The following is a 57,671-nucleotide window of genomic DNA, read 5'->3' as shown; positions in this document are numbered from 1 at the left end:
GCGATAAACCGCCTGGTGAATTTGCGGCGGGCGCGGCGGCAAATACTGATAAATTTTACCCCTCGATGAGCCGTGACCGTTCAACCTTTCCGGCGCAGCCTCAAACCCCACAATTGCCACTCGAAACTCGGTTTTTAGCATCGCAAAAATCTGCGGTTGTTCCTCCCGCAACTCTTCCAGCGACAAACCCAAAGCGCGAGCTCTGTGCACCGAGTCGATCGGGCTAGTCGTAGCGTAATAAACCACGCCGTAGATTTGATTTTTCGACTCTTCATCCTCGGCCTTCACCCAACTGCCAAAAGGCGGCATCACCGGAAAACTTAAGTCTTCCGGTTCCAAACATTGAGCCAAAAACTCCGAAGTTGCCGTCTCGATCACCTCAGCAATGCGATCGGGATGGCGCTCTTTTGTAGCAAATTGGGGTAAAGGTAAACGCATATTAGTCAGTTGGCAGTTGGTTGTTGGCAGTTGGTTGTTGGTTATTGGCAGTTGGCAGTTGATTGTTGGCAGTTGGTTGTTATTTATTCTTATTATTTGTAAGTGGGTACTAATAAACAATAACTAATAACTAATTACAACTGACAACTGTCAACTGTCAACTGTCAACAACCAACTGACTATTTCGCGCGACCAGCCGTAGCATCGACAAGTTCCAACTGCGACAGGCGGAACGTAATCAGCTTGTCCCAATTCCCGCCTTCAAACAGTACCGCAACTTTCCCGTCGCTAACTCGCTGGACTTGTCCTTGAAAGGTGTAGTAAATCTCACCCTTATCTTTAACTCGAACTGCCGAACCTGGAAAAATCATAATTCTTGGAATGTTAAGTTGGCTGTTTATAGCTTACCGTTTCTCGTTTCTAGTTCCCAAGCAGAGCCTGAGAACTAGGCAAATCTTCGTCAACAGGAAGACGCGAGGCAAAGCCCCGAAACGAGAGTTTGTTAGGCTAAGGCTGCTACGGAAACTTTACCGGCAATGCGGCCCGCGATCGCCCGCAACTCCCTAGCTGAAGCAGAACCCGGTTGCCCCACCACGATCGGCACCCCAGAATCGCCACCTTCCCGCAACGGAATTTCCAGCGGAATGCGGCCTAACAGCGGCACTCCCAACTCAGCAGCAGTCTTTTCCCCGCCACCGGAACCGAAAATATCGTATTGCTTGTCGGGCATATCCGGCGGCACAAAATAGCTCATGTTTTCCACAATTCCCAACACCGACACTCCCAACTGCTGGAACATCTTTAAACCCTTGCGAGAGTCCAACAAAGCCACAGTCTGCGGCGTCGTCACGATCACGACACCAGCCATCGGCACCGCTTGCGCCATTGTCAACTGGGCGTCTCCAGTACCCGGAGGCATATCGACAATCAAATAGTCTAAATCGCCCCAATTCACCTGATAGAGGAATTGCCGAATGATCCCGTTCAACATTGGCCCGCGCCAAATCACGGGCTGGTCTTTGTCAATTAAAAACGCCATCGACACTAATTTGACGCCGTAGTTGAAAGCGGGTTCGAGGCTTTCCCCGCTTTTTCCGTCTCTAACCATGACTTTCGCGTCCCCCAGACCCAACATTGTCGGGTCGTTGGGCCCATAGATATCCGCATCCAGCAAACCCACCTTAGCGCCGGTTTGCGCCAGCGCTACTGCCACGTTTACCGCCACCGTGCTTTTGCCGACGCCGCCTTTGCCGCTGGATATTGCGATAATATTTTTCACTCCTTCAATGCCTTGGCGATCGACCACTCCCTTCTGCTGTGGCGTCTCGGCTGTCACCTCCACCGCCACTTTTTCGACTCCTGGCAACTGTTTGACCGCTTTTTGGCAATCTTCGACAATAAATTCTCGCAGCGGGCAAGCAGGCGTTGTCAGCACTAAAGTAAAGCTGACGACACCGCCGTCAATTTTGATGTTACGAATCATGTTCAATTCCACCAAACTCTTTTGCAGTTCGGGGTCTTGCACGGGTCGCAGGATTTCTAAGACTGAACTAACATCGAGTGTATTGGGCATTGTGTTTTCCACCATAGCTCTGCAATTGGGTTAGCGAATTTTCGATCGCAGGTTTAAGTATATTTTTATTGCTATTTTTTAATGTAACTTCATAGCGATCATTTGCAGACCTGCGGTGGCATAATTACATGACGACAGGATTTGGGACTCACGGTCAATCTCAAACTCAAATGCGATCGGCAAGAATTTCTACGACCGAAAGCAATTTGGTCACAATAGGCGAATTGAGCCGTGGTCGCAATTCTTCAATCTAAAATCTAAAATCTAAAATCTAAAATCGGATGACAGTTTCTACCACACTTAAAACCGCCACTTCCCCGTTTTTGCCGCCCGCTGACTCTAGAGCTAGAGTCAGCCAATTTATGAAAAGCCTACAAGACGAAATTTGTCAATCCCTCGAACAGGTCGATGGCGTTGGCAAATTTAAGGAGGACTCTTGGGAACGCTCTGAAGGCGGCGGCGGACGTTCTCGCGTCATGCGGGAAGGCAATGTTTTTGAACAGGGGGGAGTCAATTTTTCCCAAGTCTGGGGCGAAAGTTTGCCGGCTTTGATTTTGGCCAAGCACCCAGAAGCTGCCGGTCACGATTTCTATGCAACTGGCACTTCGATGGTGCTGCACCCCCGCAATCCCTATTTGCCTACGGTTCACCTGAATTACCGCTATTTTGAGGCTGGACCGATTTGGTGGTTTGGCGGCGGTGTCGATTTGACTCCTTATTACCCGTTGGCTGAGGATGCAGCTCATTTTCACAAAACTCTGAAAGCAGCTTGCGATCGCCACCATCCCGGATATTATCCGACCTTTAAACTCTGGTGCGACGAATATTTCTACCTCCCCCACCGCCAAGAAACTCGCGGCGTGGGCGGCCTGTTTTTTGACTACCAAAGCGCTCAAGGCGCGCTTTACCGCGACCATAATGTCAAAGGGAAGGCTGCTGAGTGCAGCAACAACATCGGGGTGCCGGAACCTAGGAGTTGGGAGTCGCTGTTCGCTTTTGTACAGGACTGCGGCCGGGCATTTTTGCCGGCTTACACCCCCATAATTGAAAAGCACCGATCGAAAGAATACGGCGATCGCGAGCGTAATTTCCAACTTTACCGCCGCGGCCGTTACGTTGAATTTAACTTAGTGTACGATCGAGGCACGACCTTTGGCTTGCAAACCAACGGACGCACCGAATCGATTCTGATGTCCCTGCCGCCTTTGGTACGCTGGGAATACTGCTATGAGCCAGAACCCAACTCTCCAGAAGCCGAACTCTACTCCAAGTTCTTAAAACCGCAAGATTGGGCGAATTGGATGCCTCAGCAGTCACCGACCTGAGTTAAACTACTGGGACAGTAACCACCGCGATAGATAATAAATTTGAGGGAAGGGTCAGTGATTCATATTGATCAAAAAACCCACACGCTTCAAGACGGTACAACAGTTATCGTCTTAGCACCGACAGGACGGTTGGACATCACTACAGCTTGGCAATTCCGCCTCAAGTTGCAAGAGTGTATTTCCAAACTCAGCCGCCATGTCGTAGTGAATCTTGGTCAGGTTAACTTTATCGATAGTTCTGGCCTGACCTCACTTGTAGCAGGTATGCGGGATGCGGATAAAGTTAAGGGAAGTTTCCGCATTTGCAATGTTCATCCGGAAGCCAAACTGGTGTTTGAAGTCACCATGATGGATTCTGTGTTTGAAATCTTTGAAACGGAAGAAGAAGCTCTAGAGGGGGTGCCGCGCGCAAGTTGAGCACTCCTGCTGGCATCGGTTGCAGTGTCGCGGGTAATTTAAGCTTGAGACTCAGAAGCGCGCAGAAACCCAGCAGAAGAACAGGAAGCAGGTAAATTTTTGCCTGCTTCCTTCTGCCTTATTCCTTTGTTGAAAGGTTGAAACCTTCACCAAAACACTAAAGTAGAAGAATACGTCAAGGTAAAGTCTTGCCTTCTCTCCTAGATAGCTAAATCTTTCTTCCTTCTTTCTTGTTGCTTTGTGGTTCAACCCAATATCTCAGCAGCAAAATCCTGACGCTTGACAAATCTAAAAGGGCCCATTAAGGCTCCCCAGATAGCCTTGCCTGTCGTGGGGCTGATTCCTTTGTCGTAGCTGAGAAATTCCTCGCCTGCAGCTTCAAACCCCAAGTCTACTTGGTAATTTTGCCCCCCGTAGGCAAAGCCGCAGCGAGTGCCATCCGGCAAAGATGCCCGAAACCGATAGCCGTTTGAGGCTACATTTTGCACCGCAACCGAGAGGGTGCAGCCGGGGAGGAGTTGGATTTGCTCCTTCGTTAGCTTTCCAAGCAAGTCGGGGTTGCAACCGGCTCCTTTGACGGCTTCAATGTCGTGGAACATATAATACTGAGCTTCTATAAGTCCCGGCGCTACCTGTGAGTGCCTCAGTTGCACGATGCGGGGGCGGTATGGCTTGTCTAATTCCAGAATGTTGGCTTGTTCGGCAAACAGAGTAATGCTGGGTTCGGAGAAAAGAGGAACGGGTACGGGTCTTTGCCACAAACGAAGGTGGACGTACCAAGCCGGGTCTGCTAGCGCTTGTTCCCGATTGTCAAATTCGCCCGCCATGTACTGGGCTAAAGCTCTTAATTCAGGAGAAATTGTCATGTTTGTTTGATTTTTCAGGTTCATGGCTTGACAGAAAAAACTTATTGTGATATGGGTTGCGAGACCTGGGCTGCGCAAGTCAGAAGATTAGATTTATGAGCGATCCCAGAAGAGCTATGATTGTAAAGATACTGGGGTTTGACTCTCGTAGTGCGACAGATTAATTGTTGCTGCCGATCGGGCGTAAAATCTTTTTGATAAAATTTTGTCTCGCAAGGAGGCGGCAACGCTTAAAAAACTGGCAATTTTTGTCAGCCAGATCGCAGAAAGACTCCCCCGACTTTACTCACGCCGCGCTGGCACGCCCGCTACGGCAAAATTATTTATCTATAAGACTCAGGTGAACAATAACCGTACTGTTTCAGATACTAAGCGAAGTTTCTATACGATTCACACTCGACCGATCAACTCAATTTACCGTCGAGTGGTGGAAGAGTTGATGGTAGAAATGCACTTGCTTTCGGCAAATGCCGATTTTCAATACGACCCGATTTATGCTTTGGGTGTGGTGACAGCTTTCGATCGATTCATGCTCGGGTACGCCCCAGAAGCAGACAGAGTTTCGATTTTTAACGCTTTGTGCAAGTCCCTAGAAGACGATCCCGATCGCTACAAACAAGACGCTCAAAGATTGGAAAGCTTGGCGGGGCGACTTTCCGGGCAAGAGTTGCTCTCGTGGCTCGATCGCTCGACCAGCTTTGAAGATACAGGGGATTTGCAAGCATCTTTAGGGGCGATCGCCAGCAACCCTCAATTTAAGTACAGCCGCTTGTTCGCGATCGGTTTGTTCTCCCTGTTAGAAAAAGCTGACCCTAACTTAGTAAAAGATCAAGAAACGCGAAACGGCGCGATCGCCAAAGTCTGTGCGGCATTGCACCTCCCAGAAGACAAAGTTAGCAAAGATTTAGATTTGTACCGCAGCAATTTGGAAAAAATGGCCCAAGCGCGAATAGTGCTTCAAGATGTCATCCAAGCGGAACGAAAAAAACGCGAAAAACGAGATACAAAAGTTACTGTCGGCCCCTTGGGTGACTCTTCTGACAGCAACAATTAATTGTTTGAAAGAAGAAAGAAGTTCGGCAACGGATTTTATAACGGATGTAACGGATGTCAGGAACAAGGAAGAAGGAAGAGGGAGTTCTTTATTTTTTACATCGAATAAAAACTCTTAAATTTTAATTTTTTTTCTTGAATTCTGGCTTCTGTCTTGTGCGTTTAGATGTTGGTTGCTCAGAAACCAACTAAAAATCCCGCTTTCTGAATTGAGCGGGATCGACTTAACTAAAATAGAGCTTTTGGGGTGGTACTAAGGCTGCGGCTCAAAATTAGTGGCGTTAGCTTGCAGCCAAGTGCTTAGCTGTGAAAGAACTTCGTTTCCCGAAGACTTGCCCAAAGCTGTGGGGTTTGGGGTGTCGGGCCTGTCCAAGTTGCGGGCGATCGCTGCGTTGACTTCTTTGGAAATCAAATCGTGAAGTTGTTCTTTAGCCCTAGCCCTTTGAAAGTGAGCTCCCTCTTCCGTCGTAGCGTACAGAGGTGGCAGCCTATTTAAAGCATAAGCTGCAATATCTCCCACATCCAGACTCAGGTCGCTCGTCGCCTCAATTTCGGCCACCCTAGCGATCGCATCGCTGAGCACCAACTCTTCCATCACGTTGATGAACTGTTTGCGTGGCAGAACCACAACTTCGCCAGTCAACAAAGAGCCCATCAGACGATCGAGAGCCATGTACTCTTCGATCGACAATTCCGAAGCCGTATTGCAGATCCGTCCGACCTCAGCTTCCATAGAGGGCGTTAAATAGCCATCCTGCAAAGCCTGTTCAACAATTTTTTCAATACTCATATATGCGTCCCCGCTCAACGGCATCATCAATAAAGTTTTGTGAAGACGCGATTGTTAGCGTCTTGAGATTCGAGTTTTGAGAGTTGAGTTGAGAATTTTTATACAAATCCTAACTCAATACTGATAACCCATAACAGTTATCTGCACACCCTAGCCACAAACTTACCCCATAATTGACGGCTTTATTCGTCCAAACCCGTAAAAATTCCTACTCAATTCCCTGAAGCCGCCAAGGTACGGGATCGACTGACTGCCCGTGCACGTAAAGTCCCCAATGCAGGTGAGGGCCTGTGGAAGCCCCCGTTGACCCCAGAGCACCAATTACTTGACCGGCTTTCACGACATCACCTTCCTTGACATCAATCCGGCTGAGGTGCATCAAAATACTTGCTACCCCCTGACCGTGGTCGAGACCAACGACATTCCCGTGGATTTTGAACCCTTGAGATTCGCGTCCCACTAGAGACACCCGACCTGCTGCTGGTGCGACTACAGGCGAACCGTAAGCACCCGCGTAATCGACGCCGCGGTGGTAGTAGTCCTGAGCAAATACCCCATTATAGTATCGGCGAACTCCGTAAATAGTAGTAATTTCGCCGGAGTTGGGGCGCAACAATTTGCCGTCCCAAAATTTTTCGGGTGTCACCAGTGCTTTAAATGCGTCTACGCGATCGAACTCCGCATCTGTACCTTCCTCGTCTTTCCCAGGCGGTAGCCAGATGGATTGAGTGGGAAAATCTCGATCGCGCACTTGCACGCTTAACTTCTGCACTTGTCCGTCACCTGCGACTTGAACAAGGCGGGCACCGGGTTTCTCAGCAGGCGTCGTCGGCAGCAGGGCCCGAAAGCGTCCGTTGCCGATCGGAAATGCGGGGTAGTTTTTTTGCTGTAGAGACACTTTGGGAGTTTCCCCGCCGTTACCGTCAACCTGAATCATGACTGACAGCGTATCTCCCAGTTGGGGATTTGCCGGTGTTACAACTACCTGCAAAGCTTGCACCGGCAGGGCAAAACTCAGTAAGCCAGCAACAATTCCCCCGATCGAACTGGCAGTTAGCTTGTTTGCTTTCAACTGCCGCCACCGCAAAATCCTACCCGTAACTATTTCCCAACTTAGCCCGCCGTTGCCTCGACTCACACTCATTATCATCACTAGGTGTCCTTAACCTTTCTCTCGCTGAGATATTTTTAACAATCTAGACTCACTATAGCAACCCTCAATCAGTCGAAAGAAACAGCCGTAGCTAAAAAGCTTGGGAAACTCAAAGATTTGGAGATGAGAGACTAACTTAAATCAATACTTAACTTGAGGTGATAAGAATAATAAAAATTCCCGTAATGCGGGGAGGAAAAGCTGCTTAAGCCAGACGGTCACACTACGGTTTCCACCACAAATCCAGGACAGCCGAAGTTTGAGCAGAAACACTCTTTATCTATAACCGGATGGGATTATATTTTATCGACCTAGCTACTGTTGCATAAATTATAACAATTGGTATTAGTTATATCACGGCGATGCCACAGAATTATTGTTAACTCATCTGCTGTTAAATCAATGATTTCTTTGCAGTTTATTTTCCGAGAATTTTTCTCAAAGTCTTGAGTTATTGTAGCCTGTTTTTTGCAAAATACTATTGATTCTCAATTGTAAAATCTCTTCTCAAATGATATGAGATAAAACTTGAGAATTGCTATAATCTTATCACCTAGAATTATAGGGATTCAAAGGTAGCGGTGAAACCATCTAAGCTCAAGCATTCTTCCATAAATTCCTCTACATCGTTGACATTCTCAATCTGATACTCCATGATGCGTTGAGCATCGCCTTTCATCTTTTTGGAAGAAAGAGGCGTGGCCGGATATTTGGCAGCGATCGCTTTGAAAGCTTTGGAATGGATATCCCAGCTTGCAGCAGAACATTTTATGATTAAAAGCCACATGATTAAATTCCTCTTTGGGTTTGGTTTACTAACAGTCTGGCACCAGTAAAACTTAGCTCAATAGTGCCGACAAATCAAGGGATTCTGTTGTTTGGAAAAAAGCTAAAAGCCGAGCCACTATGCGAGCGACACCACCCTTAACATTAGACTCAACATTCAAAGGCATCACCGGATCGTGGAGTGATAAGCGTAACAGAAACCAGCCGGATTCACTAGCTGAGGTACAGGAAATTCGCAGACCTTCGTAGTTATTGGGAACAATTTTCCAGTCTGCTTGCGTTGAGACAAATTCTTGCAGTTGCTCAATAACGCGATATCCTTGGGCTTGGAAATCATCCACACCAAGTTTAATCCGAAATTCTGTACTTTCTTCTGGCTCTTTTAAATTCGCAATTAAATCTGGCAAAGATTGATTTGCTAGCTTTGATTTAGCCAATTCACTCAATAATTTACTGACTAAATAAGCGCCATCATCCAAAAAGTAATTTTCTTTCAAAGCCCCATGTCCAGAGGTTTCAATCGCCAGCCATGATTCCTGTCCGGCTTTATTGAGGCGTATCGACTCGTCAATCACATTTTTGTAGCCGCGTTTAAAGCGATGGTGAATCCCTTTTAAATCTTGTTCGATGAATTGTGTCAAGCCATCGGAGGTGATAGAATCGGTGACAATGGTAGAGCCTGGGTGTTCTTGTAATACGATCGCAGAAATCAAGGCAATTAAGCGATTGCGATTGAGTTCCTTGCCAACTCCATCGACGGCCGCACTGCGATCGACATCGGTATCAAAAATAATCCCAAAATCAGCTTGATGTTCAATTACCGCTTGACAAATTGACTGCATTGCCTGTTTATCTTCGGGATTTGGCACATGATTGGGGAAAGTACCATCAGGTTCTAAAAACTGACTGCCCGTGGTGTCTGCACCTAAAGGTTTTAAGACTTTATCAACATAAAAGCCGCCAGCACCATTGCCCGCATCCACAACAATTTTTAATCCTGTTAGTGGTTCCTCAAAATTATCAGGGTGATTGACTGCTTCCCTAATCTTTGTGACAAATTGGTTAGCATAAACAGAGATGAAATCATGCTTTGTAATTGTACCGGGCGATGAGGCTGGCTGAAAGTAATTGCTTTGGGCTAGTGTTAAGATATCTGTAATATCCTGCTTTTGTAACCCACCTTTGGCAGTGAAAAACTTTAAGCCATTTCGATTAAATGGCAAATGGCTAGCAGTGAGCATAATCGCGCCGTCGCAATCAAAACCAGGGGTAATGGTACTCATAAACATGGCGGGAGTTGAGGCCATTTCAAAGTCGTACACGGTTGCACCTACTGAGGCGATTCCCTCCATGACTGCTTGCATTAAGGTTGGCCCAGATAGGCGACTGTCACGCCCGATCGCGATCGTTAATTCTGCCGCTGGTTTATTGACTTTTTGCACCAGCCAACTGACAAAGGATTTACCTAAGATTGTCGCAACTTCGGGCGTTAGGTTGACTTTTTCATTGGGAACGCCTTCGAGGGCGATACCGCGAATGTCTGATCCATTTTGAAGTTTTGTCCAGTTGAAGATTTGCATAATAATAATAATTGATGGTAATTAGAAAAATAGGAGTCGGCTGTTGAAACCGATCATACAAACTTTCCTCTGCGGCCAATTCGACTGAGCGCTAGCCGAACGTCTTTCGCGGACTAAGAAATAAACAGGGGAGAAATCTCGGATTGGGTATTATTAGTCATTAGGGTGACCGAGTTTTTCAATTCAATCAGCTAATCGGCATTTAAGTTGTATTTAAAGAAACAATCCCAGTCTTGTGGGTGGGATTTGAGCAACGCCCAAAATATCCAATTGAAATGTTTAACAGCTTACTGAGAATTTTTGCCCCATCACCGCTAAGATTAAGTTCTAATTCCTTAGTCGCGTTCAACGCTGTAAATTGCCTGCAAGCGGAACTCACCATGAGGGGGAACTTCCACAATATCTGTAGCTGCATTGGTCGTTTCTACGCACAGTAAACGCTGATAATCTGCATCATCAAGGTCGGCCATATTTGCAGAAATTGTCACCCACGGATTCCACACTACGACGGATTTACTACCCGATGATTTAATGCGAATCCGGCGATTGAGGGCGCTATCGTCAATGACTAATTCATTGGTGACATCAAGATAAATGCGATCGACTTCACCTGCTACTACCACTGCACCCACTTGAGTTTTTTTGACACCACCATCAGCTTTATCAAGATACTGGCTATTTTCTAAACCTAAAACCTGTACGCGGTTGATATCGCCGACTTGGAAATAGGTGTGCAAAGCTTGGGTGAGGGGAAATGCTTTGTCGCCTAGATTGCGGGTGATTAATTCTACAGTGAGGCTGGTGCCGATCGTAATAATAATTGCCAGTTCAAAGGCTTGCGGCCAAATTGCTCTAGTTTCATCGGTATCCTTGAGTCCTAGAGTGACTTTGGTTGCGCCGTCTGCGGTTGTGGCGGTTTCTAGCACATTCCAGAGGCGATTCCGCACAAAGCCATGACTCGGACGCCCCAAAGCTTCGGGATCGGGGCCAAACCAGGGCCAACAGATGGGTATACCGCCTTTGATGGCTTTCCCTTCGGCGTAGTAGGCTTTTTCGCTGACGAACATCAAGTCTGTGGTTTCGGTGGCTGGTTGAAAGGAGAGCACTTGACCGGAATACACAGAAATTAAGGCTTTGGCTTGACCGTTGTCGATGTGAATCATCGGGAAACCACCGTTTCCGGTGGCGAAGGTGAGGTTCCCGGCAATGCCGTAGTCTGTGTTTAATTGGTCAATACTCATGCTGTTGGCTTGGTGAATTGCTTTACAATTATCCGATATTATGGTGGCTAGATTGATTAGATTGTTGAGTTTGACCTAGGAGGGTGCGATCGACACAACGATGCCCTCAGATAAACAAATTGGGAGTGCCAACCGATCGCGAGGGGATGTGCGATCGAACCCACCGGCACACCTTGCTGAGTTCTCCGCAAGCAAGCTAATGCAGCAATTCATCAAAACACGGGGCTGCCGCAAAACTCCGCATCTATTCGAGGGTTATTTCACGCGACAATTGCCAGGGATGCGCCGAAAACAGGGCAAAGAGCGCTGTCCGACTGACTGCATCGGCTAGCGTTCGCATCGAAACTTCACTTGTCAGCGGCGGAGTTTCGCCAAAACCCGGTAAGTCAAATGCGATCGCTTCCGGTTCGGCGTTACTGAATCAAGCTATGGATGACTCAGGAACAGTTCAGCCGTATTCAATTGAGAGTCGATCGACTCTCATGCGTCCCACTTCACAACTCCTGACGAGTTGGACGGATGATCATTTCGTTGACATCCACATCACCGGGTTGCTCGATGGCATAGGCAATCGCCCGGGCGATCGCATCCGCATCAATGGCGACTGAATACAACTGATTTATCCCTGATGCCGTCTCACCATGAGTTATGGTACTGGTCAACTCAGTCGCAACCGCACCGGGGGAAATGTTGGTAGAACGAATTTCACCGTTTGACTCCAGCCGCAGCCCTTCGGAAATCGCTCGCACGGCATACTTGGTAGCACAGTAAACTGCCGCCGCCGGAAATACTTTGTGTCCTGCAACCGACGACAAGTTGATTACGTGCCCTGACTTCTGTTGGCGCATAGTCGGCAGCACTGCTGCGATGCCGTAAAGTACGCCTTTAATGTTGACATCAATCATTTGATCCCACTCATCGACCTTAATCTGGTCAAGGGGAGCCAGTGGCATTAAACCGGCATTGTTGACCAGCACATCAATGCGTCCGTATGTTTCCAGCGTTGCGTCCGCCAATGCTTGCATCTGGGCGCGATCGGCAACATCGGTGACTCGATAGGCAACTGTGCCACCTGTTTTTTCGATTGCAGCCAGCAAGTCCTTGAGTCTATCTTCGCGGCGGGCAGCAAGCATCAATTTGGCTCCGCTGGCGGCTAAACGATGGGCGGTGGCTTCACCTAAACCGCTACTTGCTCCAGTAATGATCACAACCTTGTTTTGAATCTCAGACATATTCACTCCTGTTAGTTGATTAAATCGGCTGATGTCAGGGCGATGAGAACGTGCCTTGTACAGGAGGAGATCGCAGAATCAAACAAGCCTTTATTGAGCGACTGGTTTACAGAAACACTAAAAAAGTTACTCCTAGTGGATCTGTGTAAAACCGATCGCAAATCCGCTTAATTACCAAGCGCGAGCGTATTGAATTGGAGCAGGCACCGACTGACGTAGTTGCTTCGCAGCCCGCATCGGCCAATAAGGATCGCGCAGCATTTCTCTGGCAAGTAATACCATATCTGCTTGACCTGTACGGATGATGTGGTCAGCCTGCGCGGGTGCAGTAATCATGCCAACTGCTCCGGTGGCGATGTTCCCGGAGCGTCGAATGCTCTCGGCAAAGGTAGTTTGATAACCTGCACCCGTCGGAATCTTTACACCCGGTACAATTGCGCCTGAGGAACAATCGATTAAATCAACGCCCAGTGACTTTAATTTATAGCTGAGTACAATACTTTGTTCAATGTCCCAACCATTTGGAACCCAATCGGTTGCAGAAATGCGAACCCAAAGCGGTGTTCGATCCGGCAAAACATTTCGCACCGCTTCTACGACTTCACATAAAAACCGGATGCGATTCTCAAAACTGCCACCATAGTCATCTGTCCGTTGATTGCTCAAGGGAGACATAAATTCATGCAGTAGGTAGCCGTGAGCCGCATGCATCTCTATAAGGTCAAATCCTGCTTCAAGGGCGCGTTGGGCTGCGCTGACAAAGAGTGTCGTCTGCTTCTGAATGTCTTCGATACTCAGAGCGATCGGGGCGGGGGTATTGGGTTCAAAAGGAATGGCGCTAGGGGCGATCGAAGTCCATCCCCCTTGAGATTCCGAAAGCACCTCGCCGCCATCCCACGGAAGTGCTGTACTGGCTTTTCGACCTGCATGAGCAAGTTGAATTCCAGCAACCGCACCGTTGCGGTGAATTAACTCGACGATTCGCGCCAGCATTTCAATGTGAGCATCTTGCCAGATTCCCAAATCTTGCGGCGTAATTCGTCCTTCAGGCTCGACTGCTGCTGCTTCAGTCATCACCAGCCCTGCCCCTCCTACGGCTCGACTGACGAGATGAACCAGATGCCAATCATTCGCGAACCCATCAACACTGGAATATTGACACATTGGAGAAACTGCAATGCGATTTCGGAAGGTAACGCCACGTTGATCGAATGGCTCAAATAAATGCGACATGGTTGTAAACCCGTGGTTTATAAAATGCTAAAGATGTCAAGCACAGACTTTCTTGACGCTGGGAAGTTGACTGACTTCATTCCACCAAGTCCGCAGTTTCGGAGTTTGAGCGATCGTTGCTTCGTACTCTGGGGTCTGCGATAGGTAGGTGAAGGCGGGAATTAGCTAGAAATCGGCAATGCTCAGTTTGTGACCGAGCAAATACGGGTGTCCTAAAGTTAGGGACTCGATCGCCTCTAGTGAAGTCTTTACAGGTGCGACGGCAGCTTTGTCAACCTAGATCCCGAATTGACTTGTCATTTTGAGGTATCAAGAGCAACGACAAAATTACTTGTCTAAAACCTCAATCTTTATTGTTAGCAAAAGCGGGGATTACTAGAAAAAAACACAAAAGTGTCAGAGTAATTATGCAGTAGATTGGGTAAATCCGCAAGTATGGCTTGACTAAAAACGATTTCAACTAATTTTTTTTACCGATCGCCGATCGGTGAACGTACACCACGATAAAACCGCTCCCTACAAAAAAGCAATCAACATCACTCCACCCAGCCTGAAATTGATTAAAAAAAGTAACTTGATTTAATCTTTCCGCCCTCATCGGGTTGAGGTGAAACATTACCCACAATCAAGCCCCAATGGCTAGATCGACTTGCAAGAGGTTAAGCTTTTTGTGAGGAGATAAACTCTTTGGTATCAGAAAATACCTGGTTCTATAGTTGCAGTTGCCCTCGCTCCCCAACTACAGTCAACCCACTAAACATAGTCAACACATTAGACACTATAATATAACTTTATACTTTTTTCATAAAGTTGTGCAAGAAGACTTCCGACTGATCGTTGACTTAGTTCTAGTTCTCGCTGCTGCCGCAGCAGGAGGACTCTTTGCATCGCTGTTGCGACAGCCGGTAATTCTCGGGTATCTCCTGGGAGGGATCGTAATTGGGCCGGCCGGTTTGGGGCTGATTAAAGAATTAATTCAGGTAGACACCCTGGCTGAATTCGGGGTTGCTTTTCTGTTATTTGCCTTGGGAGTGGAATTTTCTTTCGCCGAACTCCAGAAAGTAAAAGCCATTAGTTTGGGCGGGGGGGGTTTGCAAATTGTGCTGACGATCGCCATTACTACTGCAATTTCCTTGGCTGTAGGCTGGGTAGAATCGCCCGCTCAAGGCGTGTTTTTAGGAGCGATTCTGTCGCTTTCTTCGACCGCAGTCGTCCTGAAATGCTTGATGGAGCGCAATGAATCCGGTACTTCCCACGGTCAAGTCATGCTGGGAATATTAGTAGTTCAAGATTTGGCTTTGGGGCTAATGCTAGCAGTTTTGCCGGCACTCAACCAGCCAGCAGAAGCGATCGGCATGACGGTAGCGTGGGCCCTGCTGCGGATCGGGTTATTTGCTGCCGGTGCTGTAGTCGCCGGCATTTGGATGGTACCGCAGTTGCTGCGCTACCTCGCGAAAACAGAAAGTCGGGAACTGTTTTTGCTGGGAGTTGTGGTTTTGGCTTTAGGGATTGCGCTGCTTACAGAATATTTGGGTTTTTCGATCGAGATGGGCGCATTTGTGGCGGGTTTAATGATTTCGGAGGTGGAATATGCCGACCAAACTCTAACTTATGTCGAGCCTTTGCGAGATATTTTTGCATCCTTATTTTTTGTCACCATCGGAATGTTAATTGACCCGGTGTTTCTGTGGAACCATCTAGAAGTAATTCTGGGACTGGTATTTATAGTATTTGTCGGCAAATTTTTGATTATAACGCCGATCGTCCGATTATTTGGCTATCCGCTAAAAACAGCATTGATCGCAGGTTTGGGCTTAGCTCAAATAGGAGAATTCTCCTTTGTACTCGCTAGTTCCGGCCAAGCTATGGGGCTGGTTTCGCGGAACGTTTACCTGTTAATTTTAGGAACTACAGCAGTCACTCTCGTGCTGACTCCGTTTGTGTTGAGAAGCGTGCCGCAGTTATTGAAATGGGCGGAAAAATTCGGGCCTTTGCAGCGCTATTTTGACGAAACATCTCAACCTGTGGCAATAGCTGAAACTTTGCCGGAACAAAATTATGTTGTGGTTTGCGGCTACGGGCGAGTCGGCAGAATTTTAGTCAAAATGCTGCAAAGCCGCAACTGTTCTGTTGTAGTGATCGACGAGTCAGAAAGTAGAATTCAAGACTGCAGAGTCCAAGGAATTCCTTACATTTACGGGAATGCTGCCAGCTTGCACGTATTGGAAGCCGCGCGGGTGGAACGGGCAAAAGCAATGGCGATCGCCCTTCCCGATCCCATGAGCACTCGCTTGTGTCTGAAGCGGGCTTTAGAATTAGTCCCGGATTTGGATATTGTGGTGCGGGCCAACAAAGATAAAGACATCGAACTGCTTTACCAACTGGGGGCCTGGGAAGTCGTGCAGCCGGAGTTTGAGGCGAGTTTAGAACTGTCTGCCCACTTGCTGGCTGGCATCGGGATCTCGGCAACCGCGATCGCGCGGGAAGTGCAGCAAATTCGCAGCAGCCGCTATCTGGAATTGCGGCCGCCGCGCGAACCTTTGGCGGTTTCGCGGGATTTGAAAGTGGCGGTTCGAGATATGAACAGCGAGTGGTACAGCTTGCCGTTAGGTTCTCCCATCGCCAGCATGACTCTGGAAGAAACTAACTTGCGGCAGTTGACAGGGGTCAGCGTGATGGCGATCGTCCGCAAGAATGGCGAGGAAATTGATTATCCTAACGGCAAGACAGCTTTGCAGTTGGGCGATCGACTTTTTGTAGTGGGAGAACCCGAAGAACTCATCAGTTTTGAGTTGCTGGCGAAGGGGGAAGTTGCAGTGCCGCAGGGCGACAGTTCTTGCCAGTGGCTGAGGCTGCCAGCAAGCAGCCCTTGGGCGGGCAAAAAACTGTCAGAGGTAGATTTGCTGACCCAGTACGGGGTGCAGGTGCGGGCGATCCGCCGGGAAGGGAAATTTACTCGCTGGCCGGACGGAACTACCAATTTGCAAGAAGGCGATCGTTTGCTGCTGTGCGGCGGCTTCTACGAACTCGGCTTGATGCAGCGGACGGCCTCGCCGCCAGTTCGGCAATCTGCTTTAAAGCTGCCTTTTATTACCGCCCAAGTCAGCGAAAAGCTGTTTAGCGATTAGGGAAGAAGGAAGAAGGAAGAAGGAAGAGGGAAGAAGGAAGAAGGAAGAAGGAAGAGGGAAGAGGGAAGGAAGAGGGAAGAAGGAAGAGGGAAGAAGGAAGAAGGAAGAGGGAAGAGGGAAGAGGGAAGAGGGAAGAGGGAAGATTTTTCCCCTCTCCCAATCTCCCCCTCCCCCACTCTCCCACTCTCCCACTCTCCCACTCTCCTCAGCCGTTGGGTTTGATATAAGCAATTGCTGGTCGCGAAATCAGAATTTGTTGTTCTGAGGCATCGAGGAGGCAAATGCAGCTATGATCCTGCCAAAAAATTCTGCCCGCTAGTAAGTCGCCAGTAAGGAGTTTGATCTCCACCTGTTCTTTGTCTTTGATGTAGCTTTGTATTAAGCGAACGCTGGGCAATCCGGTTTCAAATTCAGACATAGTTCAGAAAAATATAGTCAAATATTACCTTAAACCATATTCTTCTGTTTATACGGTTTAAACGGTACTGGCCCAACTACAAGCGCCTCTACTCGATGAAGGATAAACCCATTGGCCGCTACTTTTCGACAGATCTTCATTGAGCCATTGACATCAGCATTAATTAGATATCGCTGTGGAGTTATAAATATTATATGTCTTGATATTGCACTAGAAAGGACGATAAATTGCATAAAGTTTTATAATAGTGGGAAATTGGTAATTTGGCGATCGAATTATCTAATCAGTTTTAACCAAAAGAGGTTTGTTTTTATGCCGATCGAGTTTGCGAAGTATCAGGGGCTGGGAAATGATTTTATTCTGATTGACAACCGCCACTCGTCAGAACCGGCGATTACACCAGAACAAGCTGTGGATTTGTGCGATCGACATTTCGGGATTGGCGCAGACGGCGCGATATTTGCTCTTCCGGGTCAAAACGGCACAGACTATACGATGCGGATTTTTAACTCCGACGGTTCGGAACCGGAAATGTGCGGCAACGGGATTCGCTGTTTGGCTAAGTTTATCGCCGATTTGGAAGCGTCGGAAATTCACGCCCCCCAACCCCCCCAAGCTTCGGGAGGGAGTGCATCTAAGACTGAGTACCGGATTCATACCGGTGCGGGCGTTATTATCACCGAATTGCGATCGGACGGTCAGGTTAAGGTGGATATGGGAGTTCCCCGGCTGCTGGCTGCGGAAATTCCGACAACTTTGGCCGCACCGGATGCGAAAGTTATTGATGTGCCGATCGAAGTTGCTGATAAATCTTGGTCTGTTACCTGCGTCAGCATGGGAAATCCCCACTGCATTACGTTTGTAGAGGATGTTTCGGCTGTTGCTTTAGAAACTGTCGGGCCTCAATTCGAGCACAACAAAGCCTTCCCGCAGCGTACCAATACGGAATTTATTCAAGTGGTACGTTCGGACTATGTAAAAATGCGGGTGTGGGAAAGAGGCGCAGGTGTTACTCTAGCTTGTGGGACTGGTGCTTGTGCTGCTGTGGTAGCTGGAGTGTTGGTAGGGAAGTGCGATCGGGCAACTGCGGTTGAACTCCCCGGCGGCGTTTTGGAAATCGAATGGGCAGAAGTGTCTGGGCGGATTTACATGACCGGACCGGCACAGCTAGTATTTACTGGTTGTATTAGTGATTAGTTATTAGTCATCAGTCATCAGTCATCAGTTATCAGTTATTATTAGGCATCAGTCACTCGTCAGAAGGATTTTTTTGTTGAATCAACAAACAATAAAAATTATTGAATTCAAAATTTGTATTGAATTCTAACCAATGCCTTCTGCCTTTACAAGTTATTTGCTGCGGACTGAAGACTGAAGACTAATAACTAAGCCTGAAATCTAAAATCTAAAATCTAAAATCTAAAATCTAAAATTAAGTAGGTGGGCTGGCATGGCTGGAGGTATTTATCTGATTCAGGACGACGACAGGCTGGTAGAAATGATGGAACAGCCCTACGACTCGGAAGACCAATTACAAGACTTGCTAGTAACTTATCCTAATTTGATCCCGGGAGACCAAATCGATCGGGCTACGGCGCGCAGGTGGCTGTTAATTTCGCGGGAAGCTGCACCCAGCGATGAGGAAACAGCGGTGCAGTGGTCGCTGGATCATTTGTTTCTCGACCAAAATGCAGTTCCTACTTTGGTGGATGTCCGGCGAACTCTTAATGCCGAACTGCGACAAAAAGTGTTGGGTCAGTCGATCGACTATGCTGCTAATGCGTTGTTTTACTGGCCTGTCGATTCAATTATTGCTCTGTTTGAAGCTAATTGTCGCGATCGGGGTCGCGATCCCGAACAGATTTTTGAAGAGTTTCTCGGTGCGGATGCTAATGAAGACCGATTTTGGCAGAAGGTTAAAACTAATTTGCAAGCGGGTAAAGTTCGCTTAGTGTTTGTAGCTGACGAGATTTCCGCTGAAATGCGCCGAGTTGTGGAATTTCTCAACGAACAAATGGACCCGGTTGAAGTTTTGGCCCTGGAAATTAAGCAGTATGTAAGTGAAGACGGCCTCAGAACTTTGGTTCCCAGAGTGATCGGTCAGACAGCGGAAGCACAGCAGAAAAAATCCAGCGCAACACGCGAAAGAAGGCGCTGGGATGAATCTTCATTTTTTGCGGAAATCAAAGCTAGACGGGGCGCGGACGAGGCGCAAATGGCAAAAGCAATTTACCTTTGGGCAAAAAGTCAAGAACCCGAAGTTCAAATCCACTGGGGAACGGGGGATGCCTACGGCGGTTTCGCCGCTCAATTGCCTCAAAGGGGAAGAAAACCCTATCAGCTATTCACTGTAGATATTGCTGGCAGAATGGAGATTTCTGCTGACAATTACGGTTCCGGGCCGCCGTTTAATGCGGAAGAAAATTGGCTGGAATTGAGAAGCAAGCTGAGTTCGATCGGTCTGTCGCTACCTATAGAACCGGGCGAGAGAAGGTCGCCGAGTCTGGCTTTGTTTACTTTGCAAGATGAATCTGCCCTCAAGCAAGTTATGCAAACTTTTGACTGGGTGATTGAGCAAATTAAAACGTTATAGTTAGTTGTCATTTGTCAGTTGTCAGTTGTCCGTTGATAATTGGTTATTATCACCAACAAATAACCAATAACAACTAACAACTAACAACCCACACATAACCACTAACTAATGACTAATATCGAATGTTTGCTTGTTTCATGCGCCGCAATGCTTCTCCCAGTCGATCGCAATCTGCAATTAAACTAATTCTCACATATCCTTCGCCGCCCGGCCCAAAAGCATTCCCAGGAGTCACCACAACACCGGTTTGCTGCAAAACATTCAGGGCAAAATCAGTCGAACTCATGCCCGGAGTGCAGGGAACCCAAAGATACATTGCAGCCAGAGGTTTCGGAATATTCCAACCTAATTCTGCCAATCCTTCCACCATGAAATCCCGGCGAGTCCTGTAACGATTCTGCACTTCGTGCAAGTAACTGTCGGGCAATTGCAGTGCTGTTTCTGCTGCTGTTTGCAATGCGGAAAATATACCGTAATCTAGGTTAGTTTTTAAGGTCCGCAAACCTTGAATAATCTTGCTATTTCCTACTACAAAACCGACTCGCCAGCCGGCCATATTGTAGGTTTTGGACATGGTGTGAAATTCGACACCGATTTCTTTACCGCCGGGAATTTCTAATAAACTTGTCGGTTGATAGCCGTCAAAGGCTAATTCCGCATAACACAAGTCGTGAACCAGCAAGATTTGATGTTTGTGTGCGAAAGCAACAATATCTTTGTAAAATTCGCGGGGTGCTGTTGCTCCAGTCGGATTACTGGGATAATTGAAATAGAGTATTTTGGCTTGTTCGGCTACGCTGTCGGGAATGTCGGCTAAGTCAATTACCCAGTCATTTTCTGGTTTGAGAATGATGTTGTGAACTTTTGCACCAGCGATAATCGGGCCGCGAAATAATACGGGATAAGCGGGACTTGGTACTAATATTAAGTCCCCTGGATTGATATAGGCGATCGCAAAATGTGCTAAACCTTCTTTAGAACCCAACAAAGGCAATGCTTCGCTTTCTGGATCGAGTTCAACGTTGTAGCGGCGGCTGTACCATTTAGTAATAGTACGGCGGAAACTGGCAGTTCCTTCAAATGGTGGATAGCCGTGATTTGCAGGATTTTGGATGGCTGCGACGGCGGCTTCTACTACTGGTTGAGGAGTGGCACCGTCGGGGTTTCCCATTCCTAAGTCTATTAAATCGAGTCCTTGTTCGCGGGCGCGGGCTTTGAGTTCGTCGAGACGGGCAAATACGTAGGGCGGTAGTTTTTGCAACCTGTCAGCAGGGGTAATCCAATCCAAGGTCATTTATTTTTTGTCAGTTGTCAGTTTTCCTGGTTTGTAGTAAGGACTTTCGTCCTTGCTAGCACAGCCTTTTCAGGACTAAAGTCCTTACTACAAACTGTTTTAATTCTTAATCTTTAATTCTCCCACAGGTGCGGTGGTAGAAACCATCGCTGCCATTAATTGTTGGGGAACAACTTTAAAAGGCAGTCGGTGGATGTCGGAATTAGGATTGCAGGCTATGTCGGCGGCGCGCTGCAATTCTGTGAGGGTAATGTCTCCGAGTCCGAGGTTGTCTAAAGTTTGGGGCAATCCAATCTCGGCATAGAATTTTAGCAGTTGCTGTCTGGCGCTAGCGGCGAGTTGATTGTTTTGCAGCATTTCTTCTAGCCGCAGTTGTACTAAAATGCCGTAGGCGACTTTTTCGCCGTGCAATGTGCCGTGACTTGCTAATAGATGAGTTAGGCCGTTGTGGACGGCGTGGGCGGCGACGGTGCGGCATTGGGCACCGCCAATTCCGCCGATTACTCCTGCTAGCAATACGGCTGCATCGGTGACTTCTTGCCAGGTTTCGCTACCGGGTTCTTTGAGGGCGGCGGCTGATTTTTGGAATAAAATATCGCGCAGTATTCTAGCTTGTTGGACGGCCGAAATTATCAGGGTTTGTTCGGAGTGTCCGCTGCTGACTGATGCTTCGTACCATTTGGCGATCGCATCTCCAATTCCTGCTACTAATGTCCGCTGCGGTGCGGTTTGAATCAAACCGTAATCGAGTATTAATAAGTCTGGACATCTGGCTAATGTGACATCGTATTGGAATGCACCTTGTTCTGAATAAATGTTAGAAAGGGCTGTCCAAGCGGCACAGGTGGCTGCTGATGTGGGTATTGTGACGATCGGGATTTTGCACTGATGGGCGACGAGTTTTGCTGCGTCTAAGGCTTTGCCGCCGCCTACTCCGATGATGAAATCGGCTTCATGGGTGGCGGCTGCTGCGCGGAGGGTTTCGAGGCTTCTTTCGCTGCAATCCTTGCCGTATGCTGTTTCGGCGGATTGTAACTGCTGCTGTTGGAGGATTGGTTGCAGGTAGGGTTGGGTGGCGGCGAGGGAGTTGCTGCCGCCGACGATTAGCGGCCGCTTTCCGCAACGGGCGATCGCATCTCCGGCTTGTGCGATCGCCGATCGACCCCGCAATACACAGGCGGGAGCAATTGTCAAGGAATAAATTGCTGGTGCGGTGGCGGTTTTGGTACTTTGGGTTTGAGTCATCGAACCACTGGATAAGTGACGAGAAGGTTGACGCTTTGCAGGATTGCTGGATTTTATAGGATAACTCTAACTCATGTTGGGCGATCGGGTAAGTTTTGTAAAGTTTTTATTAAGTATTGTTGGGCTGTTGGGGGATGGGAGGGGGGAGTTGAGGGGAGTTGGGGAGTATTCACCCAATTGTAGACTTCCAATTCGATCGTTTTAATGATTTATGTTGCATAGTGCTGAAAGGACAGATGCTTTGTTTCAGCATAACAATTGTCGATCAAAGGGCTTTACAGTGTTTGATAGGTTCTTTGTTGATCGCTGTTGTCAGAGAAGGAGCTAGTCACGGTATGCTCTGCTTTTATACCAGCCTCAATCAGTAATTGGCTTAAAGCTTCCTCGAAGTTATCCTCTTCAATTACAACTTGACGATCAATTAAACAAGCATGAAACAGAATGGTGTCAATCCAGCGCTGTTTATCCCAGCCTGTCGCGAGAACCAAAAAGTGACCCGACTCGACATCACAGACGGAGTAAAGCTCGATCGCCTGTAAACGGGGTTGCGCGCGAGTTGCTTCTTGCAAGGTTTTTTTAAGAATGTCTGCATAGGCTAGTGAGTTATCCATTGGAGAATCGCATCGCCTCTTGACTTGGTTCGTAAACTAATAAGTTGATTTTATTTCGCTGGACAGCTAACTAAAAAATGGGTTTTTGAAAGTGCTTAATGTAGATCGCTTGCTCACTGCTAAAAACAACTGACGCTCCGGTTCTTGCTCTTCTAATGCCCATTGGTAGAGCCTACGCCGACATCGTTTTTTCCAGTTCGCTAATTACTGATGGTGAATCGAAGTCTTTGATTTCAACAGCGATTTTATGCCCTTCTTTTTCGGCAGCGAAAAACTTTTCTGAGCCTAAGTCTGCTTTCCAAATAGCCTGCTATAACACTAATACTAAAGGATCGTCCGTAATTGTCCACCGTCTTTTTCGAGGGTGCGACGCAAGGAGAAATGTAAATTATCGCGTCTAGACATTCGATATTCGATAATTTAGGTTAGGAAAGATCGGCACGAATCTCTTGAACTCTCATGTCTTGTTGACATACATCAGCGATCTGCGGTATTTTATGGTTTTATGACGTATTGTACCGGATCTGCGACACAGTGAATATTTTATGGCAGAAAAGTTAACTGTAACAGGAAATAAAGATACTTGGTATCCAGCTTCAATCAATAATTTAGAAAACCATTTAGGTCACTTAATCAAAGAAAATAGCTACTTTCAGAGTACGGATATAACGCCTCTTAAGAAGAATATTGCTTATAGCTTGCAATATCTGGAATTTCTCGATAGGCTACTCAAATATATCAAATTAAGCAGTCCTTTGGAAAAACAGAATATTAAATCTTTTGTTGTCTATGGTGCTTCAATAATCGAAGCTCTCTTCTATTACATTATTGTTAGTGCGGGTAAGATGAAAAAAACAGAGTGGCAGTCTTACAAAAAGCTGACGAGCACTGAGTATGACGTTAAAGGAGACAAATTTCATAATGAAACTGAGATATTTATTAAGGTTTCACCTCCAATAGATATGAAAATGACGTTACACGATATGTGCAAAAAAGTTGAAGACAAAAAAATGCTTGGTGAGGTAGGAGACTTGTATAAAGAAATCAGTAAAATCAGAAAACTAAGGAATAAGATTCACATCCAGGGTATTGAGCATTCAACAGATACAGATTGGTGGAATTTTAACCATAGTGAATTTGAGTTGATGAAGAGAGTTATTTACGGTATTCTAACATCCCCTCGATTCTCAAGTAGTTCTCCCAGTTCCTTATTTAATTATCTGAAGTGAACGCGGCGAGCTAACAACTGCGCTGCACCGGAACCTACAAAAAAGGTCGGCTTAGATGCAAATATTACTTGTCCCAGATGAACGCGAACTTTACATTTTTTCGCGACAAGTGAAACACGACGATCGCCCGCAACTTCTCTCGCTTGCTCGCCCCTTTCCCATATCCTAGAAAAACACAGGCACGGCCAAGGCTCAAATCAGCTCGGGATCGATCGCCTTCTCTGTGCGATCGCGCAGGAAACCATCCCTAGTTGATGATGGTTGTAACAGAATTTGTGGGATTATGATTTCTGTGCAATCAGCCTTCTTGCCTTCATGCCAACGAATGATTCTGACATACAAATCCAAGCGCGAAGAATTCTAGACGCGATTGCTTTCATCCCTTTTGAGCAATGTCAACCCTTGACCCGTGGGTTTGAGAGCATTCCTGCGCGTCCTGGCATTTATGCAATCAGGCACAGAACTGATGGATTGCTCTACATCGGTAAAACCAAGAGCTTACGAGGTCGCTTCAGTGGTGGACACAAAGCTTTTTTGTGGGCATGGCTCGATAAATATAGCGATGAAGACATAGGAATTGCAGTACAGACAATTTCTCACGCTTGAGAACCCTGCGTTACTATTGGAGCTAGAAGCCATCATTCTAAGAGCTGCTGAACCCCCTTACAACGTCCAAATTCTAACTGAGATGTAAAGCCATGCAAGCCAAACTTCAAGAGCAACTTTCCCTCGCTGATGCCGAAGTTATTTTAGGACGTTTTCCTGAACGAATTCGTGCTGCCCTAATTGCTCGTGCTGCTGAAATTGAATACCCAATCGAAGCAGTCATTGAGATGGCGATCGCTAGTTTCCTTGACACAGAGGCATTAGGTTTTGCAGATTGCAAACCAGGACGCGGACAATAACAGCGTCAAGTGGCGATCGCCGCGGTCTAACAACCCGGTTGGAGCGGACTACCGAAAGATATTGGTGGTGATGCAAAAGTTATTTCTAGCCACTCAACCGGAACGTTGCTTTTGGCTGAAACAATGCTTCTAAATTATCTGCCAGTATTGTAACATTAAGCTATTCACCTCTAATTGCTGTAGTTCATTCTATGAGACAACCACAAACTGTTAAAGCTTTGGAAAAGCTAGGACGGGTTCAACTCTCTAAGAGTTTTTTCATGCGTGAGTTTCTTTATTCAGAAATCTCTCAAATTGAAGGTATCCCTAACATTCCTAGCGATCCTGATTTGGCGATCAAAGCAGGAAAGAATTTGTGTGAGAGGGTACTTGAACCAATTCAAGATGCGCTCGGTCGGATTAGTATCCGCTCAGCCTATCGTTCTTGTGCGGTGAACGCCAAAGGAGCAGAGAATAAAAATCAGTACGGCTGTGCCAGTAATGAGGACAACTATGCAGAACATATCTGGGACGTAAAAGATTCAGAGGGGTATATGGGAGCAACAGTATGTATTATTGTTACATCATTCATCCCTTACTATGAACGCACTCAAGATTGGACAGCATTGGCATGGTGGATACATGACCACATTGATGCTTATGCAGCAATGACCTTTTTCCCAAAGTATGCAGCGTTCAACATTAGGTGGAGCGAGAATCCTAATGTTTCAAAAGAAATTGATAGCTACGTACAAAACCCGCACACTGGTAAGAATAGCGGGTATCTTACAAAGAAGGGGATGGATAATTTCTTAGGTTTGCATGAGCAGTTTTACCAAGAATTTATCGCTCGCTGACTAACCACCGCCTTGAACTTCTATGCGATAGTTGTAGCCCTGTTCGGTGAGGAAGAGTTGGCGGTGTCGGGCAAAATCTTCCTCGCAAGTTTGTAGCGATACTAATGTATAAAAGCTGGCATTGTGTCCGTCGGCTTTGGGGCGGAGAATTCGTCCGAGGCGCTGCGCTTCTTCTTGGCGAGAACCATACTTTCCCGATACTTGAATCAACACATCGGCATCGGGTAAATCGACGGCAAAGTTGCCCACGCGAGATAGAATTAATCCGGGAATCTCTTTGTGACGGAATGCTTCGTATAACCGATCGCGCTCTGCCTGTTTTGTCTTCCCCGTAATCAGAGGCAATTCGGTAATTTTGGCGATCGCATCTAACTGTTCGAGATACTCGCCAATAATTAAAATACGGTGTCCCGCCTCCTTTTGCAACAAACCTTGCACCACATCCAACTTACCCGGATTTTCCGCAGCAATGCGAAACTGTTGGCGGCGGGGCGCTAGGGCATATTCCATTTTTTCCGCCTCATTTTGGGCGACGCGGATTTCCGTACAATTGGCAGTGGCAATAAATCCCTGTCCTTCCAATTCGCGCCAAGGTACGTCATAGCGCTTGGGCCCAATCAACGTGAATACATCGCCTTCTTTCCCGTCTTCGCGAATCAATGTCGCAGTTAAACCTAACCTGCGTCGTGCTTGTAATTCAGCGGTGATCCGAAATATCGGTGCAGGTAATAGATGGACTTCATCATAAATAATCAGTCCCCATGATTCCGCATTAAACAACTCGAAATGCGGAAATTCATCATCTTTATTCGATCGATAACTTAGCATTTGGTAAGTTGATAGGGTGACAGCAGCCGTCTGTTTGGTGACACTGCTGTACTCAGCGATCGCATCCTCAGTTAAACTTGTTTTGTCTAATATTTCCCTGCGCCACTGGTGCACAGAAGTCAAACTGCTGGTGAGGATGAGTGTCTTTTGCTTTACCAAACTCATCGCTAACATCCCGACTATGGTTTTACCAGCCCCGCACGGTAGGACGATCGTCCCACTTCCACCTTTTACCTGCCCTTCCTGATAGAATGCCTCTGCTGCTTCTTGTTGATAAGCACGCAACTTAAAGGGCAAGTCCGCTAAAGTACGATCGCGCAAAGAAATCCCTAATTCGGCACCCTCGACATATCCAGCCAAATCTTCTGCCGGATAGCCCACCGCTAGTAAAGCTTGCTTGAGTACGCCACGATTCCCGGCATCGACTTGAAAGCAAAGATCGGAGATGCGCTTACCCAACATTGGTTTAACGCGATCGTCCCGTATCAGCAATTCCGCTAGGGGCAAATCGGCAATTCGCAGTTGTAAATCGGGGCGACGCGCATCGATTCTTTCAATTACAGTTAATCCATACCGCGCCCCCAAGAGTTCAATTTCCTGCGCTACGGACTCAGGAATGGGATATTTGGCATAATTTCGCAAAGCTGCGATCGCGTCTTCAACTGGCATTCCCGCCGCCCGCGCATTCCACACGCTGAGGGGCGTGATGCGATAGGTGTGGATGTGTTCGGGACTTTTGATTAATTCTGCAAAAGGGGCGATCGCTTCTCGCGCCTGTTGTGCTGTGGGAGCGTGAACTTCTAGTAAGATCGATCGATCGCTTTGCACGATCAAAGCATTTTCGGGAACGTAAGTCATAGGAATAAGGAAGAAGGAAGACGGAAGAGGGAAAAAGGAAGACGGAAGAAGGAAGACGGAAGAGGGAAGAAGGAAGACGGAATAAGTTTGTTAGAACAGAAAAGTTTGGTTGATTTGCTCCAGTCCATGTTATAAGGTGCGTCGCGATTGAGATTGTCGATCTTTTTTTAGGATTTATCGCCAGCGACGCACCCTACAAATACTCAAAGTCCCCCTTTTTAAGGGGGATTTAGGGGGATCTGGACTCAGCTATAAACGAAAGATAAAAAGGTTTTCGGGTGATTTTTGACACTAATAGTATCAGGTGTATTATTTATCCCGCTGGGGTAAGACGTAGCCGATCTGCCGCAGCGCGTTGCGAAATTTAGTTTCCTGGGATAAAGGAACTGCTAAAGTGCGATCGCCCGCTAGCTGACAGAATTTTTTGCTACGGGAATCATTGGCAATCAACAATGCTAAATGGGCGTTAGTACATTCGATTAACTTGACAGTTCCTGCATCTTGCAAACTATTCGCTCGTTCTGTAACATCCGTCAGAAATTGCTGTACGGTTTCGGGTAGCGGTTCGATACTTCTTGTCTCTAAAACTTCTTTAAATTCTGCTAGCGGGTATCCGGCTTCAATGGCGGTAAATAGCTTTTGTCGATCGAGTTGCCAGACGACATCTGAAACTTTTTTAGTATAGAGATCGAGGACGATCGCATCTGATGTCGCAATGCCTTCTCCTGCTACAACAATATCTAAATTGGGCAGTACGCGGAGTGTTTGACGGAACTCAATTGCTGGCGGGGTGTAATTGTGAGTCAATCCCAAACAGTAAGCCCCCAAAGCTGTCAGGCGAAAAGATATTAAGCCGTCGTAGCGGCTGAGAAATCTCAAATCGTCCGTTCCCCAAAGATCGTCAAAATCGCTGGGTACGAGGGACGGATCGGCATAGGCAACATCAATTATTCCCAGGGTAGCAACATACTCAAACAACAGGCAGCGCATATATCTTTCTTGCAGAATATGCCAATCGTGACTGCCCGAATATCCTAAGTTACCATACCCAAATTCAGAAATATAGAGATTGTCGGGATCGCGCGTTACTTCAAACCGATTGCCCGTTGCCAACATATACCTGCTAAATTCGCTAAACAGAATCCATTTACCGACAGGACATTCTGCTAGCCTTGAGGCGATCGCCTCTCTCCGCCCCGCCGCCGCTGTCATGCCGCGCGCCCCCTTGCCAGTTTGTCCTTTAATAGCATCAATGCGGCGAAATTCATCAAAAGTGTTTGTTTTTAACCAGCGCTTCCATGCTGTCTGTAATCCTTTGGCAGGTGATTCTTGCAAAGCTTTCTGTCCCGCTTTGGTCAAAACTAGCTTTTTGCCGGATTGTTCGGCGAATTTGCTCGCTTGGGCGATCGCGGCCCAAGCAAAGGATTTGATGTTACCAACCTCGTAGAATATATCGCCCTTTTCCAAAGTAGCTTGGCGCTGTTCGTCGTTATAAAAATCACCCCCTTGCAATACAGCGGCGATCGCTTTCAGAGTTGTGGCACCAGGTAACGCGGTTTTCTCACTAACGGCAACTTTGCCCGACTGAATCAGACGCAAAACTGCTTCCAAATCCTTTGGGGCTGCCCGTTCCATTTCACAAGTTGTCAAAGGAAGTTCGTACTCGGATACCTCTTTTTGAGATGTACGAAAGTTATGTTTTTCTACACGAACCATAAAATTATCTGGCAGTACATCGCCAACCAGATTTAAGGAAGTTGCTTGAGGTTTTGGCACAAACTTCAGCAAGTTTTTTTCAAGATCGTAGGGTATAGCAGTGCCGTAGAAGAACAAGGATAGTAGAGAGGGTTCTCGGTTATATCCATAGCGATCGCTCTTTCCCCAGTCTGGTTGTTGTCCGTATTTCGCCATAAATACATCGGCATCATAGCCACCACCTGACCCATGTATAACTTCCGCTACGGCCGCTTTTTGTAGGTCGTCTAATTGCGCCCAAACTTGCTTGAGTTTTTCTCCCTGCATTTGCTGTTTAATCCCAGCAACTAGGTCAGCTTTGCGGGTTAATTTACGATCGCCCGACAACAGTGCATTCAGCTTTTTTAAATCTTCAACAATTATTCCTTCGAGTGCCTCTTGGAGGGTAGTAACATCATCTAGGGTTTGGTAACGCGGCATAATTTTTGGCAATTCGCCTGCTGCAAAATTGTTTGTGCTACCAAATATAACAACTTTCCGAAAATTGTAACTTGAATTTTTGTAACAAAATTCAGAAGTATGGTTTAATATTTATTGTTAAACAGACGTGATTTTTATCCGATCAAGTACAAAAGTAGGCGATCTAAAAAACTCGGAATTACACAACTACTCTAGAACGTAGAGTGCGTCGCTACCAACAATCTCCAAGCTGCTTGAATATCTCGTGACTACGTACCATACAATTAGTCGATCGAAACTGACAGAGTGTAACTGGCGCCTCCTCGTTCTGTACCGACGACTATCTGATATTTTCCCGTCTGCGGCAATTCTCCAGACCAGCTTTTTTCTCCTTCAGCTACGGCGTTTGTATTGGGAGCGACCACCTTAAAAACAGCATTTCCCTCAACTGATTGGATCTCAACATTCATGGTTTGACCTTCTTTGGCCTTAATCAGATAAATCATGACTTCGCCGCGCGCTACTCCTCCTTTTACTTCCGCTGAACTAGCACCGCGCTTAAACTGAATCTCCTGCGGTTGCTGACTCATTAAAATCGCCGGTCTGTCCGGGATTGCTGCGGTGGGAACAATGCTGGATATAGCCTTTACTGAAGCCGGAAAAATCGCAGAGGCACATAAGCCGATTATCAAAATATTTAGCGAGTGTTTGAAACTTTTTGCTGGTTTGTTCATGGCTTTTAAAACTCTTGGAAAATGGTTTACTTTTATGATTGTAGCCAAGTCGCTCTGGATTGTCCAATTTTATATTTACATTTTTAAATTCGAGAATTTATCTAGATTATCTACTATTTAAATAATCAATTTGGATATTTTAAATTGCTTATTCAATAAAAATTAAAATATCGAGCGCAGTTGCACGATTTTAGGAAAATAATCTTAAATTAAGATTTGAGCTTTGAGATTTAACTCGGACTGTGAGATAATTATTTACAATCGTGACTGTTGTTTTACTGGGCCCGCCAGGGCGGTAAAACAACAGTGGCAGTCAGCATTGTTAAAAAAAATTCCCAATTCCCAATCATCACAAACAAGGCGATATGAGCGAACACCCAACCATCAGCTACCGCACCGAAAGCGACTCGATGGGGGACAAACAAATCCCATCTAATGTCTACTACGGCATCCAAACCCTGCGCGCAGTTGAAAATTTCCCGATCAGCGGTATTAAGCCTTTATCAACATACGTTGATGCTTGTGTTTTAATTAAAAAAGCAACGGCGATCGCCAATGGCGACCTCGGCTGCATTCCCCAAGACATCAGTCAAGCAATTGTCCAAGCAGCAGATGAAATCCTAGCAGGCAATTTGCGCGCTCAATTTGTAGTTGATGTCTACCAAGCCGGCGCCGGAACTTCTCACCACATGAACGTTAATGAAGTTCTTTCAAATCGCGCTTTGGAAATTATGGGCGAGGAAAAAGGCAACTACAAGCGCGTTAGTCCTAACGATCATGTAAACTACGGTCAATCGACAAATGATGTGATTCCGACGGCGATTCGGATCGGCGGATTGTTGGCGTTAGAAAAAACTCTTTTTCCGGCTTTGTCGGATGCCGTAGTCGCTTTAGAAAACAAAGCCGAAGAATTCAAAGATATTGTTAAATCCGGCCGCACTCATATGCAAGATGCTGTGCCAGTTCGACTCGGCGACACCTTCGGCGCTTGGGCGCAAATTCTCAGAGAACATACCTTGAGAATTGACAGGGCATCCGATGATTTGACATCCCTCGGATTGGGGGGGAGTGCGGCCGGAACAGGGTTAAATACTCACCCTGAATACAGTCAAAAAGTTGCTGATATTCTCTCCGAATTAATCGACCACCCCTTGAAACCAGCAAGGCATTTAATGGCAGCTATGCAGAGTATGGCACCGTTTGTAAATGTCTCCGGTTCACTGCGAAATCTCGCTCAGGATTGCCTTAAAATGTCCCATGACTTGCGTTTGATGGACTCAGGGCCGAAAACGGGTTTGAAAGAAATTCAACTGCCTCCCGTGCAACCCGGTTCGTCAATTATGCCGGGAAAATACAATCCTGTGATGGCAGAAATGACATCGATGGTTTGTTTTCAAGTTATGGGTTACGATAGCGCGATCGCCCTGGCGGCCCAAGCAGGACAATTAGAATTGAACGTGATGATGCCCCTGATTGCCTACAACCTCATTCACAGCATCGAAATTTTAGGCAATACCATCAGCGCCCTGACTACACAATGCCTCGAAAAAATTGAAGCTAAGGGCGATCGGTGCCTCGCTTATGCTGAAGGCAGTCTCGCCCTTGTTACCGCCCTCAACACTCACATCGGCTATCTCAACGCCGCCGCTGTCGCTAAAGAATCTTTAGAAACCGGCAAATCTTTGCGGCAAATTGTGCTAGAAAGGGGTTTAATGAGTGCAGAAGACTTGGCAAAAGTTCTAGATTTAGAAAAAATGAGTGCGATGCCGGCATCTTCTGCTAACGCTTAGGATCTCGAAGCTATCAGCTAGAAACTAGAAGGCTGAAATTGATTGAATTCTACATTCTGCCTTCTGAGTTGTGCCTAACGGCTGTCACAGGTTAAAGTTAAAGAATTCAGAATTCAATCTTTTACATTTTATTCTGGATTTTTTTATAGTCTAAAGTTTGGGAGCAAGATTTATGCGCGCAGGTTCTTTTGGCAAATTAACTCAAGATAAAGAGAACACGACTCAAGTGACATTTCATTATGTGGAAGGTCACACCGAAACCTTTACTATTCCGATGCCTGCACAAGAATTCCAAGACGAAGTGCTGCATTTGTTAAACCAACCTTGGTTGACTTTCCATTTAGCCGATCAAACGGTTTTTATCTGTACTGCCCGGTTGGTGAAAGTTGAAGTTAAACCTGCTATCCCTGAACTGCAAGGTCAAGGAGTATTCTCTAACTCGCTGCGAGTTAGTACCATGCAGCGGGCTGCTGCTGGTAGATTGGCGATGGATACTTAGGACTCATTTGTATTGAGATTATTCTTGGTAAGGTGCGCGCGGATCGCCCTGCTTAGGGCGATCCGTGCGTGCGTTACATTGAGATTATTCCCCATCGATAACCAATTACAAATTAATTCATAATTATGTCTGTTGTTAGTTTAATTAGCGCCAATTCATACGATCGCCAAATTTTGCAAACATCTTTAGAAAGTTTGCTCGCACCCTTGGGCGGAATCTCGGCTTTTGTCAAATCGGGCGATCGGGTTTTACTCAAACCCAATCTCCTCACCGGTTCTCGTCCTACAAAAGAATGCGTCACCCGCCCAGAATTGGTTTACTGCGTGGCTAAAATGGTAATTGAAGCGGGAGGAAAACCGTTTTTAGGCGATAGTCCAGCTTTTGGTAGCGCAATGGGTGTAGCCAAAGCCAACGGTTATTTGCCGCTGTTGGAAGAACTGAATTTGCCAGTAGTTGAGTTTCAAGGAAAACGCTACGAAACTCTCAGCGAAGATTTCAATCATCTGCGAATTTGCAAAGAAGCAATGGAAGCCGATGTAGTGATTAATTTGCCCAAACTCAAATCTCACGTTCAATTAACGGTGACAATGGGCGTGAAAAATTTGTTCGGCTGCGTCCCCGGCAAAATGAAGGCTTGGTGGCACATGGAAGCTGGCAAAGATAGCGCCAGATTCGGTGAAATGCTGGTAGAAACTGCCCGGGCAATTAACCCAAATTTGACGATTTTGGATGCAATTATCGGTCACGAAGGTAACGGGCCAAGCGGCGGCGAACCTAAGTTTTTGGGAATTTTGGGAGCCTCTGATGATGTGTTTGCTTTGGACAGAACTTTAGTTGAAATTATTAATGCCGATCCGGCGGCGATTCCGACTGTAGCTGCGGCGATGAGATTGGGACTTTGCTCGAATTTAGAGGCGATTGATTTTCCGCTTTTGCAACCGGAAACTCTCAAAGTTTTGGATTGGAAGTTACCCGAAAGTATGATGCCGATTGACTTTGGTATGCCGCGGGTAATTAAGTCTACTTTCAGGCATTTTTATATCCGGTTTATCAAAGAACGGATGGCTGCTTACGCTGGCAAATAATTAAACTCGACTTATCCCCAAACTTGAAAGTCCGCGCAGGCGGACTTTCAATACCAATAAGCAATCTCAAATAAAAAGTGAAATTTTATGCGATCGCCTCACATCCATCGATCGATCTGTTAAACTAAAATCTTGCACGTCTACTGGAAAGTTATCGCCAACAAAAACCTAGTGGCTTTGCTGAGCTGTTCTCCTTCTTTAGCCTTAATGCTCTTAGCAGTCAATTCCCTTAATCCTAGCACCCCAATTTCCCAAAATAGAAGCATTGAACCCAATGGCGAAATCCCACTCAATCCTGGAATAAATCAAGACAAAAGCCAATCCTCTCTGCCCGAAATCAACTATGACAAAATAATAAACCTCGCCACGATAACTTTAGGGTGCGACTACACTGGCTGTCGAGAGCAAACCATCAAAATCATACAACAAGGACGGCTGACGCTTTTTCTGTTACCTAGACAGTAGTTACAAAACAAGCAACACATAAGTCATAGAAAACACCCTATTAATTCGAGATTCCAATCATCACCAGCTTAAACTCGAAAGTCAAAATAATTATTTATTATTCCTACTTTGGGCTTTGGGCTTTTTATTTGTGAAAACTGACCATTCACCACAGCTCTTAAAATTTCAACCATACAATACTTCTTCCACAGGCGGCGTGGCATCTGTGGGGTCGAACTGTTTGATTTTCAAAGCTTGCAGCAAAAACAGCCATATATAAAGCGGATTCAAAAAAACATAGCGCTGCCAAAGGCGCTTGGGTTCCTTAATCATCCGAAACAGCCATTCCAAACCTATCTTAGATAAAAACTCAGGAGCTTTAGCCAAATTACCCGCATGAAAATCGTAAGCAGCACCTACAGCAATCAGTGGCATTGATAAGTCGTCCCGGTATTCGTAAGCCCAGACTTCTTGTCGCGGACATCCCAAACCGACAAAAGTAATTGCTGCACCGCTGTTGCGGATTTGCTGCGCAATTTCTTGTTTTTCTTGGGCCGAAACCTGCCTAAATTTAGAAGGCTGAGTTCCAGCTATAATTAACTTGGGAAAACGTTGGCAAAGATTGTAAGATAAAGCCTCCAGCACAGAAGCTTGAGAGCCGTACAAATAGATAGATAATCCTTCTTCTGCGGCACGTTCGCAGATTTGTAACATCGCATTCGGGCCGCAAACTCGATCGGGCAATTCCGTGTGGTAGAGCCAATTTAACGCCCACCTGACCGGCTGTCCGTCTGGCAATACTAAGTCAATGTGATTGATCCGATAGCGATGAGTGCTGTCAAGAACCCCAGTCATTACACCGTGAACCGCTAGAGCCGAAACTGACATTGGTTTTCCGGCGCTGGCTGCTGCAATAATTTTGCTAACAGCCGCTTCATAATTAACGGCATTTACTAATATGCCGAGTACATTCTTTTTGCCTTTATCAATCATGGAAGACCTCTTTAAGCCAACGCTCGCCGTTACACTCATAAATCTCCTGTAGGATTTCTTTAAATTTGTATTCCATCGTTTCCCAAAATTGCCAGCACATTCTTTTTTCCCAGCTCAACCATCCGACCCTTCTTTCAGCCAACGCTCGCGGTTACATTCATAAATCTCTTGTAGGATTTGTTTAACGTTATATTTCATTTTCCAGTTAGGATAGTGACTGGAAAATTTTGAATTGTCGCTAATCCACCAAATGTGATCGCCAATGCGATTCCCTTCAGCATAAGTCCAATTAAATTTGCGTTCCGCAATTGCCTCGCACATCTGGATGGCTTCTAACATCGAACAATTGCTGTATCTGCCTCCTCCAGTATTATAAACTTGGGCGCTTCTGGGAGCCTTATAAAATTCATAAAATGCCGAAATTAAATCAGCGCTATGAATGTTATCGCGGACTTGTTTGCCTTTGTAGCCAAACACGGTGTAAGGAGTTCCCGTCACGGCGCACTTCATCAAGTATGCGAGGAAGCCGTGCAATTGAGCTCCCGAGTGATTGGGTCCCGTCAGGCAGCCGCCACGAAAACAAGCGGTGTTCATATTAAAATATCGACCGTATTCTTGAACTAAAATGTCAGCAGCTACCTTAGAAGCACCAAACAAACTGTGCAGGCACTGGTCGATAGACATATCTTCCCGAATGCCGCTTTCGTAAGTGTGGCCCGCTTCAATTTCCCATCTGTGTTCTAATTCAATTAAAGGCAATTTGTTGGGTGTATCGCCGTATACTTTATTAGTAGAAGTGAAAATGAAAACCGCTTTAGGACAGTACAAGCGAGTTACTTCTAGAAGATTGAGAGTGCCGTTGGCATTGACGGTAAAATCTATTTTCGGAGCACGGGAAGCCCAATCATGGCTGGGTTGGGCTGCTGTGTGAATTACTAATTCGATCGACTCGCCGTACCGCTGAAAGATATTGGTAATCGCTTCATAGTCGCGAATGTCCACATCTAAGTGATAATACTTGGTACCCAAGGACTTTTCGAGCAGTTGGCGATTCCAGTTTGTAGAACCATCAGCACCAAAAAAGAACTGGCGCATATTATTGTCGATGCCAACTATCTCTAAGCCTTGTTTGGCAAAGAACTTACAAGCCTCAGAGCCAATTAAACCCGCAGAGCCAGTAATGATTGCAACGCCCACGTTTCACCGCCTGAAAAAATATAGTTTTCTTTGTTTTGCTCGATCAAACAAATCAGAAGTTATCCTGATTTTCCGTTGAATACATCTTCGCACAATTGGGCAAAGAATTTACCTTTGATATTCCAATCATAGATTTCCCTGACGCGCGTTTGACCCGCTCGACCCAAGCGCGATCGCAATTCACTATCCTGGGCTAAACACACTATAGCTTCTGCTAGACCTAGCACAGCACGATCGGGTTCAGTAGCAGCCACTTTAATGCCCGTTTGGGCCGTCACTTGAGTAGCTGGGCCGCCCAAATCCAAACAAATCGTCGGACGGCCAACCCCCATCATTTCCGTGCAGACAAAACCGCCAGAGTCATGCAAACTCGGATGGAGGAGAACGTGAGACTCCCCCATTTTAGAAAGAGTTTCAGTGCGAGATAAAGTTCCCCAAAAAAATACTTTATTTGCCAGTCCCAATTCTGTTGCCAAAGCTTCCAAACGCTGCCTTTCCGGGCCGTCTCCCACAATCCAGTATTCCGATTTTTCCAGCTTTGCCTCCGCAAATGCACGGAGTCCCAAGTGCACCCCTTTCCAGTGTAAGAGACGACCGACACTGATGAATCTAATTGGTTGCTCCGGCGGGATAGGAAATTGCTCTAGTTCTTGAATTTCCTGCTGCGATAAACCGACTTGGGAGAAAATCTTCACGTTTTTTGCTTTGAGAAATCGCAGTCTGGCGGCGGTTTCTTCCGTAGTTGCCAGCGCCACGGCACTGCGGCGCGCCGTCAGCCCCACAAACGGATCGCGTTCTCCTACGCTTTGAGCCAATGCTCGCAGCGTTTCGTAAATTTTGCCCCTACGGCTAAAATCTTGCCAAAAAGGCTTTGGTGCTGCTTCTGCACCCCCCACAGGCCCCCAAATAAAAGGATGCGGCAACAGCGCCAGGAAACTTGGAGACCAATGTTTGACATAAGTTACGTGATGTACTATGTCAAAACCGATTTCGCGATCGAGCTTACGAGCGATAAAATAAGCCCAGATTTGCCACAAATAGTAGTGAAGTTGCAGCAATCCTTGTTTCCCCTTCCAATCTTCGCTCCACCCAAACGGATCGAAATAAACAAAGTGCAGGTTTGGCACTGGGTTCCGCTCGAGTTCTGCTTCAATGTACGATCGACAAAACGTGCGAGTAAATACCCAACTTTCGTGATGTTTAGCAGATTGGATAACGGTATTCCATCCTACTCCCTCTTCAGAGCCGAGATTTGGTTCGCAAGCAAACGCAGATAATAAAACTTTCATTGCTAATTGCTAATTGGTAATGGCTAATTTTTCCCGATTCCGTATCCCCTATTCCCTCCATCCGTTAAATTCCTTACAAAATTCCTTACAAAATCCATTGCCCAACTTCCTTCACCTACTTCTCCATCAAGAAAGATGTAACTTCGACGTAAGCTTTCGCGGCTGTTTCCGGAGTTTTTTTAGAAATTATCTGTCGTGAACGCTCTCCCATGGATTTAATCAAATCAGGATTCTCTAGAAAACTTTGCATTTTATCCGCTAACTCTTTAGCACTGCTAGGGTCGAAAATATAACCGTTCTCGCCTGACATAATTAACTCACAGGAAGCTGCACCATTTGAACACAATACTGGTTTTCCCAACACCATCGCTTCGGGTACAACCATACCCCAGACATCCTCAAAAGTAGGAAACACAAAAATATCAGCTTGCTGAAAATAAGCACCTAAATTTCCATATTCCACCCATCCCGCCCACGTTACTTGCTCTTCAAAATCGCACTCTTTAATAAATGTTTCCAGTTCTTTCCGCTGATCTCCCTTGCCAATAATCAACAATGAATAATCAACATAACCTTGATTTTTAAGAAGAGCGCAAGCTTCTAAAAGCGTTTGAATTCCCTTTCTCGCCGTGATGCGCCCTACATACAGAAAAATCGGGCGTTTCAACTGCAAGTTGGGGGGCTGAGTTTGATCTAATCGTTTCAGCAAAGCTCCCGCATCAGGTACGAGATAGGTTCGGGTAAAAATTTTATCCTCCGGTACGTTTAGAACTTCCATCAGATATTTTTTACCTGCATTGCTATTGGCAACAAAAGCATCGGCAAACCGCACAAGGATGCGGCGCACAAATGTCCTAAAACTGGAATCTCTAAAGTCGGTATTTGGGGAACTACCATCGTAAATAATCGCAATTTTCCACCTCAGTAGCGGTTTTAAGAACGCAACAATTACAGTCCACAAAGAGAAAGCTTGGGGAAAGACCACATGAGGTCTAAATTTTAGCAAATAGCCGATAATACTAGGCGATACTACAATGAATCCGCGATCGTATCCTGTTTCTATCTTTTCCGTCTCGACAAATTTAGTCTCCCCTACTAACTGAATTGCCGAGGCTCCCGGCAGGGTCGGATCGAACCCAGACCAAACACGACCAGTATAAAATACAGTATTCTTAAAAATTTTTGTAAATTCCCTCAAAACAGGCTGCCAGTAAGCTCCCAGTTCCACTTCCGGGACAAGCCAAGCAATGCGGAGTTCATTTCTATCAACCATCCTATTCACCTTGAGTTTTGTTTTTAGTCAATCCCAGTTTACTCAACACTGAAAGCCAAACTAACCTTCGATAAGGTAGCAGCCAATAAATTGGCCACAACAAACCACCATGCTGCTGAGTAAATACTTTCCATTCTCCAGCCGGTTGCAGGGTCGCATCTTTAAAAGATAAACCTTTCGGCGTGCTCATTTTATCTAACCCTTCGCTCAAATTTTTTGCGGCAGTTTTTGTCACCTGTGGGTTCAGAGAACAAGTTCCTAAATGACCTGGAGCAATCCAAACTGTACATCCTTTCTGTCTCGCTCGCAAACCATAATCCCAATCGCCAATATAATGGACAAAAGCAGGATTTAGGTTGCCCACAAGTTGGACGACATTGCGAGGAAGTAGAACGCAGTTGCCATGTATTGTGCTACAAATTAGAGCTTCTTGAGTTGGTTCTACAAGGCGGTACCGGAAGGGAAGAATGGGGTGGTCTCGCACCACGCCGCCGTAAGTAGTTTTACCCGTTTGGGGATCGCAGGTAGAACCGGAGACGATGGCTTTTGTTTCTCCTTTTTGAGCAAGTTGGTTGCTGGTTGTTAATAAGGTTTTAACGGCTTCTGGATACATAATTGTATCGTCGTTCAGCCAAAGGTAGTAGTCGGGATCGTCTTTCATGGCTTCGGTGAAAGCAAAGCGCATTCCGCCGTTCCAGAATAAATTGCCATCCCCATGAAAAATCTTGACTTGAGGGTAGGCTTGGTGAACTGCTTCGCTGGTACCGTCGGTACTGGCATCATCGACTATATAGGCGGAAATATCTACATTGGCTGGAAGTGCCTGGTTAAAAAGAGCCTCTAAGCAAGCTAATGTTTTCTGTTTGCGGTTGAAGCAAGTTAAAAGGACGGCGATATTAGTACGGTTCATTCTTCCCTGTTTGGCGGTTTTTAACGATAGGTAAGGCTAAAAATAACAGTGTTTTATTTAGCCACTCGCTCGGCGGTTGCAACCGCCGCTATAAGAACGAAATTAGGGCTTACGCAGTCGCTCGCCCCCCTTTCACAAGAGGTCTTTAAGAGTGCCCACTTGGCGAAGGGGGTCGGGGTATCAATGTTTGAGAGTTGAAGAGCGTCAGTCCTAGAAGTCGGTCTGGCTCAACTATTTCTGTATTATAGTTGACCTGCGAACTTTTTGGTGATAAATTGGAATTTAGAACTTAAGTTAACAGGCCAACACTGCCAGCTTCCTAGCACATTTATAATGAGTTCTACTAAGCAAAAATATTTATAATCGTTGGAGTTGAACAGTTTAAATGCCACATTCGCAAATAAGAACTCCCATTGTTTTCGTTGTTTTCAATCGAGTTGATACTACTGAAAAAGTCTTCGAGGCGATTCGACAAGTTAAACCGCCTAAGCTGTTAGTAATTGCTGACGGCCCTCGTGCCAACAAACCTGGTGAAGCTGAAAAGTGCGCCGCTGTACGTGCAATTATCGATCGGGTCGATTGGGACTGTGAAGTTCTGAAAAATTATTCAGAGATTAATTTTGGTTGCAAAGCTCGCATTTCTAGCGGTTTCGACTGGGTATTTAATACCGTAGAGGAAGCAATTATTCTCGAAGATGACTGTTTGCCACACCCGAGCTTCTTCCCTTTTTGTGAACAGTTATTAGAGCATTACCGAGATGACAAACGGATTATGTCAATCAGTGGTGTAAATTTCCAATTTGGGAGAAAAAGAACAGAAGACAGTTACTATTTTTCGCGTTTTAGTAACTGTTGGGGATGGGCGACTTGGCGCAGAGCATGGCAATACTATGATGTTGACATGAAGTTATGGCCTCAACTTCGGGAAGCAGGTTTTCTTGAAAATTTATTAGCTAATCCTCAATCTGTAAAAGTTTGGGATAGTGCTTTTCAAGTTTCCTATGATGGAACTGTCAACAATTGGTTTTTTAGATGGCTTTTTACTTGTTGGGTTCAAAATGGACTTGCTATTATTCCAGAAAAAAATTTAATTTCTAATATTGGATTTGGCAGTCAAGCCACCCATACTTCACAAGAAGATAGTATATACAGTAATATGCCAACGGCAGCAATGACCTTTCCTTTAAGGCATCCCAACCACGCGATCCGAAATTTTGTAGCGGATCAATACACTCAAGATACATTTTATGATTATCATCCCGCATTAATCCGGCGTATTAAGAAAAAAATAAATAAGTTATGCGGCAGCACAATATTTAACCTTGAATAAGTAATTAGTAACCATGTCTAAACTCTCAACATTTCTCAGTTCAATATTCAAAAATCCGATCACTGAATATCTGCGATTTTTAGTCAATTGGTGGAAAAACAAGTTTAAGTATAATAATTTTTATCAAGACTATATGGCTTTGGTTACCAATTCAACTATCAGTCACAATGTTAGTGTGTCTAGTCGCGTAGCCATAGAAGATTCTGTCATTGGTTCTTACACTTATGTGCGCGAGAATACCCGAATTTTCAATGGTGTTGTCGGCAATTTTTGTTCGATTGGGCCAAACTGCATCATTCGCTTAGGCGTACATCCTGTGGGAAATTTTGTTTCAAGCCATCCGATATTTTATTCGCCCAAGATGCTAGTAGGGACAACCTTTGTAGACCAAAAATATTTTGAAGAAGAGGAAAAAACTGTCCATATCGGCAATGATGTTTGGCTTGGCTCAAATGTTATTGTTCTAGATGGTGTAACTGTTGGTGATGGAGCCATCATCGCAGCTGGAGCCGTTGTCACAAAAGATGTGCCACCTTATGCTATATGTGGAGGAATTCCCGCCAAACTTATTCGCTATAGGTTTGATGAACAAAAGATTGATTTTCTGCTGAAATTTAAGTGGTGGGACAAGGATGAACAATGGTTGAGAAAAAACGTCAAAGACTTTCACAACATTGACAAGTTCATCCATATTTATAACACGGAAAATAGTTGAATGCTAGCGGATTCGGTATTATGTCTAATTAGCCGGACGTTATATAACATCAGCAGTCATCTGGGATTTAAACTTAGACCACTTGAGAACCATCACAGCCGCTATGAATGCCAGTGTATCATTGCTCGTCTGATACGGCAAAAATCTATAGCGAAAACTAGCAATTCTAGGGTCGCTTTCTTGGTATAAAATATCTTGGGCAAAGTTTCCCCACCGCTCATCTATCAAATCAATTGTCATACCAGCATGAGCAGAGGGTAGCAACATATTGGAGCCGTGAAGACCAATTATTAAGCGGCTCTCTGAATAAAGGTGGCAAATCTCCTTTTCAATTTTTTCATTAAAACTATCCACCCTGTAATCTTCAATCCATTCTGGAAACTTAGTTTTTGTCCCCAGACCAGCCACTGCAAATTTTGCTTCTGGTACTTGCAACCTGATCTTCTCAAATAACTGCTGAATTTTTAAATTTTGCAATGGCAGTGACATTGCTCGTCGATCTATTTTTCTAAGCACTCGGAACAGCAAACGGTTAACTAATAAACGATCTTCCCGCCAAATAAAAGTAATTTTTATTTTTTGTGGCTCAAAGTTATGTTTGGGAACTCTAGTAAACCGCGTGATGTCGAACTGACTGGGATGAGAATGAGCTTCGCTGACATAAATTTCATCAAAGCGTTTAGTTTCTTCTTCCACAAACTCGGAGAAACTGGGATAGTAATTCTGGCCATTTTTTAAAGAAATAGGTACTGTCCAGATTTCTGCAACTTCATCGGGAACCATCCACCTTAAGAACTTAGGAACTATCACAACTAACCCGTAGTCGGAGTTGCATTCTAAGTGCCTTTGTGCATTTAGCAACTTGAGCAGGGAGTGACCATAAAGATGATCGATACAGTTTAAGATAATTACTCGATTGCAGGGTTTAAAAATTTCTTTGACAATCTCAAGTTTTTCGGGTTTAGGATTTTGGAGTGAATTGAGTAAGGGTTTGCCTAACCATTCCTTTTTGTAAGTATCTGCTGCAAAAACTTCTTCTTTTATTAAATTAACTTGGATGTAGTTTTTTACTCCATGACCTACTCTCAAATCGTCGATTATTTCGCTGCCGCATCCCTCGCACTTAGAGTCCAGAACAATGTGGATACCTTGCCACAGAACACTTTTGGGCTTAAGTTCTGTTCCGCAATAGGGGCAATTCGAGCGCTGTTGAATGCTTGGTTTAATTTCAATCACTGTATCAATCCTCTGATTCTACGAGCTGCTTCGTATAAGTTGAGAGAGCGCCAGATAAATTTTCCAAAAGGTCGCAATTCCTTAATCAAGAAATTGACTAATATAATCACGTAAAAATAAGTTATCAGAGTAGCAGCAGTTGCTCCAAAAGCTCCATACTTAGGAATCAGGAACAAGTTCAACCCTACATTTAAAATAGAACCGACCACAGTTAAGTAAAGACCGTAGCGCAACTGACCCTCTATGGTAAAGTATGTGTTCCGGGCTACTCCAAAGTTACTGCCAAATTGCGTCCAAACATAGATTGCTAGTACCGCTGCTGACTTCGCATACTCTTCCCCGTAAAGCCGATGCACGATCAACGGAGACAATAATGAGATGGGGATTGCCACTCCCAACCATAAAAATATCATAATATCTGAATAAACTTGAAATTTATTTAGATATTCTTGATAATTGTTTTTTCTCAAATTTGCTAACTTCGGAAAAATAGAGCTTGATATGATCATCGGTAAGAAATCGCAGATTTCCGCAATTTTAACAGCGGCAGCATAATATCCCAGTTCAGCATTTTTATTCATAGCTCCGAGCATAATCTGATCGGTTTTCGAGTAGACATACACTGCCAATCCTGACACAATTATCGGCCAACTCTCCACTAGCAGTTCCTTGGACCGTCCCCAATTGAATTGCCAATCCTTAATCTTATTGCCAGTAAGCTGATAAAAATATACATAAGCCATGCCTACCATTGCCACCTCTGCCAATCGAATGCAGGCGAAAGCAAGCAGGGGGGCTTTAATTGCCACCAACCCAATTCTGAGAGCAGCGACGAAAAAACATACCGAATTTTTCGCCAATACTGTATACTTTGATTGGACTTGGGACTGAAACCAAAAATTTATCGCCTCAAAAGCATTAAAAATAGTTCCGGCCGCGATGATGCCCACTAGCCAGCGAGTCAAGCTGTCATTGGGCTTAAGTAGGGAAATTACGGTGACAGTTAACACCAGAGTAATCAGACCGCCAATAAATTGCAGTCCGAAAGAAGTTCCGAGGGTCTCATTTTTGCATTCAGGGTTGCGAGCGATATCGCGAATGACGATTCTGCCCAAGCCCATTGAGGCTACCGCACTAAATAGAGATACAAAGGCGAGGGCGTAGTTGAGCAAGCCATATTGCTCCGGGCCTAGATAGCGAGCCACCCACAGGCCTACGACTAAACCCAGACCCATCTGTAAGATTTGGTCAGTGAACAGCCAAGCTATGTTGCTTATTACCTGGCGCAGACCAGGCCCAAGTTTTTGACTTACCGCAGCTAGCTTGTCTAACATCAGAAGATTTTAAGTGTTTATAAAATATAAAGGCGGTTGTGGAACGCTTGGCTATGCAGCAAAATTAGACTCGTTAGATAATATTATAGCACAGCTTGGCACATCAGCGATTTTCCCAAGGAACCTTACTTCAGTGGACATTACGAGCTACAGAACGCCTTGGAGGGTTGCTGCTACTGTTGGAAGTGTTACTAGCATTGTCTATGGCAAGTCGAACTGTCAACATTACATAACTCAGCCAAGCATTTCCGGTTGTCACGATATAAGCTTCTGTGATGTTGCTCATAATAATAGACACCAGGAAACAAATAGGCATTCCCGCTTCTTCCACGGTGCTACGACTCAAATACCGAACGGCATAAGCCAAATTAAGAAGCAGAGAAATCATCATTAAGATTAATCCGGGCCAACCGAAGGCTAACAAGATCCCGATCGCGCCATTGTGAGGATTTTTCGGTTGAAATCCATTAGGAGTATAAATAAAATAAGCAGGAGTAGCGGAACCTAACTTATCTTGTTGAAAAAATCCATTGTATCCGTAGCCAAACCAGGGGCGCTGGTTGACCGCATGAATTAACTGCGGCCAGAATTCAGTCCGCCCAGTTAGAGTCAAGTCCTTGCCTAACCCACCTACAATAATATCCTCTAGGTTGTCTAGTACAAAAACTGTCATAATTATGCTGACCACCAGGAAACATATAATAGCAGTAAATGCCCACTGAAAACTTAACTTTTTAAGAAAACTTAGCGAGGACACTGCAATTATTAATATGATAGTAATCACTAGAGCCGATCCCGACTTATTAGCCCTCACGAGGTAAAATGAAAATAACATCATTCCCAAAGAAATCCAGCGTTCTTTGTTAGTTTTAGCTCCTTGAGAATAATGCAAATACCAAAATGCCGTACATAAAGCTAGAACCCCCCCGAGGGAATTTTTAGATTGCGTCAGGCCGACAAAATCGCCTGCTCCCGGTGGTTGGAGTATAAAACTAGCCAAAGCCAGTGCCGTGTATCCCCACCGCCAAAAACGAGATAGATCATCCCATTTATATTGCGCGGCTAAGTAAAATCCGAAAGCAGTAAATCCTGAAAAAGCTAAGCCTGCTCTTAGCGTTTCTTCAGGAACTAGAGACCATAATGTAGACAGTGATGGCAGTAATGTATAAAGTAAAAAGAAAGGATTAACGAGCAATACTTTGGCGAACAAATCTATAAAGTTGCTACCAAAAGCTTTAATCCTAGAAAATAAAATTAATAGTACCCACGGGTAAAAAAAATAAGGTAGCAATTTTAGAATACCGCCTTCTGGGTCTTGCAAATTAACAAAATGCAAGTAGTTAAAAGGAGTTTGTGTCAGAAACGGAGAGATAAAAATATAAAGACTAGCAAAGGTTTTTTCAAAAGCCACACCTATTTTTTTTATGCTGGCCAATTGAAATAATAGCAAAGTCGCGAGCGCGAGTATAGCAATTACCATCAATGTTAATGAATAATTACCTAAAATTAGCTCTTTCAGCATATTCGGTATAGACACTGGTTGAGTCATAATTGCTTTCCTTTATTAAAAACAAGCTCAAGTTATCTAGATATAAAATATAGCCGTAAACCCGGAAATACGCTAACACAGAAATTAGCCACAAAGCAAAAATACAGCATTATTTTTTCGGCTATAGCTTAAAATAATGAGCTTTTTGCCCAGCACTAAAAAGGCTAAACTTATATAAATCATAGTGAATAAAATTAGGTGGCTTATGGTTAACACCCATTTTCCAAGACAGATTGCCCCATCGGTTGTGGGTCTGGTCTTGTTTGCTTCCACAGTCATCGCTGACCCCAGAAGCACCCCGGCACAACTGCCCATCCCGCTAAGCGCAGACCAAGCCCAGACCGTTGCACCCGTTAGGCGATCGCCCGAAAGCTACAAACTAGGAGGCGGCGATCGCATCCAAGTAGAAATACTCGAAGTACCCGAACTCAGCCGCGGCTACGAAGTCCTTTCCGACGGTTCAGTCAACCTGCCCCTGATCGGTTTGGTCTCGATCCGCGGTCGCACATTAGTAGAAGCCACCAACCTCATCCGCAACGCCTACCGCCGCGTCCTCAAAGACCCCATCGTCACAGTCAGCCTCGTCGCCGCCCGCCCCCTCAACGTCGGCGTCATCGGAGAAGTCACCAGGCCCGGAAACTTCACCATCACCCTAACTCCCGGCCCGGGAGCCTCACCGAGTGTCCAGTACCCCACCGTCACCCAAGCGATCAGACTCGCAGAAGGCGTCACGGGTGTCGCCGACATCCGCAACATCCGCGTCCGCCGTCCCCAACGAGACGGCCCCGATCAAGTGCTCAACGTCAACCTGTGGAAATTCTTGCAAGAAGGAGATATCTCTCAAGACATTATTTTGCAAGACAGAGACACAATCGTGATTCCCACAGTCGCCAACTTCAACCAAGCAGAAGCTCGTCAATTTGCGACGGCAAACTTTTCGCCACCCCCAGAAAAACCTCGATCGATCTCCATCGTTGGCCAAGTCACCCGCCCAGGGGCTTACGTCGTCATCGGCGGCAACACCACAAACGACCTCAGCCGCGAAGGTTTCCCCACCGTCATCCGGGCTATTCAGCTAGCCGGCGGCATCACCTCCGATGCCGACATCCGGCAAATCCAAGTGCGGCGCGTCACCAGAAGAGGCGAACAAATTATCCCAGTCAACCTGTGGCAGTTCCTAGAGTCCGGCGACGGCGCCCAAGATACGATCCTCCAGGAGGGAGACACGATCATCGTGCCCAAAGCTGCGATCGTCAACCCCGCAGAAGCTGGCGTGCTCGCTACCACTAACTTTGCTCCCACCGGCATTAACGTTTATGTAGTAGGAGAACTCAGAACATCCCTCGATCCGGTGAGGCTCCCAGCTAATGCCACGCTGAATCAAGCTTTAATTTCCAGAGGATTTTTTGGGTACGAGAATACCAGAGCTAGAAGAGATAGAGTTGAGCTAGTCCGCCTCAATACCGACGGTACAGCTACTAAACGGACGATCGAAGTCAATTTAACTCAAGGAATTAACGAAGAAACCAATCCTCAACTTCGCAACAACGACATGATTATCGTATCTCGCAGGGGTCTCGTCAATTTTGTCGATCGCCTCAACGCTGTAATCGGGCCTGTCGGGCCAGCTACGGGAGTGTTAAATTTTATAAACGTTTTGCGATTTTTATTTAGGTAAGAACGCGGCTGGTGAGGTGGATAATTCTTGGCAAGGCTAGAATAAATTAAAAAATAAGATGCCCCAGTAGCGACGCGGCCGCTTCACAAATATCAACCTCAAAAATATCAACCTCAAAAATACGCAGACTGAATATGGATAGCAGACAAGATTACCAACCCTTCACACCTAAATCAAACGGCAAACTGCCGGAGCCCTCGGCTCAGAACTACAGAGATAACTTCGTCGAGGAGACAGAGGAAGAAAAGCTAGACTTGTCCTGGCTGTTAGGCGTGGTGCGCCGCCGCTTCCTGGTCATGGCAGCAGCCACCATTGCTTTGAGTGCCCTCGCAGGAACAGCAATTCTCGCCACTTCTAAAAGCATAACTGTTGACTATGAAGGCTCTTTTTCCCTGTTAGTAGAACCAGCAACGGCTGAAGGTTTGCAATCCAAACAATTAAACAACACCCAAGCGGCTGACTTAGCAAGAATTAATATAGAAGGAATTAGCTTAGTAGACTACGAAACCCAAATTAGGATTTTGCGCAGTCCCAAAATGATGCAGCCAGTGATTAAGGAATTGCGAGCTGCTTATCCCAACATCAACTATAGTGAACTGCTCTCAAAAATGTCGATCAGCCGCATCAGCTACACAAAAGATGGCAAACAACAAGGCACAAAAATTTTACAAGTTCGCTACAAAGATTCAGATCCTAAAAAAATTTACGGCGTATTGGATAAAATTTCTAAAGCTTATCTAGAGTACAGCTTGCAACAACGGCTGACGGGCATTAATCAAGGCATTAATTTTATAGATATGGAGATGCCCAAGCTCCGACAAAGAGTGGAAGTTCTGCAACTGCAAGTCCAAAGACTGCGGCAGCAGAGCAACTTGTTTGAGCCCCAGCTAGAGGGAAAATCACTGTCTGAACAAGTTCAAAGCATTCGGGGCAAGCAAGTAGAAATCCGACTACAGCTAAAAGGGATGCGCAACCTCTACCAAAGCTATGAAAAATTACTCAACGAAAATAATCCCCAGGGGTTGCTGATGACCCAAGGACAAGCTTACGGCGGACTCTTAGGTCAAATTCAGAAAATAGACACCGAGTTGTCAATGAAATTAGCTCAGTACAGAGAAGACAGTTTGCCTGTTTTAGCGCTGCGAAAAAGTCGGGAAGAGCTGATGTTAACCGCCACGAAACAAGCAAAACAAGTGGTGATGGGAACTTTAGAAACCCAAATCAAAGAAATTGAAGCGCGCGATCGCGAAATGACTGCTTTGCAAAACGATCTGAACCAAAAAATTAGAAACTTTTCAGTGACAACCCGACAATACGACAATTTACAGCGGGAACTGCAAGTAGTTACTAAAAGTTTGTCGGACTTCTTGGCAAAACGAGAAGCCTTGCGGATCGATGCGGCTCAGCAGCAAGTACCCTGGGTGCTGATCAATCCTCCGGAAATTCCCCTAGACAAGTTCGGTAGGTATATAACAGCTACCGTCAAACAAACCAAAAAACAGTTAGCGCTGGCAGTAATTTTAAGCGGTCTGCTGGGCATAGCAGTCGGCTTGCTCGTAGAGATGCTAAATACTGTTTTCCACACTCCAGAATCACTGAGAATGGCCACAAGATTGCCGATACTAGGGGTGATTCCGTTTACCAAAAAAGTCAAGCGCAGACCGCCAGCGAGACCGAGGAAACTAACATCGGCTCGATCGAACTCGAAAGTGGAAGTTGTCGAACCGCGCGAAGCTCAACGTACTCCTCCAATGCTCGGGCCAAGTATTTTGAGCGACTTGGACTATCAATTTTTAGAAGCATTTCGATCGCTCTACACGAACATTCATTTGCTCAGTGCAGGCAGGCCGATTCGATCGCTGTTAGTCGGCTCTGCCGTAGCCGGAGACGGCAAATCTACAGTAGCTTTGCACCTGGCCGCCACCGCAGCAGCAGTCGGACAGCGAGTATTGTTAGTAGATGCGGATTTGCGCTGCCCGCAACTGCACGCTAAGTTAGGACTGCCAAACGTGCGCGGGCTTAGCGATGCCATCTCCACAGACCTCAGCCTCAACGACGCGATTCAGCGAGCGCCGAACCAAGACAATTTGTTCGTACTCACCGCCGGCCAAATTCCCCCCGATCCGATCAAGCTTCTTTCTTCCAAAAAAATGCACTATTTGATGGAGCAATTTCAAGCATTTTTTGACTTAGTGATTTATGACACCCCGCCACTAGCAGGCTTGGCAGACACCCACTTGATCGCAGCTCACACAGACGGTACGATTATGGTTGTCCAAATTGGGCAAACAGACCGATCGCAAGTTCGCAAAGTTTTAGAAGAATTAAAAATTTCTGGAGCTTCCGTCTTGGGAATCGTTGCTAACGGCTGCAAAAACACCGGTCACACCTACCGCCAGCGCCCGGTCGTTTTAGAGACGCTCTACGACCAAAAACTATCTGCTTTAGGTACGAAAAATCCTAATTAGACAAATGTTGATGCAGGCGACCGAGCGCCACCGTTCTCAACCGGAAACCCACAACCAAGCTACACCCTCATTTTTGGATAAAAGTACCATTTGAGAAAGAAAATGATAGACTAACGGACAGAGCCTCGTGTGTCAACCGAGATTGCGCGGATCTTTAATTTTGCGATAATTACTCAGACAATGATTGAGAAATCAGCAAAAGTGGGTAAACTACATCTAGCAGAGCGCAATCTCAATCAGGAAAAGACACCTTTGAAGGTAAACGTTAATGTAAACGTTTCAACCCAGAAACTTGGTAGGGATTATTCTATGAGTACAGTTATGGTTGTTGATGATAGCGTCACTCTGCGGGAGATGATCGCCGACTTGCTCAAAGGTAGAGGGCTCAACGTCACGGTAGCGAGTGATGGCGTAGAAGCTCTAGAGCAAATCAAGGCTAACCGCCCAGATTTAGTCGTTCTGGATATCGTGATGCCCCGGATGAACGGCTACGAAGTCTGTCGCCGGCTCAAAAGCGACCCTAAAACCCAAAATTTGCCGGTGGTAATGTGTTCGAGCAAAAGCGAAGAGTTCGATCGCTACTGGGGAATGAAACAAGGAGCCGACGCTTACATCGCCAAGCCATTTCACCCTCAAGAATTGGTCGGCACTATTAAGCAACTGCTGCGGGGTTGAGGTAGAGGAATAGGGACAGGAAAAAGGAAAAAAATTGTCTTGAGTGCTTCTTATTTCTGTTCCCGCAGCCTCTCTAAACTACTCGATTGACAATAGTCCAAACATCCCCGTCCGATCGCACGTAGGGAACAGAAATACTCTTAAAACCAGTAATAAAAGGCTTGTAATAAACCTGCCAGTAGCTGGGGCTAATTTGGTCGGCGATGGCTTTGAGTCCCTTCACTTCCGCCGCCAGTTCCGCCGCCAGTTCGTTAATCCGTTCCGCGTGTCCCTGAGCGAGCGCTCTTCCTTCTTCAACTTGCTGCTCCATCGGACTGATTCTTTGCAAGTTTACCGACTGCTGCTGTTTCTGATTAAGTTGAGCAGACAGAGCCGCGATCGCATCATCAATCCCCTTGACTTCTGCCGACACTTGTGCTGTTTCTCTCGCGTGACGGCGGTAAGCATCGGCGATCGCTTGGGGCGAATCCCCAGCGGGGACGATCGCGGTATTGCTAAGCTGCTGGCGTTCCCGGCGCAATTCCTCAATCTGAGAGTAAATTGCCTCTATGTCTGTCTGAAGTTTGTCCACTTAATTACCGTGGTTTTTGGATATCTTAGCATATTAACCCGAACTAATAAAGTGTTACACCTAATCGAGAAACCAGTCTCAAAGCAGCGCACAATTACCAATTCCTAATTATTAATTGAGTTTTTTATGTTGTTAACGTGAGTTCGGGATAAGGAAAAACCAAAAAAGGGGCAAAACAGGTAGCCTAGAGGTACCAACCAACCAAGTAACCTGGATTGCCTTATGCCTACTGTAGAAGAACTATTTTGCTCTGTCGATGACTTCTGCCAAGTTTTTGAACATCAATGGCAAAGTCAACTGATAGGTCATGATTTGCAAGTGCGCCAACGCAAGCGCAGCTTATGCTTGAGTGAAATTATGACTATTCTGATCGGGTTTCACCAGTCGTATTACCGGAATTTCAAAAGTTATTACCTTGAACGAGTCCAAACCCAATGGCAGAGCCATTTTCCCAAGTTGGTTAGTTATAATCACTTCATTGAATGGGTCCCGGATACACTCGTCCCCCTATGCGCGTATCTGGGCTCTTGCTTTGGTGCTTGCACAGGAATTAGCTTCATGGATTCCACTTGCCTGAAAGTCTGTCATAACCGCAGGATCAGCCAGCACAAAGTGTTTAAAGATGTCGCTGCTCGCGGGAAAACCGAGCGTCGATTGGTTCTTTGGTTTAAAGTTACATCTAGTCATCAACGATCAAGGCGAGTTACTTAACTTTCAAGTTACGCCTGGTAATGTAGACGACCGAAAACCTGTGCCTGACTTGTTGCAACATCTGTTTGGCAAAGTGTTTGCTGACAAGGGTTACATCTCCAAAAAAATGTTTGAGGAATTGATGGCAAGCGTCGGTGTGCCAGTGATTACTAAACTCAAACGCAATATGAAACAACGTTTGATGTCTTTGAGTGATCGTCTGCTGTTACGAAAACGTGCTGTTGTTGAGACTGTTATTGACCAGTTAAAGAATATTTCTCAGATTGAGCATTCCCGACATCGTTCCCCCGTTAACTGCTTTGTCAATATTATCTGTGGGTTGATTGCTTATTGCCATCAACCCAAAAAGCCAGGAATCGCCATGGATAACAACTTGCTCTGTTCTGCTTAACCCGAACTCACGTTTGTTAGCGCTTGCTGCCTGAACTTGACTATAGTCTCTACCAAAACATCGGGTGCCACAGGTTTAGACAGATGCCGATCGAAACCCGCAGCAAAAGCACGATCGCGGTCTTCATCCCTAGCATAAGCCGTCAGAGCGATCGCCCAAAATTTCTCTCCCTTGATGTTCAAAGAGCGCAGCCTTCGTAGCAGCGAATAGCCATCTTCCTCCGGCATTCCGATATCGCTGACCAAAACATCCGGCCCGAACTGCGAAGCCACCTCAAACGCCTCAGCAGCAGACGATGCAGCCCTAACTTTGGCCCCGGAATCTGCCAAGACAAACCTCATAAATTCCCGCGAATCAACCTCGTCATCAACCAGCAAAACCTTAACTCCCAGTAAATTACCAGCGCCAGCCAAAACCGGCGAGGAAGCGCCGGCGCTCGAATTTACCTGCATCGAAGGGAGACGGAAAGTAAAAGTCGATCCCATATCCAGTCCCGGACTCTGGGCCCAAACCGTGCCGCCGTGGAGTTCCACCAACTGCCGGACGATCGCCAGACCCAGCCCCAAACCGCTATAATTGCGAGTAATCGCAGCATCCGCTTGCCGGAAAGACTCAAACACGTAAGGCAAAAAATTCGCAGCCACCCCAATTCCCGTGTCGGTAACTGCCAGCTCAACCTCCGAATCAACTCGCTTCAGCCGGATGTCAACTCGCCCCCCGGGCGGCGTAAACTTAATCGCATTCGTCAGCAAATTCCAAATCACTTGCTGCAAGCGGCCGGGGTCTCCTGATACCCAAAATTTCGGATTTAACTGAGATTTAGGATTGCCAGAAACCTCGCCTGGTTCGGAAAATTCAGCAGTCTCCAAGCCCAAATCTACAATTGCAAACCGCAAATCGATCGACTTAGCATCGGCGGCCAGCCGCACCGTATTCACGGCTCCTTCCACCATAGAAATCATATTTACCGTACAAGGATTCAAAGTCAACTTGCCGCGAATAATTCTTGAAATATCCAGCAAATCATCAATCAATTGAGTTTGCAATTTAGCATTTCGCTCGATCGTTTCCAAAGCCCGCCCAGTAGCAGCCGGACTGAAACTGCGCTGCCGCAGCAGTTGCGCCCAGCCCAAAATCGCGTTTAAGGGCGATCGCAGCTCGTGAGAAAGAGTTGCCAAAAACTCATCTTTCATGCGGTTTGCCTGCTGAGATTCCTCGTAAAGCCGGGCATTATCGATCGCCCCCGACACTGCCTGAGCCAACTGCATTAAAATACTTTGGTCATCTTCGGCAAACTCCCCCTCGTACTTGTCGGACAACTGAATCAATCCCAGATTTCTGCCGTCCCGAGTCGTCAGCGGTACGGCCAGCCAGCCGCGCATCGGCGGGTGCTTGCCCGCAGCCTTGCCGAACCCCCGCCAGGCCGGGTGAGCCTCTAACTCGCTTTGAGTCATGCGCATCGCCCGTTGATGCTGGCAAACTTCCTGGTAAACGCCCGTACCGTCTGGCGCTTCGCAGTAATCTTGCCACGCGGCGTATTTTTCTGACATGGAAAACTTGCTAATTCCCGCATCCCAGGTGGCGGAAGGGTCGAGGTTGACCGCTACCTGGTGGACTTCGAGAATTTGGCGGGCGCTATCGGCTGCTAACTGAAGTATTTCTGCCACCGACAGCGTGGAGTTAATAGCTACTGACGCGGAGGTTAACTTTTGCAGGCGGCGCAAATACGACTGCTCGCGGGCCAACGCGCGCGAGCGGTCGTATTCTAACTGTTTGCGATCCGTAATGTCGATCGCCACGCCGAAGAGCCGAAGGGGTGTACCCGATGCGTCAAAAACCATCCGCCCTTTGTCGTGAAGCCAAATCACTGAGCCGTCGGGTCGCTGTTGGCGGTATTCCGACTCGTAAACTCCCGTCCCGCTGAGCGCGGCATCCACATCTGCCAAAAAGCTTTCGCGGTCTTCTGGATGCACCGCATTCTTTTTTTGCTCAAAAGTACCGCAGGTGCTGTCTGGGCCCAAACCAATCTGGGTTGCGGTATTGGACGAACGGCGGACTTCCCCCGATGCCACATCCCAGGTAAAAGCCATCGTGTTAGCTGCTTCTAGGGCAAAGCGCAAATTTTCCTCGCTTTCTTGCACCCTGGCTTCCGATAATTTGCGATCGGTAATATCCCAAACCACGCCGCTCGATCGTACCGATTTACCGGTATCATCATCAAAAAACTTGCCCCTACTCGCGATCCAGTGCAAGCTGCCGTCGGGCCAAATGACTCTAAATTCGTACTGGTATTCTATTTTGTTTTCTAAAGCAAAGGCAACAGCCCGGGCGATCGAAGCCTGGTCATCCGGGTGAATGCAGGCAAAAAATGCTTCGTAAGTTCCCGCAAAACTGCCTTTTTCCAACCCCAATAACACTTCGTGTCCCTCAGACCAAACGACCTCGCCATTTAATAAATTCCAATCCCAAGTCCCCATTTTCGAGGCTTCGATCGCCAACCTCAGCCTTTCCTCAGAAATTGCCAACTGCGCCGACGTTTTCGCGTAGTTCTCGCGCAACTGCTGTTTTTTCAAGCTTTCGCCCACGGCCCCGGCCAGCCGCTTGAAGTGCCGCCCTTTGAATACGTAATCGCTCAAACCCGCTTTCATCGCTTCGACTGCCACTTGTTCGCTGCCGCTGTCAGTACACATAATTACCGGACAATTTGGGTAGCGGCTTTGAACTTTTTGGAGAATTGTTAATCCGTCGCTCCAGTGCAGTTGGTAGTCGGTAATTACTATGTCAAAACCCCCGGCGGTCAGGGCTTGTTCGAGAGTTTGGATATCAATAACCGACTTAATTTCTAAATCGGTAAAAGTTTTCCTCAGTTCTCGATCTATCATCAGGCGATCGTTCGGGTTGTCGTCGATTAACAGAATAGACAGCATTGGGCTTTTACTTTTTGTATGGGCGCAAACAATCTTTAATCTAAGAATATGTTATTAAGCAATCTCGATCATTTGAATATTTACTGGGCTGGGTAATTAGACTTACAAATAATTTGATTGTATTTACTTGTATTTTATTATATCTTACAGATTCTAATATCCTCAACCAGCCTTTCAGGGGCGTGCCCCACAAAAAAAAAATTAATTCAGTTGTTGTAGAAAAGGTCAGAAAGCGTGCTCTGGCGGGAACGGTGCAAGAGATCGGTTAACTATTACTATACTACTTGTTTCTTCTGTATTGTGGTGTGAGGAAGCGGGTTGATTGATTCTTTCAGCTACAGCAGAATAGTGCTGTTAAAAACCTCTTCCCTGGAACCTCATCTGTAAAATCCATTGCCGAACTTGCTTCTTCAAAAATCGCACTTGCGCAATTTTACCCAGAATCGGGTGCCGGTTCCCAGAGTCGATTCCAGCCCGATCGCACCGCCCATCCGATCGACTCCTTTGCGAGCGATCGCCAGCCCAATTCCCGTCCCAGGATACACTTCTTGACCGTGCAGGCGATCGAACAATCCAAAAATCCTCTCATGAAATTCTTCTGCAATACCAATACCGTTGTCTTCTACCCAAAGATATATATATTCCTCCTCAGCTTCTGCATAAACTCGCACCTGCGGCTCTATCCCAGGCTGCACGAACTTAATAGCATTGGAGAGCAAGTTAGCCAAGACTTGCACCAGCGTAGGAGGATGTGCCAACACCGCAGGTAGCGGTTCGACAACCGTTATCCGAGCTTGTTTTTGGGCAATTTCAGCCTCTAGTTGCGCGATCGAGCGAGCCACAATTAAATTAAGAGAGACTGCTTTTAGCGGCAAGTTAGCCCTGCTGAGGCGGCTGTACTCTAGCAAATTTTCGATTAAAGTATTCATCAGACTTGCAGCGTCGGTCATCCGATACAAGTAATCCTGTGCGGTAGCATCCAACTCGCTGGCTTTATCTTGAAGCAACATTTCAGCAAAAAACAAAATTCCCCGCAGAGGAGCGCGCAAGTCGTGAGAAACTGAATAGGTAAACGATTCGAGCTGTGCATTAAGTTCTTCTAACTCAGCAGTGCGCTCTCTCACCCGATCTTCCAAAGTTTCATTAAATTGGCGCAAAGCAAGTTCGGCCAGCTTGAGTTCCGTAACATCTTCAACCAATCCCTCGATCGTACTTTCACCTTCTGCGCTGTAGAGATATTGAGTAAACCGAATCCATTTTACTCGACCGTCTGCCAAAGGAAATGTAATTTCGAGGTTTTGAGATTGAGACTCCCCTGAATCTACCGGTTGCAAAAACAATTGCTGCCGATAGATTCCTTGGACATCTGCTAAATTACTGGCATCAAACAAATGCAAAAAAGCTTGATTGCTTTCCAAAAGCTTTCCCTCAGAAGTCGCTCGAAAAACTCCGACATTTAAGCGTTCTAGCAGTGAATTAAGTTGATTTTCCAGTCGGGCGACTCGTTCCCATGCGGTAACTCGATCGATCACTGCGCGAACCGCAACGCAAAGGCGGACGTAGTGCTTCGGCGACTTGATAATGTAGTCGTCCAATCCTGACTTCATCGCCTCTACAGCAACTTCTTCGTTGCCAGTATTCGTAAACATTACAATCGGGCATTCTGGATAACTGGCTTTGATGGTTTTCAGCACATCTAAACCGTTCGTCCAGCGCAGTTGGTAGTCGGTAATTACCAGATGGAATCCCCCACGATTCAGTGCTTCCCCGAATAATCTATCGTCGGAAATTTCCGTTATTTGCAATTGTGAGAATTGTCGCTCTAACTCGCGTTTGACGAGCAGCCGATCCGTTGGGTTATCGTCAATTACCAGAATGTGTACCACTTTAACTATTGATAATTTGGCTCTCAGATAGAGTGCGGATCGATCGCTTATAAAAATGTTGCAGGTCGCCCCTTTAAGATGATAGAGGACGGGCTTCCTGACTAGAAACTTAATTTCTTCCTTAGGAATGAAAATTTAATAACATCAGCGATGTATAATAAATAAATGAGTGAATATGAATAGGTTTATGTTTCGGT

The 57,671-nt window shown here is 46.1% G+C and carries 49 protein-coding genes and 1 pseudogene (1 of these 50 running past the window's edge); 20 read left to right on the top strand and 30 right to left on the bottom strand.

The window, feature by feature from the left end; translation table 11 throughout:
- The 3 genes from QUA20_RS19135 to QUA20_RS19125 form a co-directional block, all read right to left on the bottom strand.
- On the bottom strand, nucleotides 1-438 hold the 5' portion of the coding sequence (locus QUA20_RS19135) for an HAS-barrel domain-containing protein (RefSeq protein WP_333190645.1). 231 nt of this gene lie to the left of the window's left edge; only the first 438 of its 669 coding nucleotides appear in the window; it begins with the start codon at nucleotides 436-438; the stop codon falls past the left edge of the window.
- A gap of 179 nt (nucleotides 439-617) precedes the next feature.
- A complete protein-coding gene (locus tag QUA20_RS19130; RefSeq protein ID WP_172186737.1) occupies nucleotides 618-809 on the bottom strand; it encodes an NAD(P)H dehydrogenase subunit NdhS in 192 nt (63 codons plus the stop codon).
- A 131-nt stretch (nucleotides 810-940) separates the two neighbouring features.
- Nucleotides 941-2,011, bottom strand: coding sequence for an Mrp/NBP35 family ATP-binding protein (locus tag QUA20_RS19125; RefSeq protein ID WP_006631390.1), 1,071 nt, complete (start codon nucleotides 2,009-2,011; stop codon nucleotides 941-943).
- 281 nt (nucleotides 2,012-2,292) lie between these two features.
- Here QUA20_RS19125 and hemF point away from each other — a divergent pair, with 281 nt between their 5' ends.
- Nucleotides 2,293-3,336 (top strand): oxygen-dependent coproporphyrinogen oxidase, encoded by a 1,044-nt coding sequence (hemF, locus tag QUA20_RS19120; protein WP_172186735.1) that lies wholly within the window; start codon nucleotides 2,293-2,295, stop codon nucleotides 3,334-3,336.
- Nucleotides 3,337-3,393: 57 nt separating this feature from the next.
- Nucleotides 3,394-3,756, top strand: coding sequence for an STAS domain-containing protein (locus QUA20_RS19115; protein ID WP_006631392.1), 363 nt, complete (start codon nucleotides 3,394-3,396; stop codon nucleotides 3,754-3,756).
- A 245-nt stretch (nucleotides 3,757-4,001) separates the two neighbouring features.
- On the opposite strand, the gene QUA20_RS19110 is transcribed toward QUA20_RS19115, so the two are convergent.
- Nucleotides 4,002-4,622: a chromophore lyase CpcT/CpeT gene (locus QUA20_RS19110; protein ID WP_333190644.1), complete on the bottom strand. Its 621-nt coding sequence runs from the start codon at nucleotides 4,620-4,622 to the stop codon at nucleotides 4,002-4,004.
- Nucleotides 4,623-4,962: 340 nt separating this feature from the next.
- Here QUA20_RS19110 and psb29 point away from each other — a divergent pair, with 340 nt between their 5' ends.
- Nucleotides 4,963-5,676 carry a photosystem II biogenesis protein Psp29 gene (gene psb29 / locus QUA20_RS19105; protein WP_333190664.1) on the top strand — a complete coding sequence of 238 codons (714 nt, stop codon included), beginning with the start codon at nucleotides 4,963-4,965 and terminating at the stop codon, nucleotides 5,674-5,676.
- 252 nt (nucleotides 5,677-5,928) lie between these two features.
- On the opposite strand, the gene QUA20_RS19100 is transcribed toward psb29, so the two are convergent.
- From QUA20_RS19100 to QUA20_RS19080, 5 genes are all read right to left on the bottom strand, one after another.
- On the bottom strand, nucleotides 5,929-6,465 hold the full coding sequence (locus tag QUA20_RS19100) for a late competence development ComFB family protein (protein ID WP_006631395.1): 537 nt from the start codon (nucleotides 6,463-6,465) through the stop codon (nucleotides 5,929-5,931).
- A gap of 208 nt (nucleotides 6,466-6,673) precedes the next feature.
- Nucleotides 6,674-7,615: a M23 family metallopeptidase gene (locus QUA20_RS19095; protein ID WP_333190643.1), complete on the bottom strand. Its 942-nt coding sequence runs from the start codon at nucleotides 7,613-7,615 to the stop codon at nucleotides 6,674-6,676.
- Between the two features lie 562 nt (nucleotides 7,616-8,177).
- Nucleotides 8,178-8,405: a hypothetical protein gene (locus tag QUA20_RS19090; protein WP_172186733.1), complete on the bottom strand. Its 228-nt coding sequence runs from the start codon at nucleotides 8,403-8,405 to the stop codon at nucleotides 8,178-8,180.
- 52 nt (nucleotides 8,406-8,457) lie between these two features.
- Entirely contained in the window at nucleotides 8,458-9,984 is a 1,527-nt protein-coding gene (locus QUA20_RS19085; protein WP_333190642.1) for a phosphomannomutase/phosphoglucomutase, read from the bottom strand.
- Nucleotides 9,985-10,319: 335 nt separating this feature from the next.
- On the bottom strand, nucleotides 10,320-11,225 hold the full coding sequence (locus QUA20_RS19080) for a D-hexose-6-phosphate mutarotase (protein ID WP_333190641.1): 906 nt from the start codon (nucleotides 11,223-11,225) through the stop codon (nucleotides 10,320-10,322).
- Nucleotides 11,226-11,325: 100 nt separating this feature from the next.
- Here QUA20_RS19080 and QUA20_RS19075 point away from each other — a divergent pair, with 100 nt between their 5' ends.
- Complete coding sequence (locus QUA20_RS19075; protein ID WP_333190640.1) at nucleotides 11,326-11,556, top strand: hypothetical protein; 231 nt, start codon at nucleotides 11,326-11,328, stop codon at nucleotides 11,554-11,556.
- A gap of 163 nt (nucleotides 11,557-11,719) precedes the next feature.
- Here QUA20_RS19075 and QUA20_RS19070 read toward each other — a convergent pair whose 3' ends face one another.
- Nucleotides 11,720-12,457: an SDR family oxidoreductase gene (locus QUA20_RS19070; RefSeq protein ID WP_333190639.1), complete on the bottom strand. Its 738-nt coding sequence runs from the start codon at nucleotides 12,455-12,457 to the stop codon at nucleotides 11,720-11,722.
- Nucleotides 12,458-12,628: 171 nt separating this feature from the next.
- Nucleotides 12,629-13,690, bottom strand: coding sequence for an NADH:flavin oxidoreductase/NADH oxidase (locus QUA20_RS19065; protein ID WP_333190638.1), 1,062 nt, complete (start codon nucleotides 13,688-13,690; stop codon nucleotides 12,629-12,631).
- Between the two features lie 812 nt (nucleotides 13,691-14,502).
- On the opposite strand from QUA20_RS19065, the gene QUA20_RS19060 reads away from it, so the two are divergent.
- A complete protein-coding gene (locus QUA20_RS19060) occupies nucleotides 14,503-16,818 on the top strand; it encodes a cation:proton antiporter domain-containing protein (protein ID WP_333190637.1) in 2,316 nt (771 codons plus the stop codon).
- A gap of 205 nt (nucleotides 16,819-17,023) precedes the next feature.
- Here the strand turns inward: QUA20_RS19060 and QUA20_RS19055 are convergent, their stop codons facing one another.
- On the bottom strand, nucleotides 17,024-17,236 hold the full coding sequence (locus QUA20_RS19055; RefSeq protein WP_333190636.1) for an Hfq-related RNA-binding protein: 213 nt from the start codon (nucleotides 17,234-17,236) through the stop codon (nucleotides 17,024-17,026).
- A gap of 312 nt (nucleotides 17,237-17,548) precedes the next feature.
- Between QUA20_RS19055 and dapF the strand changes: the two genes are divergently transcribed.
- Nucleotides 17,549-18,433: a diaminopimelate epimerase gene (dapF, locus tag QUA20_RS19050; RefSeq protein ID WP_333190635.1), complete on the top strand. Its 885-nt coding sequence runs from the start codon at nucleotides 17,549-17,551 to the stop codon at nucleotides 18,431-18,433.
- Between the two features lie 253 nt (nucleotides 18,434-18,686).
- Entirely contained in the window at nucleotides 18,687-19,829 is a 1,143-nt protein-coding gene (locus QUA20_RS19045) for a hypothetical protein (protein ID WP_333190634.1), read from the top strand.
- 112 nt (nucleotides 19,830-19,941) lie between these two features.
- Here the strand turns inward: QUA20_RS19045 and QUA20_RS19040 are convergent, their stop codons facing one another.
- From QUA20_RS19040 to QUA20_RS19025, 4 genes are all read right to left on the bottom strand, one after another.
- A complete protein-coding gene (locus tag QUA20_RS19040) occupies nucleotides 19,942-21,123 on the bottom strand; it encodes an aspartate aminotransferase (protein ID WP_333190633.1) in 1,182 nt (393 codons plus the stop codon).
- A gap of 99 nt (nucleotides 21,124-21,222) precedes the next feature.
- Entirely contained in the window at nucleotides 21,223-22,368 is a 1,146-nt protein-coding gene (locus tag QUA20_RS19035; protein ID WP_333190632.1) for an iron-containing alcohol dehydrogenase family protein, read from the bottom strand.
- A 275-nt stretch (nucleotides 22,369-22,643) separates the two neighbouring features.
- The gene (locus QUA20_RS19030; protein ID WP_333190631.1) at nucleotides 22,644-22,979 is read right to left on the bottom strand and encodes an element excision factor XisI family protein; all 336 of its coding nucleotides are present in this window, start codon (nucleotides 22,977-22,979) and stop codon (nucleotides 22,644-22,646) included.
- Nucleotides 22,980-23,151: 172 nt separating this feature from the next.
- Entirely contained in the window at nucleotides 23,152-23,223 is a 72-nt protein-coding gene (locus QUA20_RS19025) for a hypothetical protein (RefSeq protein ID WP_333190663.1), read from the bottom strand.
- A 301-nt stretch (nucleotides 23,224-23,524) separates the two neighbouring features.
- Here QUA20_RS19025 and QUA20_RS19020 point away from each other — a divergent pair, with 301 nt between their 5' ends.
- The 4 genes from QUA20_RS19020 (at nucleotide 23,525) to QUA20_RS19005 (ending at nucleotide 25,949) form a co-directional block, all read left to right on the top strand.
- A complete protein-coding gene (locus QUA20_RS19020; protein WP_333190630.1) occupies nucleotides 23,525-24,208 on the top strand; it encodes a hypothetical protein in 684 nt (227 codons plus the stop codon).
- A 315-nt stretch (nucleotides 24,209-24,523) separates the two neighbouring features.
- The gene (locus QUA20_RS19015; RefSeq protein ID WP_333190662.1) at nucleotides 24,524-24,814 is read left to right on the top strand and encodes a GIY-YIG nuclease family protein; all 291 of its coding nucleotides are present in this window, start codon (nucleotides 24,524-24,526) and stop codon (nucleotides 24,812-24,814) included.
- A 92-nt stretch (nucleotides 24,815-24,906) separates the two neighbouring features.
- On the top strand, nucleotides 24,907-25,113 hold the full coding sequence (locus QUA20_RS19010) for a hypothetical protein (protein ID WP_006631417.1): 207 nt from the start codon (nucleotides 24,907-24,909) through the stop codon (nucleotides 25,111-25,113).
- A 191-nt stretch (nucleotides 25,114-25,304) separates the two neighbouring features.
- The gene (locus QUA20_RS19005; protein ID WP_333190629.1) at nucleotides 25,305-25,949 is read left to right on the top strand and encodes a peptidase M15; all 645 of its coding nucleotides are present in this window, start codon (nucleotides 25,305-25,307) and stop codon (nucleotides 25,947-25,949) included.
- On the opposite strand, the gene QUA20_RS19000 is transcribed toward QUA20_RS19005, so the two are convergent.
- The 3 genes from QUA20_RS19000 to QUA20_RS18990 all read right to left on the bottom strand — a co-directional run bounded on the left by QUA20_RS19000 (nucleotide 25,950) and on the right by QUA20_RS18990 (nucleotide 30,523).
- On the bottom strand, nucleotides 25,950-27,635 hold the full coding sequence (locus QUA20_RS19000; protein WP_333190628.1) for a DNA repair helicase XPB: 1,686 nt from the start codon (nucleotides 27,633-27,635) through the stop codon (nucleotides 25,950-25,952).
- A gap of 309 nt (nucleotides 27,636-27,944) precedes the next feature.
- Nucleotides 27,945-29,810, bottom strand: coding sequence for a hypothetical protein (locus QUA20_RS18995; protein WP_333190626.1), 1,866 nt, complete (start codon nucleotides 29,808-29,810; stop codon nucleotides 27,945-27,947).
- A 263-nt stretch (nucleotides 29,811-30,073) separates the two neighbouring features.
- Complete coding sequence (locus QUA20_RS18990) at nucleotides 30,074-30,523, bottom strand: hypothetical protein (protein ID WP_333190625.1); 450 nt, start codon at nucleotides 30,521-30,523, stop codon at nucleotides 30,074-30,076.
- A 365-nt stretch (nucleotides 30,524-30,888) separates the two neighbouring features.
- On the opposite strand from QUA20_RS18990, the gene QUA20_RS18985 reads away from it, so the two are divergent.
- The 3 genes from QUA20_RS18985 to QUA20_RS18975 all read left to right on the top strand — a co-directional run bounded on the left by QUA20_RS18985 (nucleotide 30,889) and on the right by QUA20_RS18975 (nucleotide 33,897).
- Nucleotides 30,889-32,313: an aspartate ammonia-lyase gene (locus QUA20_RS18985; protein ID WP_333190624.1), complete on the top strand. Its 1,425-nt coding sequence runs from the start codon at nucleotides 30,889-30,891 to the stop codon at nucleotides 32,311-32,313.
- Nucleotides 32,314-32,485: 172 nt separating this feature from the next.
- Entirely contained in the window at nucleotides 32,486-32,812 is a 327-nt protein-coding gene (locus QUA20_RS18980; protein ID WP_172190955.1) for a hypothetical protein, read from the top strand.
- A 125-nt stretch (nucleotides 32,813-32,937) separates the two neighbouring features.
- Nucleotides 32,938-33,897 carry a DUF362 domain-containing protein gene (locus tag QUA20_RS18975; protein ID WP_333190623.1) on the top strand — a complete coding sequence of 320 codons (960 nt, stop codon included), beginning with the start codon at nucleotides 32,938-32,940 and terminating at the stop codon, nucleotides 33,895-33,897.
- A 630-nt stretch (nucleotides 33,898-34,527) separates the two neighbouring features.
- Here QUA20_RS18975 and QUA20_RS18970 read toward each other — a convergent pair.
- From QUA20_RS18970 to QUA20_RS18950, 5 genes are all read right to left on the bottom strand, one after another.
- Entirely contained in the window at nucleotides 34,528-35,373 is an 846-nt protein-coding gene (locus QUA20_RS18970; protein WP_246276971.1) for a WecB/TagA/CpsF family glycosyltransferase, read from the bottom strand.
- A 75-nt stretch (nucleotides 35,374-35,448) separates the two neighbouring features.
- Nucleotides 35,449-36,531: an NAD-dependent epimerase/dehydratase family protein gene (locus QUA20_RS18965; RefSeq protein WP_333190622.1), complete on the bottom strand. Its 1,083-nt coding sequence runs from the start codon at nucleotides 36,529-36,531 to the stop codon at nucleotides 35,449-35,451.
- A gap of 59 nt (nucleotides 36,532-36,590) precedes the next feature.
- Nucleotides 36,591-37,820 carry a glycosyltransferase family 4 protein gene (locus QUA20_RS18960; protein WP_172190952.1) on the bottom strand — a complete coding sequence of 410 codons (1,230 nt, stop codon included), beginning with the start codon at nucleotides 37,818-37,820 and terminating at the stop codon, nucleotides 36,591-36,593.
- 115 nt (nucleotides 37,821-37,935) lie between these two features.
- Nucleotides 37,936-39,093 carry a glycosyltransferase family 4 protein gene (locus QUA20_RS18955; RefSeq protein WP_333190621.1) on the bottom strand — a complete coding sequence of 386 codons (1,158 nt, stop codon included), beginning with the start codon at nucleotides 39,091-39,093 and terminating at the stop codon, nucleotides 37,936-37,938.
- A 1-nt stretch (nucleotide 39,094) separates the two neighbouring features.
- Nucleotides 39,095-40,003: a glycosyltransferase family 2 protein gene (locus QUA20_RS18950; RefSeq protein ID WP_333190620.1), complete on the bottom strand. Its 909-nt coding sequence runs from the start codon at nucleotides 40,001-40,003 to the stop codon at nucleotides 39,095-39,097.
- 385 nt (nucleotides 40,004-40,388) lie between these two features.
- On the opposite strand from QUA20_RS18950, the gene QUA20_RS18945 reads away from it, so the two are divergent.
- Both QUA20_RS18945 and QUA20_RS18940 read left to right on the top strand, forming a co-directional pair.
- Entirely contained in the window at nucleotides 40,389-41,333 is a 945-nt protein-coding gene (locus QUA20_RS18945; protein ID WP_333190619.1) for a glycosyltransferase family 2 protein, read from the top strand.
- Between the two features lie 13 nt (nucleotides 41,334-41,346).
- Nucleotides 41,347-42,048, top strand: a complete 702-nt coding sequence (locus tag QUA20_RS18940; RefSeq protein WP_333190618.1) for a CatB-related O-acetyltransferase — start codon at nucleotides 41,347-41,349, stop codon at nucleotides 42,046-42,048.
- A gap of 39 nt (nucleotides 42,049-42,087) precedes the next feature.
- On the opposite strand, the gene QUA20_RS18935 is transcribed toward QUA20_RS18940, so the two are convergent.
- From QUA20_RS18935 to QUA20_RS18925, 3 genes are all read right to left on the bottom strand, one after another.
- The gene (locus QUA20_RS18935) at nucleotides 42,088-43,284 is read right to left on the bottom strand and encodes a hypothetical protein (protein WP_333190617.1); all 1,197 of its coding nucleotides are present in this window, start codon (nucleotides 43,282-43,284) and stop codon (nucleotides 42,088-42,090) included.
- Entirely contained in the window at nucleotides 43,281-44,618 is a 1,338-nt protein-coding gene (locus QUA20_RS18930) for a flippase (protein ID WP_333190616.1), read from the bottom strand. Before QUA20_RS18930 ends, QUA20_RS18935 begins: the two co-directional genes overlap by 4 nt.
- 130 nt (nucleotides 44,619-44,748) lie before the next feature.
- The gene (locus tag QUA20_RS18925) at nucleotides 44,749-46,167 is read right to left on the bottom strand and encodes an O-antigen ligase family protein (RefSeq protein WP_333190615.1); all 1,419 of its coding nucleotides are present in this window, start codon (nucleotides 46,165-46,167) and stop codon (nucleotides 44,749-44,751) included.
- A gap of 205 nt (nucleotides 46,168-46,372) precedes the next feature.
- On the opposite strand from QUA20_RS18925, the gene QUA20_RS18920 reads away from it, so the two are divergent.
- From QUA20_RS18920 to QUA20_RS18910, 3 genes are all read left to right on the top strand, one after another.
- On the top strand, nucleotides 46,373-47,845 hold the full coding sequence (locus tag QUA20_RS18920; RefSeq protein ID WP_333190614.1) for a polysaccharide biosynthesis/export family protein: 1,473 nt from the start codon (nucleotides 46,373-46,375) through the stop codon (nucleotides 47,843-47,845).
- Nucleotides 47,846-47,979: 134 nt separating this feature from the next.
- Entirely contained in the window at nucleotides 47,980-50,313 is a 2,334-nt protein-coding gene (locus QUA20_RS18915; RefSeq protein WP_333190613.1) for a polysaccharide biosynthesis tyrosine autokinase, read from the top strand.
- Nucleotides 50,314-50,622: 309 nt separating this feature from the next.
- Entirely contained in the window at nucleotides 50,623-50,988 is a 366-nt protein-coding gene (locus QUA20_RS18910) for a response regulator transcription factor (protein ID WP_039886668.1), read from the top strand.
- 73 nt (nucleotides 50,989-51,061) lie between these two features.
- Here the strand turns inward: QUA20_RS18910 and QUA20_RS18905 are convergent, their stop codons facing one another.
- Nucleotides 51,062-51,559: a hypothetical protein gene (locus tag QUA20_RS18905; protein ID WP_333190612.1), complete on the bottom strand. Its 498-nt coding sequence runs from the start codon at nucleotides 51,557-51,559 to the stop codon at nucleotides 51,062-51,064.
- Between the two features lie 222 nt (nucleotides 51,560-51,781).
- Between QUA20_RS18905 and QUA20_RS18900 the strand changes: the two are divergent.
- Nucleotides 51,782-52,661: pseudogene (locus tag QUA20_RS18900) on the top strand (IS982 family transposase).
- Here the strand turns inward: QUA20_RS18900 and QUA20_RS18895 are convergent.
- Together QUA20_RS18895 and QUA20_RS18890 are read right to left on the bottom strand one after the other, a co-directional pair.
- On the bottom strand, nucleotides 52,658-55,588 hold the full coding sequence (locus QUA20_RS18895) for a response regulator (RefSeq protein ID WP_333190611.1): 2,931 nt from the start codon (nucleotides 55,586-55,588) through the stop codon (nucleotides 52,658-52,660). The pseudogene QUA20_RS18900 and the gene QUA20_RS18895 sit on opposite strands and share 4 nt — an antisense overlap.
- A 410-nt stretch (nucleotides 55,589-55,998) precedes the next feature.
- Nucleotides 55,999-57,474, bottom strand: a complete 1,476-nt coding sequence (locus QUA20_RS18890; protein WP_333190610.1) for an ATP-binding protein — start codon at nucleotides 57,472-57,474, stop codon at nucleotides 55,999-56,001.
- Between the last annotated feature and the right edge of the window lie 197 nt (nucleotides 57,475-57,671).

The organism is Microcoleus sp. Pol7_A1 (assembly GCF_036701085.1).
Lineage (GTDB): Bacteria > Cyanobacteriota > Cyanobacteriia > Cyanobacteriales > Microcoleaceae > Microcoleus > Microcoleus asticus.
The sequence above is the reverse complement of the archived record's forward strand: the minus strand, read 5'-3'. Positions and strand labels throughout refer to the sequence as shown.

What these genes read in the sequence shown, in the direction of transcription:
- QUA20_RS19130 (WP_172186737.1), bottom strand. Translation starts at nt 809, where the DNA reads ATGATTTTTCCAGGTTCGGCAGTTCGAGTTAAAGATAAGGGTGAGATT.
- QUA20_RS19125 (WP_006631390.1), bottom strand. Translation starts at nt 2,011, where the DNA reads ATGCCCAATACACTCGATGTTAGTTCAGTCTTAGAAATCCTGCGACCC.
- hemF (WP_172186735.1), top strand. Translation starts at nt 2,293, where the DNA reads ATGACAGTTTCTACCACACTTAAAACCGCCACTTCCCCGTTTTTGCCG.
- QUA20_RS19110 (WP_333190644.1), bottom strand. Translation starts at nt 4,622, where the DNA reads ATGACAATTTCTCCTGAATTAAGAGCTTTAGCCCAGTACATGGCGGGC.
- QUA20_RS19100 (WP_006631395.1), bottom strand. Translation starts at nt 6,465, where the DNA reads ATGAGTATTGAAAAAATTGTTGAACAGGCTTTGCAGGATGGCTATTTA.
- QUA20_RS19095 (WP_333190643.1), bottom strand. Translation starts at nt 7,615, where the DNA reads ATGATAATGAGTGTGAGTCGAGGCAACGGCGGGCTAAGTTGGGAAATA.
- QUA20_RS19090 (WP_172186733.1), bottom strand. Translation starts at nt 8,405, where the DNA reads ATGTGGCTTTTAATCATAAAATGTTCTGCTGCAAGCTGGGATATCCAT.
- QUA20_RS19085 (WP_333190642.1), bottom strand. Translation starts at nt 9,984, where the DNA reads ATGCAAATCTTCAACTGGACAAAACTTCAAAATGGATCAGACATTCGC.
- QUA20_RS19080 (WP_333190641.1), bottom strand. Translation starts at nt 11,225, where the DNA reads ATGAGTATTGACCAATTAAACACAGACTACGGCATTGCCGGGAACCTC.
- QUA20_RS19075 (WP_333190640.1), top strand. Translation starts at nt 11,326, where the DNA reads ATGCCCTCAGATAAACAAATTGGGAGTGCCAACCGATCGCGAGGGGAT.
- QUA20_RS19070 (WP_333190639.1), bottom strand. Translation starts at nt 12,457, where the DNA reads ATGTCTGAGATTCAAAACAAGGTTGTGATCATTACTGGAGCAAGTAGC.
- QUA20_RS19065 (WP_333190638.1), bottom strand. Translation starts at nt 13,690, where the DNA reads ATGTCGCATTTATTTGAGCCATTCGATCAACGTGGCGTTACCTTCCGA.
- QUA20_RS19055 (WP_333190636.1), bottom strand. Translation starts at nt 17,236, where the DNA reads ATGTCTGAATTTGAAACCGGATTGCCCAGCGTTCGCTTAATACAAAGC.
- dapF (WP_333190635.1), top strand. Translation starts at nt 17,549, where the DNA reads ATGCCGATCGAGTTTGCGAAGTATCAGGGGCTGGGAAATGATTTTATT.
- QUA20_RS19045 (WP_333190634.1), top strand. Translation starts at nt 18,687, where the DNA reads ATGGCTGGAGGTATTTATCTGATTCAGGACGACGACAGGCTGGTAGAA.
- QUA20_RS19040 (WP_333190633.1), bottom strand. Translation starts at nt 21,123, where the DNA reads ATGACCTTGGATTGGATTACCCCTGCTGACAGGTTGCAAAAACTACCG.
- QUA20_RS19035 (WP_333190632.1), bottom strand. Translation starts at nt 22,368, where the DNA reads ATGACTCAAACCCAAAGTACCAAAACCGCCACCGCACCAGCAATTTAT.
- QUA20_RS19030 (WP_333190631.1), bottom strand. Translation starts at nt 22,979, where the DNA reads ATGGATAACTCACTAGCCTATGCAGACATTCTTAAAAAAACCTTGCAA.
- QUA20_RS19020 (WP_333190630.1), top strand. Translation starts at nt 23,525, where the DNA reads ATGGCAGAAAAGTTAACTGTAACAGGAAATAAAGATACTTGGTATCCA.
- QUA20_RS19015 (WP_333190662.1), top strand. Translation starts at nt 24,524, where the DNA reads ATGCCAACGAATGATTCTGACATACAAATCCAAGCGCGAAGAATTCTA.
- QUA20_RS19010 (WP_006631417.1), top strand. Translation starts at nt 24,907, where the DNA reads ATGCAAGCCAAACTTCAAGAGCAACTTTCCCTCGCTGATGCCGAAGTT.
- QUA20_RS19005 (WP_333190629.1), top strand. Translation starts at nt 25,305, where the DNA reads ATGAGACAACCACAAACTGTTAAAGCTTTGGAAAAGCTAGGACGGGTT.
- QUA20_RS19000 (WP_333190628.1), bottom strand. Translation starts at nt 27,635, where the DNA reads ATGACTTACGTTCCCGAAAATGCTTTGATCGTGCAAAGCGATCGATCG.
- QUA20_RS18995 (WP_333190626.1), bottom strand. Translation starts at nt 29,810, where the DNA reads ATGCCGCGTTACCAAACCCTAGATGATGTTACTACCCTCCAAGAGGCA.
- QUA20_RS18990 (WP_333190625.1), bottom strand. Translation starts at nt 30,523, where the DNA reads ATGAACAAACCAGCAAAAAGTTTCAAACACTCGCTAAATATTTTGATA.
- QUA20_RS18985 (WP_333190624.1), top strand. Translation starts at nt 30,889, where the DNA reads ATGAGCGAACACCCAACCATCAGCTACCGCACCGAAAGCGACTCGATG.
- QUA20_RS18980 (WP_172190955.1), top strand. Translation starts at nt 32,486, where the DNA reads ATGCGCGCAGGTTCTTTTGGCAAATTAACTCAAGATAAAGAGAACACG.
- QUA20_RS18975 (WP_333190623.1), top strand. Translation starts at nt 32,938, where the DNA reads ATGTCTGTTGTTAGTTTAATTAGCGCCAATTCATACGATCGCCAAATT.
- QUA20_RS18970 (WP_246276971.1), bottom strand. Translation starts at nt 35,373, where the DNA reads ATGAGTGTAACGGCGAGCGTTGGCTTAAAGAGGTCTTCCATGATTGAT.
- QUA20_RS18960 (WP_172190952.1), bottom strand. Translation starts at nt 37,820, where the DNA reads ATGAAAGTTTTATTATCTGCGTTTGCTTGCGAACCAAATCTCGGCTCT.
- QUA20_RS18955 (WP_333190621.1), bottom strand. Translation starts at nt 39,093, where the DNA reads ATGGTTGATAGAAATGAACTCCGCATTGCTTGGCTTGTCCCGGAAGTG.
- QUA20_RS18950 (WP_333190620.1), bottom strand. Translation starts at nt 40,003, where the DNA reads ATGAACCGTACTAATATCGCCGTCCTTTTAACTTGCTTCAACCGCAAA.
- QUA20_RS18945 (WP_333190619.1), top strand. Translation starts at nt 40,389, where the DNA reads ATGCCACATTCGCAAATAAGAACTCCCATTGTTTTCGTTGTTTTCAAT.
- QUA20_RS18940 (WP_333190618.1), top strand. Translation starts at nt 41,347, where the DNA reads ATGTCTAAACTCTCAACATTTCTCAGTTCAATATTCAAAAATCCGATC.
- QUA20_RS18930 (WP_333190616.1), bottom strand. Translation starts at nt 44,618, where the DNA reads ATGTTAGACAAGCTAGCTGCGGTAAGTCAAAAACTTGGGCCTGGTCTG.
- QUA20_RS18925 (WP_333190615.1), bottom strand. Translation starts at nt 46,167, where the DNA reads ATGACTCAACCAGTGTCTATACCGAATATGCTGAAAGAGCTAATTTTA.
- QUA20_RS18920 (WP_333190614.1), top strand. Translation starts at nt 46,373, where the DNA reads ATGGTTAACACCCATTTTCCAAGACAGATTGCCCCATCGGTTGTGGGT.
- QUA20_RS18915 (WP_333190613.1), top strand. Translation starts at nt 47,980, where the DNA reads ATGGATAGCAGACAAGATTACCAACCCTTCACACCTAAATCAAACGGC.
- QUA20_RS18910 (WP_039886668.1), top strand. Translation starts at nt 50,623, where the DNA reads ATGAGTACAGTTATGGTTGTTGATGATAGCGTCACTCTGCGGGAGATG.
- QUA20_RS18895 (WP_333190611.1), bottom strand. Translation starts at nt 55,588, where the DNA reads ATGCTGTCTATTCTGTTAATCGACGACAACCCGAACGATCGCCTGATG.